Below are 44,099 nucleotides of genomic sequence, written 5' to 3'. Positions count from 1 at the left end.
GTTCACGTGAGGCACGCGGCGTGGGGGGGGGGGGGGGGGGGGCCGCCCCCCCCCCCCCCCGGGGCTGAGGGCGGAGGGGGGGGGGGGGGGGGGGGGGGGGCCGCCCCCCCCCCCCCCCCCCCCCCCCCCCGCTTCTCCACCAGCTGGAGGTCGTCGACGAAGTTCTCGGTGCGGCCGACGAAGTCGACCTCGCGACCGGGAGCCCGCAGGTAGTGCACCTGCGGGCGGCCCACCCGGGGCAGCTCCTCGGTGCCGCGCAGCACGAACTCCTCGAAGCCGGAGTACGTCGACGCCGCGCGCCACATGTCGTTGCCGCGCATCTTCTCGCCGGGCGGCTTCCCGCTGGCCGGCCCCCAGGCACGGTTCCAGTCGTCGACCATCGACCACCACGACACCATCCGCGCCCACGGGTTCCGCACGAACGCGAAGGACCAGTAGTCGGCCACGTCCGGCTCCGCGCGCAGGATCCGTGCGTACGGCGCGTGCCGGCCCAGAGGCGGCTTCACCCCCGGCGTCTTGCTGCGCGCGTCCGGGCAGCAGCGCGTGAACGCGACCCCCACGGAGACCCCGCCCGTCTTGGGCACGTGCACGAACAGCGCACGCCTGGAGTCGGAGATCAGCACGGGCGCGAGGCTAACCCACGCACCGCTGGAAGGATCCACCGATAGGGGATGATCGGCGCGTGATGACGTTCCTCGGTCGCGGCCCGGGCCGCGACTTCGTGCTGCTCGCCCTGCCCAAGACCGCGAGCACGTCCCTGGAGCGCACCCTGGCGCCGTACGCCACCGAGGTGATCGGCTCGCCGCCCGGCCAGAAGCACCTGCCCGCGCGCGGTTTCGTGCACACCATGGCGCACGACCTGGCCGCGCAGGGCCATCCGCGCGAGTCGTACGAGCTGGTCACGATGTTCCGCGAGCCGATCGCCTGGCTCGAGTCGTGGTGGCGCTACCGCGCCCGCGAGGACAGCCGGCAGTCGACGGCCGACCTCACCTTCGACGAGTTCGCGCGGCTCTACCTCGCCGGCGCCGACGACGCGCCGGTGCCCAGGGGACGACCGGCGAAGTTCATCCACGCCCAGGGCGCCGTCGCGGTGGACCGCGTCTTCAGCGTGGAGCGCCCCGACGTCTGGGCGGCGTGGTTCGGCGAGCGGCTCGGGGTGCGGCTGGAGTTCGAGCGCCGCAACGCCTCCACCGCCGAGCGGGGCGACCTGGCCGATCCGACGCGTGAGGCGCTGGTCGCCCACTTCGCCCCGGAGTACGACGTGTGGCGCCGGCTCGCCGGGACCGGCGAGTGGGCGGGCGCGCGCGGCACCGTGCTGGCAGAGCCCGCTCAGTAGGTCGGCTCAGTAGGTGTAGCCGAAGAGCTCGATGTCCTCGGCGTAGACCTCCGCGATGCGCTGGCGGGTCTCGTCGGTGTAGTAGTCGTGGTAGGTGCCGTGCTTGGACTTGTTCTTGTGCACGGGCGTGGAGGGCTCGAGGCCCAGGTGCACCTGCACCTTCTGGAGGTCCTCCACGAAGTTCTCGGTGCGCCCGATGAAGTCGACCTCGCGGTCGTGCTTGGGCGCCCGGAGGTAGCGGATCTGCGGCACGCCGACCCGGGGGAGCTCCTCGGTGCCGCGCATCACGAACTCGTCGAAGCCGGAGTACGCCGCGGCCGCACGCCACATGTCGTTGCCGTCCCGCATCGAGCCGTGCTTGACGTCCTGCGGCTTGCCGCTGGCCGGTCCGTGCCGGCGGTCCCACGCGGAGATCATCGAGTACCACGACACCATCCGGGCCCAGGGGTTCCGGACGAAGCCGAACGTCCAGTAGTCCACGACCTGCGGCTCGTGCTTGATGATCTTGCCGAGCGTCGCGTGGCGGCCGATCGGGACGCGGGCCTTGCGGGCGTCGGGGCAGGCCTCCTTGACCGTCTCCTCGACCGAGACGCCGCCCGTCTTGGGGACGTGGACGAAGAGGACCTGCCGGGAGTCGCTGATCAGCACGCGCCGAGGCTATCCCACCCCGGGGAGGGTCTCGGCACCTCGTGGGCAGCCCCTAGCATCGCCGGATGCCCGACAGCACGGACACTGCCGGACCCGCCCGCGGCTACCGCGCTTCCCAGAAGCTGCTGCACTGGCTGACCGTCCTCGCGGTCGCCGCCCAGTTCGCCGTCGGCTACAACCTCGACCTCGATGACGACTGCGACCCGCCGGGGGAGGACCTCAGCGGCGGCGACACCAGCGACGCCTTCGAGGACCGGCTCGACCGGCTCGAGGACCAGTGCGAGGCGCGCGCCGACGACTACGACCTGCTCGGCGGCGGCTTCGACCTCGCCGAGCTCCACCTGGTGCTGGGACTGACGGTCCTGGCGCTGGGCGTCGCACGGCCGCTGTGGCGCCGGGTGGCGGGGCTGCCGCCGTGGTCGGAGCACCTCTCGGCCGCGCAGCGACGGCTGTCCACCTGGACCGAGCGCGCGCTGATGTCGTTGCTCGTGCTCGTCCCTCTGTCAGGACTGCTGCTGGTCGGCACCGGCGACGACGCCTGGCTGCCGCTCCACGTCGGGGCGCACGTGGCCTTCTTCGTGGCACTCGCCGCCCACCTGTCGACCAACCTGCGACCGGCGGTCCTGCGCCGGATGCTCTGAGCGGGCCGTCAGCGCTCGAGGGGCCAGCCGCGCTGGGCCCAGCCGCCGGTGCCGCCGGCGACGTTGACGGCCGGCACGCCCTGGGCGCGCAGGTGGTCGACCACCTGGCGGCTGCGCCCGCCCGACTGGCAGATCACGAAGACCGGCTGGTCGGTGGGCAGGTCGGCGACCCGGCCAGGGACCTCGTTCATCGGGATGTGCACGGCGCCCGGGACGCGCCCGCCCGCCACCTCGTCGGCCTCGCGGACGTCGACGACGTACGCCCCCTGACTGTGCGCGGCGGCGAAGTCGTCGAGCCCGACCTCGTCCTGGGGGCCGTTGGCGGCGGCCTCCTGCGCGGCCTGCACCTCCTGACGTACGGCATCCATGTCGAGCTCGCGCGCCTGCCGGATCACGTCGGTCAGGGCCTGGGGCGGCAGCGCGCCGGCCTGGTTGAAGAGGAGGACGCCGTCGCGGAACAGCATCAGCGTCGGGATCGAGGTGATCGCCGCCATCTGGCTCAGCTGCTGCTCGGCCTCGGTGTCGACCTTGCCGAAGACGATGTCGGGGTTGTCCTCCGACGCCTTCTCGAAGACGGGCGCGAACTGGCGGCACGGACCGCACCACGCAGCCCAGAAGTCGACGAGGACGATGCCCTCGGCGCTCACCGTCTGCTCGAAGTCGGCCAGGGTCAGCTCACGCGTGCTCATGCCTCCAGCCTGCCACGGCGGGCCAGCGGACGCCGCGTCACCAGCCCCGCTCGCGCCACTCCGCCAGGTGCGGCCGCTCGTCGCCGAGCACGCCGTCGTCGCCGTGGCCTGGGTAGAACCACGTCTCGTCGGGGAGCCGGTCGAAGATCCTCGTCCCCACGTCGCCGATGAGCTGGGTGAATGCGTCGGCGTCGCCGAAGGTCGCGCCGACGCCGCCGGGGAACAGGCAGTCGCCGGTGAAGAGGTGCGGGGCAGGGGCGACCTCCTCGTCGTGGAGCAGGAGGCAGATAGAGCCGGGCGTGTGGCCGGCGATCGGGATGACGGTGAGGTCGCAGGTGCCGACGGCGACCTTGTCGCCCTCGCCGACCCGGCGGTCCACGGTGACCCCGGTCTGCTCCTCGATCGCGTCGGCGTCGGGGGAGCCGGCGACGACGGTCGCGCCGGGGTGGGCGGCCTTGACGGCGGCCAGCGCGCGATGGTGGTCCCAGTGCTGGTGCGTCGTCACGATCGAGGTCAGCGTGCGGTCGCCGATCAGCTCCAGAAGCCGCGACGGCTCGGCAGCGGCGTCGACCAGGACCACCTCGTCGGTCTCCGAGCAGTGCAGCAGGTAGCAGTTGTTGGACATCTTCTCGTCCACCGCGACCTTGGTCAGCGTCAGGCAGCCGAGGTTGCGGACGTCGGGCGCCCCGCCGGGGGTCACGCGGCCCGTGTAGGTGTCGCTCACCACGCCTCCATCTCCGGCAGGCGGCCGGTGTCGGACGTCAGGCCCTCTCCGGTGCCGCGGCCGGTCAGCCACCACCCCAGCGCGGACGCCGTGCCGGTGACGACGGGACCGCCCTCGCCCTCGCCGTAGCGCCAGGTGCCGTCGAGGTCGGTCGGCCGGACGCTGAACGGCTCGGCGGTCGCGAACTTCGTCAGCGAGTCGAGCAGGATCGACCGGAAGTCCTCGCCCCAGTCGGCTGGCGCGTAGCCGGCGTCGAGGTCGGCGTGGTGGATCTCGACCTCGCGCAGCCGCATCAGGGGGACGTTGGCGAGCGCGATCGACTGGCCGCCGGGGGTGCGGTCGAAGCGGCCCTCCCAGTCACCGGGCGCCATCGCCTCGAGCGCCTCGGTGAACCGGCCGGTCGCCGCCAGCAACCGCTCGCGGAGCTCGGTCGGGTCGGCGCCGGCCAGCTCCTCGATGTCGCCGTCGCGGGCCTCCTGCGAGGCGTACATCGTGCGGGGCTCGCCGACGTGGGCACCGTGGAGCACCCCGGCGAGGCCCTCGGCGTTGAGCGTGAGGTGGGCGATGACGTGCGCCCGGGTCCAGCCAGGCAGCAGCGAGGGCTCGGCGTACGCCGGGTCGGGCAGGCCGTCGACGGTGCGGATCAGCTGGTGGTCGGCCCGCGCGATCAGGTCGGGGGAGAGGCCAGTGAGGTCGGTCACGCAGCACATCGTGCCACCTCGTCGGCACCCACCCGGGCGGGTGACGGATGGGCCCGTTGTCGGTGCCCCGTCATAGGGTGGTAGAGCGTGTCGGTTTGACCCCGACCCTCCATCGAGACGAACATGTGTTCGACTCCGCCATGCTTCCACGAACGAGGACCACTGTGGCCGACCAGCTCATCATCCGGGGCGCCCGCGAGCACAACCTGAAGGACGTGTCGCTCGACCTGCCTCGGGACTCCCTCATCGTCTTCACCGGCCTGTCCGGGTCGGGCAAGTCCAGCCTCGCGTTCGACACGATCTTCGCCGAGGGCCAGCGCCGCTACGTCGAGTCGCTGTCGGCGTACGCGCGCCAGTTCCTCGGCCAGATGGACAAGCCCGACGTCGACTTCATCGAGGGCCTGAGCCCGGCGGTCAGCATCGACCAGAAGTCCACGTCGAAGAACCCGCGCTCAACGGTCGGCACCATCACCGAGGTCTACGACTACCTCCGCCTGCTCTACGCCCGCGCCGGTCGCGCGCACTGCCCGACCTGTGGCGCGCCGATCGAGCGCCAGACGCCGCAGCAGATCGTCGACCGCGTCCTCGCGCTCGAGGAGGGCCGCCGCTTCCAGGTCCTCGCGCCGGTGATCCGCGGTCGCAAGGGCGAGTACGTCGAGCTCTTCCGCCAGCTCCAGCAGCAAGGCTTCAGCCGCGCCCGCGTCGACGGCCAGACCCACACCCTCGACGAGCCGCCGACGCTCGACAAGAAGCTCAAGCACACGATCGAGGTCGTGGTCGACCGCCTCGCCGTCAAGGAGTCCTCCAAGCGGCGCCTCGCCGACTCGGTCGAGACCGCGCTCGGCCTGGCCGGCGGGCTCGTGGTGTTCGACTTCGTCGACCTGGACGACAAGGACCCGCACCGGGAGATGCGGTTCTCCGAGAAGATGGCGTGCCCCAACGACCACCCCATCGACACCGACGACCTCGAGCCCCGCTCGTTCTCGTTCAACTCGCCCTTCGGCGCCTGCCCGGTCTGCTCCGGCCTCGGCACCAAGATGGAGGTCGACCCCGAGCTCGTCGTGCCCGACCCGGGAGCCACGCTCGGCGAGGGCGCGATCGCCCCGTGGAGCGGCGCCCACGTCGCCGACTACTTCCTCCGGCTGGTCAACGCGCTCGGCGAGGAGCTCGGCTTCGACCTCAACACGCCGTGGGACCAGCTCTCCTCCCACGCACGCTCGTCGCTGCTCGAGGGCCACAAGACCAAGGTCCACGTCGTCACCAAGAACCGCTACGGCCGCCAGCGCGCCTACTACGCCGCGTTCGAGGGCGTCCGTCCCTATGTCGAGCGTCGGCACCGTGAGGCCGAGTCCGACACCAGCCGCGAGCGCTTCGAGGGCTTCATGCGCGAGGTGCCGTGCCCGGCCTGCAAGGGCACCCGCCTGAAGCCGGTGTCCGTCTCCGTCACCCTCGGGGCGAAGGAGCAGGGCGGCAAGAACATCGCCGAGGTGTGCGCCCTCCCGATCAACGAGACGGCCGACTACCTCCGCAACCTCGACCTCTCGGTCCGCGAGCGCCAGATCGGTGAGCGCGTGCTCAAGGAGATCCAGGAGCGCCTGCAGTTCCTGCTCGACGTCGGTCTCGACTACCTCTCCCTCGACCGGCCCAGCGGGTCGCTGTCGGGCGGCGAGGCGCAGCGGATCCGGCTCGCCACCCAGATCGGCGCCGGCCTCGTGGGTGTGCTCTACGTCCTCGACGAGCCGTCGATCGGCCTCCACCAGCGCGACAACCACCGCCTGATCGAGACCCTGGTCCGGCTCAAGGACCTCGGCAACACGCTGATCGTCGTCGAGCACGACGAGGACACCGTGCGGGTGGCCGACTGGGTCGTCGACATCGGGCCGGGCGCCGGCGAGCACGGTGGACAGGTCGTCCACTCCGGGTCCGTCGAGGACCTGCTGACCCACCCCGACTCGATGACCGGGCAGTACCTCTCCGGTCGTCGCGAGATCCCGATCCCGCCCGTGCGCCGCCCGCGCACCGTGGGCCGCGAGCTCAAGGTCCACGGCGCCCGCGAGCACAACCTGCAGAACGTCGACGTCAGCTTCCCGCTCGGCGTGTTCTGCGCGGTCACCGGCGTCTCGGGGTCGGGCAAGTCGACCCTGGTCAACGACATCCTCTACACCTCGCTGGCCAAGCAGATCTACAACGCCCGCGCGGTCCCCGGCCGGCACACCAAGATCACCGGCCTCGAGCACGTCGACAAGGTGATCCACGTCGACCAGTCGCCGATCGGCCGCACGCCGCGGTCCAACCCGGCGACCTACACCGGCGTCTTCGACCACATCCGTCGCCTGTTCGCCTCGACCCCCGAGGCGAAGATGCGCGGCTACCTCCAGGGCCGCTTCTCCTTCAACGTCAAGGGCGGACGCTGCGAGGCGTGCTCCGGCGACGGCACGATCAAGATCGAGATGAACTTCCTGCCGGACGTCTACGTCCCGTGCGAGGTCTGCCACGGCGCGCGCTACAACCGCGAGACGCTCGAGGTCCACTACAAGGGCAAGACCATCGCCGAGGTCCTCGACATGCCGATCGAGGAGGCCGCCGACTTCTTCGCCGCGGTGCCGGCGATCGCCCGTCACATGAACACCCTCCAGGAGGTCGGGCTCGGCTACGTCCGGCTCGGGCAGCCGGCCACCACGCTGTCCGGCGGCGAGGCGCAGCGCGTCAAGCTCGCCAGCGAGCTGCAGAAGCGGTCCACCGGACGCACGGTGTACGTCCTCGACGAGCCCACCACCGGCCTGCACTTCGAGGACATCCGCAAGCTCCTCGGCGTGCTGTCCAGCCTGGTCGACAAGGGCAACACCGTCCTGGTGATCGAGCACAACCTCGACGTCATCAAGACCGCCGACTGGCTGGTCGACATGGGTCCGGAGGGCGGCTCGCGCGGCGGCACGGTCGTCGCGGAGGGCACGCCGGAGGAGGTCGCCGCGGTCGCGGAGAGCCACACCGGCACCTTCCTGGCGCCGATCCTCGAGGGTCGGGCTGCCCGGCAGCCGGGCAAGCCCCGTCGGGCCACCACCGCCGCGGCGAAGTCCGCGCCGGCCCGCAGCACGGCCACCAAGAAGACGGCGGCCAAGAAGACGGCGGCCAAGAAGACCGCTGCGAAGAAGACCGCTGCGAAGAAGACCGCTGCGAAGAAGACGGCTGCGAAGAAGGCACCGGCGAAGCGGACGCCGAAGGCGTAGTCACAGGGTCCTCTCAGGACCGCTGGCTACTGTCCGAGCCATGACAGCGATCAACAGACGTCGTGCCCTGTCCGGTTCCGCTGCGATCGCTGTGGGGGTGCCGGTCCTCGCCGCGTGCGGCTCGGACAGCTCCAACGCCGAGGACTCCTCAGGCTCCGACGACACCGGGTCGGGTGACAGCGGGGACAGCGCTGGCGGCGACAATGGCGGCGGCGGCACCAGCGGCGAGGTGCTCGCGTCGGCCGCCGACGTGCCGGTCGGGGGCTGCTTCGTGGTGTCCGGCGCCAAGGTCGTGGTGACGCAGCCGAGCGAGGGCGACTTCAAGGCCTTCACCGCGGTGTGCACCCACCGCGGCTGCTTGGTCGAGTCGAGCACGGAGGGCGACATCCCGTGTCCGTGCCACAGCAGCAAGTTCTCCCTGGACGACGGCTCCCCACTGGCCGGCCCGGCCACGACAGCGTTGGAGGCAGTCGAGATCTCGGTGGACGGGGACTCGATCTCCCGGGCCTGACCTCGTCCCGCTTCGTGCCCTGGGCCCTGGCGCGACTACGATCTGGGGAGGTCGCGCGGCGGGTGCCGCGCCACCTTCGAGCCCGGCGTACGGACGATGAACGTGGCCGGGTGTGAGCGGCAGGAGGACGACATCAGCGACAATCTCGTGGTGGCGACACCTCTCGCGCTGCTCGCGGGCATCGTGTCGTTCTTCTCCCCGTGCATCCTGCCGCTGGTGCCCGCCTACCTGTCGTACGCCACCGGCCTCGCCGTGACCGACATCGCGGACGGCGCGGTCAAGCGGTCGCGGATGCTGACCGGCGCCGTGCTGTTCGTGTCCGGCTTCGGCGTCGTGTTCGTGGCGCTGGGCGTGGCCGCCGGGAGCCTGGGCTGGTTCACCTGGCGCCACATGGACTCGTTCACGATCGTCCTGGGGCTGCTGATGATCGCTTCCGGAGTGGTCTTCCTGGGCCTCGTGCCGTCGCCCAGCCGGGTCATCCCCGTGCGACGGCTCCCCGGGGTGGGGCTCGGCTTCGCCCCCGTCCTCGGGGCGATGTTCGCCGTGGTGTGGCTCCCGTGCGTCGGCCCCGTGCTGGGCGCCATCCTGACGATGGCCTCGTCCTCGACCTCCCCGGTCCAGGGCGGGCTGCTGCTCGCCGTCTACACGGTCGGCTTCGGGTTGCCGTTCCTCGCCGCAGCGCTCGTGTGGCACGTCGCTCTGCGGGCCTTCCGGCTGATCAGCAACCACCGCCGCGCCGTCAACGTCGTCGCGGGCGTGGTGATGGTGGGGATCGGGATCGCGATGCTGCTGGGCTGGTGGACCTACCTCACGCAGTGGGCGCAGCTGCAGGCGGTCGAGCTCCTCTACTAGCCGGCGTCACCGGAAGAGCCGGCCGCCGCACCGGTGCTCGCCCCGCCCGTCGACCGATCCGTAGGTGTGAGGCGGCAGCTCGTGGGACACAATGCTCCCCGGACGCCCCGGACGGGGGCACGGCGCAGGGGGAGCACCACATGTCGTTGAAGGCTGTTCGGGCACGGGTCACGGTAGCGACGGCAGCAGCCGTCACGGCCGCGCTGCTGACACCCACGCAGGGCGGCGCGGCCGCCCCGTCGGGCGCGGCGCGCAACACGGTGGAGGTCTCGGGCACCGTCCTGGTGACCGCTGGCGAGGACGGGGACGCCGACCGCTACTCCCTGCTGCTGCCGTCGGGCCGCACCATCGAGCTGGCCGACGGGTTCACCGCCGAGCCGCTGTCGGCCTTCGCCGGCACCGTCGCCGTCCCGGGCACCGGCTCGGGTGCGCGGCTGACCGGCTCGATGCGCGCCACCACGCTGCGGCGTGCGGCGACGTCCGGCACGCCGATGAAGGTCGTCTCCGCCCGCACGTCCGCGCCGGCGCCGTCGCCCGGCCCGACCAACCACACGACGTACGTCGCCAAGGTGACCAACTTCGGCGCGATCGGTCTGACCGACGCCCAGATCCTCGCGACCGTCGACGCCTCGCAGGCCTACTGGGTGCGGGAGTCCAGCGGCCAGGTCCCGTCCTGGACCCGCGCCACCGGCGTGGTGCCCGTCGCGTCGAGCGCCGGCTCGCCGAGCGACTGCGGGCTCGGCAACGGCGGCGCCAGCTTCGGCGCGATCGTCCAGGCGGTGGGGAGTGCCGCCTTCCCGGGCGTCGACTTCTCGGGCAACACGGCCAACCACCTCGTCGTGGTCGTGCCCAACGGCTGCGGCGGAACGACCAGCGGCCGCGGTCGGATCGGCAGCACGTTCGCCAACGGCGGCCCGGTCATCATCGACGCGCGGCCCCAGCCGCAGCCGACGCTCGACCACGAGTTCGGCCACAACCTCGGCCTGCAGCACGCCAACAACACCGCCGCCGAGTACGGCGACGTCTACGAGGTCATGGGTGCGGGGCCCGACCAGTACAGCAGCCCCGTCCTCGGCACGGTCTACCGCTGGGAGCAGGGGATCATCGGGGCCGGCGAGACGGTCGACGGCAGCGCGGGCGGCTCCTGGGCGCTCGCCGCACGGTCCGCGACCGCCGGCCTACGCGGCGTCGTCTTCATCGACCCGGACAACGGCCGCCGGATGTTCGTCGACTACCGCACCGGCGCCGGCAACGACGCCGGCACCTGCTACGTCTCCGGCTCCTGCAACTACACGAGCGGCAAGTACGGCCAGAACTACCTCACCGGCCTCACCGTCACCCGCGAGAACGAGTCCAGCGGCGCCTTCCTCATGCCGGTGCCCGGCAACGACGGCGTGCTGACCGGCGGCGAGGCCTGGTCCAACGGCAGCGGGCGGTTCAAGGTCGCCGGCAACGGCAGCACCGTGACGATCACCCGCGGTCCTGCCGCGGGCACCGTGTCCGGCGGCACCGCCGGCATGTCCGCGCCCACCGCGCTGCGCGACGTGACGGCCAGCGGCTCCGGCTTCACCCCGGCCCCGGGTGGCTACCGCTACCAGTGGCTGTTCAACGGCCAGCCCGTCCCCGGTGCGGAGGACGCGACCTTCCGGCCCACCGCCGCGATGGCGGGCGGGGCGCTCAGCGTCACCGTGACGGCGTACGCCCCCGGCTACGACCCGGTCTCGCGCACCTCCGCGCCGCAGACCGTCGCGCCGGCCGCCTGGTACGCCAACGGCACCCGCCGCTACCCCGAGATCACGGGCAGCACGCGCGTCGGCGGCACCCTCACCGCGCTGGGCCTGGACTGGGTGAACTACTACAACGAGAAGCCGGCCGGCTACACGACCGTCTACCAGTGGACCCGCAACGGCAACGCCATCAAGGGCGCCACGGCCAGCACCTACCGCCTGACGTCGAAGGACAAGGGCAAGAAGATCCAGGTCACCGAGTACCCCCGCGCCGCCGGCTACGCCACCACGTCGTACGCCAGGTCGGAGGCGACCGGCAAGATCCGGATCGGCCGCCTGGTCACCAAGCGCCCGACGATCAGCGGCAAGGTGAAGGTCGGCAAGCGCGTCACGGCGCGCGCGAAGGGCTGGACCAACGGGACGAAGTTCTCCTACCAGTGGTTCATCGGCAAGAAGAAGATCCGGGGAGCGACCTCCAAGAAGCTGCGCATCACCCGGTCGATGCGCGGCAAGAAGCTCGTGGTCAAGGTGACCGGCAAGAAGAAGGCGTTCGTCAAGGCCTCGGCGAAGTCGAAGCCCACGAAGGTGAAGAAGTGAGCTGACGCCCGACCGGGCGGCCCCCACCCGCACGTCGGTGTCGGGGGCCGCCCGTAGGGTTGGCGGGTGGCCACGCCGAGCTCTTATCGACCCGCACCGGGGTCGATCCCGACCAAGCCGGGGGTCTACCGCTTCCGCGACGCCAAGGGCCGCGTGATCTACGTCGGCAAGGCCAAGAGCCTGCGCCCGCGGCTGTCGTCGTACTTCCAGGACATCGGCAACCTCCACCCGCGCACGGCCACGATGGTGACCACCGGCGCGAGCGTCGAGTGGACCGTCGTCGACACCGAGGTCGAGGCCCTCCAGCTGGAGTACAGCTGGATCAAGGAGTTCGACCCGCGGTTCAACGTGAAGTACCGCGACGACAAGTCCTACCCGTGGCTCGCGGTGACGGTCGGCGAGGAGTTCCCGCGGGTCATGGTCGGGCGCGGCGCCAAGCGCAAGGGCACCCGCTACTTCGGCCCCTACAGCCACGCCTGGGCGATCCGCGAGACCGTCGACCTGTTGCTGCGCGTCTTCCCGATGCGCTCGTGCAGCAACGGCGTCTTCAAGCGGTCCTCGCAGATCGGGCGGCCGTGCCTGCTGGGCTACATCGACAAGTGCTCCGCCCCCTGCGTCGGCAGCGTCACGCCCGAGCAGCACCGCGAGATCGTCGACGACTTCTGCGACTTCATGGCCGGCAACACCGCCGCCTTCACCCGGCGCATCGAGAAGGAGATGTACGCCGCCTCCGAGGCGCTCGACTTCGAGAAGGCCGCCCGGCTGCGCGACGACCTCGGCGCCCTCAACAAGGCCCTGGAGAAGCAGGCCGTCGTGCTCGGCGACGGCACCGACGCCGACGTGATCGCCCTCGCCGAGGACCCGCTCGAGGTCGCCGTGCAGATCTTCTACGTCCGCGGCGGCCGGATCCGCGGCCAGCGCGGCTGGGTCGCCGACCGCACCGACGAGGGCGGCACGCCTGAGCTCGTCCAGGACTTCGTGCTCCAGCTCTACGGAGGGGAGAGCGACTCGATCCCGCGCGAGGTGCTGGTGCCCGCGCTGCCGCCGGACTCCGGCGTGCTCGAGGAGCTGCTCACCGAGCGGCGGGGGAGCAAGGTCGCCATCCGGGTGCCCCAGCGCGGCGACAAGCGCGACCTGCAGCAGACGGTCGCCACCAACGCCGCACAGGCGCTCGCGCTCCACAAGACCAAGCGCGCCAGCGACCTGACGACCCGCAACCGCGCGCTGGAGGAGATCCAGCAGTCGCTCTCGCTCGACGAGGTGCCGCTGCGCATCGAGTGCTACGACGTCTCCAACCTCCAGGGCACCGAGGTGGTCGCCTCGATGGTCGTCTTCGAGGACGGCCTCGCGCGCAAGTCCGAGTACCGCCGCTTCGTGATCCGCGGCGTCGACGGCCAGAACGACGTGGCCTCGATGCACGAGGTGATCACCCGGCGGTTCCGGCGACTGCTCGACGAACAGGCGCGGAGCGAGACGGTCTCTACCGACTCCGGCCCGATGCTCGTCGACCCGGAGACCGGGCGGCCCCGGAAGTTCGCCTACGCACCGTCGCTCGTCGTCGTCGACGGCGGCCCGCCGCAGGTGGCCGCCGCCGAGCAGGCGCTGGCCGACCTCGGCGTGAACGACATCCCGGTCTGCGGCCTGGCCAAGCGGCTCGAGGAGGTCTGGCTGCCGGGGGAGGAGGACCCGGTGATCATGGCCCGCACCAGCGAGGGCCTCTACCTCCTCCAGCGGATCCGCGACGAGGCCCACCGCTTCGCGATCACCCACCACCGCAACCGCCGCTCCAAGTCGATGGTCGAGAGCGCCCTCGACGACGTGCCCGGGCTCGGCGAGGTGCGTCGCAAGACCCTCCTCAAGCACTTCGGCTCGCTGAAGAAGCTGCGCGAGGCGGAGGTCGACCAGATCGCGCTGGTGCCGGGCATCGGGCCCCGCACCGCGACCGCGATCAAGGACGCGGTCGCGAAGGCCGACGCGACCCGCAAGACTTCTGCCAAGGCGCCGACGGTCAACACCGCGACGGGCGAGATCATCGAGGAGGACTGAGCATGTCGCTCACCGAGCAGGCTCCCGGCGAGCTGGTCATCGTCACGGGCATGACCGGGGCCGGGCGCAGCACCGCGGCCAAGGAGCTGGAGGACCTCGGCTTCTTCGTCGTCGACAACCTCCCGCCGACCCTGGTCCGCGACGTGGTCCGGCTCGTCGACGACAGCCGCGGCATCCACCAGCCGATCGCCGTGGTGGTCGACGTGCGCTCGGGGTCGTTCTTCGACTCGCTCCAGGCCAACCGCCACCAGCCGGTGACGGGGCGGCCCACGACGCTGCTCTTCCTCGAGGCCAGTGACGAGGTGCTCGTCCGGCGCCAGGAGGCGGCCCGCCGCCCGCACCCCCTCCAGGCCGGCGGCCGGCTGCTCCACGGCCTGCAGCGCGAGCGCGACGTGATGGCCGACATCCGCGGTGACGCCGACGTGCTGCTCGACACGACGAACTTCAACGTCCACCAGCTGCAGGACCGGATCGCCTCGTTGTTCGGCACCGAGGCCTCGACGCGGCTCAAGGTGACCGTGATCAGCTTCGGCTTCAAGTACGGCATCCCCGTCGACGCCGACTGGGTCGCCGACATGCGGTTCCTGCCCAACCCGCACTGGGTGCCCGAGCTGCGCCCGCAGAACGGCCGCGACCCCGAGGTGTCGGCGTACGTCCTCTCGCAGCCGGGTGCCGGGACCTTCCTCGAGCAGTACCTCCCGGTCCTCACGACCGTGGCGCAGGGGTACATGGAGGAGGGCAAGCGCTTCATGCAGGTCGCCGTGGGCTGCACGGGCGGCAAGCACCGCAGCGTGGCGATGACCGAGGCGATCGCCGGGCTGCTGCGCGAGGCCGGGCACGACGTCAGCACCGCCCACCGCGACCTCGGCAGGGAGTGACGTGGCGCGCCACACCGCGCAGGCCGCGGTCGCACTCGGTGGGGGGCACGGCCTCGCGGCCACCCTGTCGGCGCTGCGGCGCCTCCACGACGACCTCACCATCGACGACCTCACGGCCGTCGTCACCGTCGCCGACAACGGCGGCTCGTCCGGGCGCCTGCGGGGCGAGTTCGGCGTGCTGCCGCCGGGAGACCTCCGGATGGCGCTGGCCGCGCTGTGCGGCGACGACGAGTGGGGCCGCACCTGGGCCGACGTCGTCCAGCACCGGTTCGCCGGCGACGGCGAGATGCGGGGGCACGTCACCGGCAACCTGCTGATCGTCTCGCTCTGGGAGCTGATGGGCGACCACGTCCGCGCGCTCGACTGGATGGGGCGGCTGCTCGGCGCCCACGGTCGGGTGCTGCCGATGGCGACCACGCCCATGGACATCACCGCCCGGATCCGGGGCGCCGACCCGGCCGACCCCTCGGGCGTCGCCGTCGTACGCGGTCAGGTCGAGGTGGCGACCAGCGCAGGCCAGATCGAGTCCGTGGCCCTCGTGCCGGAGGACCCGGAGGCGTGCGCGGAGGCCGTCGAGGCGATCCGCTCCGCCGAGTGGGTGGTGCTCGGTCCCGGCTCGTGGTTCACCTCGGTCATCCCGCACCTGATGGTGCCCGGCCTGCGGCGCGCCCTCGCCGAGACCGAGGGTCGGCTGGTCGTGGTGCTCAACCTCGAGGCGCAGGCGGGGGAGACCACCGGCTTCGGGCCCGAGGACCACCTCGCGGCCCTCTTCGAGCACGCCCCCGACCTCACCGTGCACGCCGTGCTCGTCGACGCCACCTCGGTGGGCGAGGACCGCGAGCAGCTCGCCAAGGTCGTCGGAGACCGGGGCGCACGCCTGGTCGTCGAGGACATCGCGGTCCCCGGTGAGCCTCGTCACGATCCCGAGCGGCTGGCCGCGGCGTTCCGCAAGATCGTGGAGGGAAGCGGCTGAGGGTCGTTGACCCGCATGGCAGGATTCCGACCATGGCAATGACGGCACAGGTGAAGGCAGAGCTCGCCTCCACCCAGATCACCAAGACCTGCTGCCGGAAGGCCGAGGTTGCCTCCATGCTCCGCTTCGCGGGCGGCCTCCACATCGTGAGCGGTCGCATCGTCGTCGAGGCCGAGCTCGACACCGGCGCCGCTGCGCGGCGGCTGCGCAAGGACATCTCCGAGGTCTACGGACACCCCTCCGACGTGGTGATGGTGCAGGGCAACGGCATCCGCAAGGGCAGCCGCTACATCGTGCGGGTGACGAAGGACGGCGAGGCCCTGGCCCGCCAGACCGGCCTGCTCGACCAGCGCGGTCGCCCGGTCCGCGGGCTCCCGCCGGCCGTGGTGAGCGGCGGCGGCTGCGACGCCGTCGCGGCGTGGCGCGGCGCCTTCCTCGCCCACGGCTCGCTCACCGAGCCCGGCCGGTCGTCCTCGCTCGAGATCACCTGCCCCGGCCCGGAGGCCGCCCTCGCGATCGTCGGCGTGGCCCGGCGCCTGGGGATCTCCGCCAAGGCGCGCGAGGTCCGCGGCGTCGACCGCGTGGTGATCCGCGACGGCGACGCCATCGGTGCGCTGCTGACGCGCCTGGGCGCGCACGAGTCGCTGATGGCGTGGGAGGAGCGCCGGATGCGGCGCGAGGTCCGTGCCACCGCCAACCGGCTGGCCAACTTCGACGACGCCAACCTGCGTCGCTCCGCCCGCGCGGCCGTGGCCGCCGGCGCCCGCGTCGAGCGGGCGCTGGAGATCCTCGGCGAGGAGATCCCCGACCACCTCCGCCAGGCCGGGCACCTCCGGCTCGAGCACAAGCAGGCCTCCCTCGAGGAGCTCGGCCAGCTCCACGACCCGGTCCTCACCAAGGACGCCATCGCCGGTCGCATCCGGCGGCTGCTCGCCATGGCCGACAAGCGCGCTGAGGAGCTCGGCATCCCCGACACCGAGGCCTCGCTGACCCCGGAGATGCTCGCCGACGAGGCCTGACAGGGGGCCGTTCGGCCCTTGCGCCGGGCCTACCGGCCTGTGACGCTCGTCGTGGGCTTGGAACGATCCAAGGTTACCTGTCCGTACCGCGGGAGACTGCGGTTCTGGGCGGCGCCGACACCCGATAGGGTCGACGCAGGTCACCAAAGGCCCAGTTGTCCACGGGGTCACCGAAGGCCCCACACCTCAAGGAGACATGCACCCATGACCGTCCGCGTAGGTATCAACGGCTTCGGCCGCATCGGCCGCAACTTCTTCCGCGCCGTCCGGGCGTCGGGCGCCGACATCGAGATCGTCGGCGTGAACGACCTCACCGACAACGCGTCGCTCGCCAACCTGCTCAAGTTCGACTCGATCCTGGGCCGGCTCGACGCCGACGTCTCCAGCGACGACACCTCGATCAAGGTCGGCGACCAGAGCATCGCCGCGTTCGCCGAGCGCGACCCGTCCGCCCTCAAGTGGGGCGACCTCGGTGTCGACGTGGTCGTGGAGTCCACCGGCTTCTTCACCGACGCGACCAAGGCCAAGGCCCACGTCGACGCCGGCGCCAAGAAGGTCATCATCTCCGCGCCCGCCTCCAACGAGGACATCACCATCGTGATGGGCGTCAACCACGAGCTCTACGACCCCTCGGCGCACACGGTCATCTCCAACGCCTCGTGCACGACCAACTGCCTCGCGCCCATGGCCAAGGCGCTCAACGACGGCCTCGGCATCACCAAGGGCCTGATGACGACCATCCACGCCTACACCGCCGACCAGAACCTGCAGGACAACATCCACAAGGACCCGCGCCGCGCCCGCGCCGCCGCGCTCAACATGGTCCCGACCTCGACCGGTGCCGCCAAGGCCATCGGCCTCGTGCTGCCCGAGCTCAAGGGCAAGCTCGACGGCTACGCCATGCGCGTCCCGGTCCCGACCGGCTCGGCGACCGACCTCACCTTCGAGGCCTCGCGCGAGACCTCCGTCGACGAGGTCAACGAGATCGTCAAGGCGGCCGCCGACGGCCGGTTCCTGAAGTACTCCACCGACCCGCTGGTGTCGACCGACATCGTCACCGACCCGGCCTCGTGCATCTTCGACGCGCCGTTGACCAAGGTCATCGGCAACCAGGTCAAGGTCCTCGGCTGGTACGACAACGAGTGGGGCTACTCCAACCGCCTCGCCGACCTGATCACGCACGTCGGCTCCTCGCTCTGAGCTCGATGTCCGACATCACCTCGCTGGGTGACCTGACGGGCAAGCGCGTCCTGGTCCGCTCGGACCTCAACGTGCCCCTCGACGGCACCACCATCACCGACGACGGCCGGATCCGCGCGAGCGTGCCGACCATCAAGCAGCTGTCCGACGCAGGGGCCCGGGTGGTCGTCACCGCCCACCTGGGCCGCCCGGACGGCTCGCCCGACCCGAAGTACTCGCTGCAGCCGGTCGCCGCGAGGCTCTCCGAGCTCCTCGAGCGTCCCGTCGCGTTCGCCACCGACACCGTCGGCGCCAGTGCGGCCGAGACCGTCGCCGCCCTCGGCGATGGCGAGGTCGCGGTGCTGGAGAACGTCCGGTTCAACGACGGCGAGACCAGCAAGGACGACGACGTCCGGGGCGCGTTCGCCGACCAGCTCGCGCAGCTCGCCGACGCCTTCGTCTCCGACGGCTTCGGCGTGGTCCACCGCAAGCAGGCGAGCGTGTACGACGTCGCGCTCCGGCTGCCATCCGCGATGGGCGGGCTGGTCGCGGCCGAGGTCGACGTGCTCCGCCGGCTCACCGAGCACCCCGAGCGCCCCTACGTCGTGGTGCTGGGCGGCTCGAAGGTGTCCGACAAGCTCGGCGTCATCGACAACCTCATCGACAAGGCCGACAAGCTCCTCATCGGCGGCGGCATGGTCTTCACCTTCCTCAAGGCCCAGGGCCACGAGGTCGGCAAGAGCCTGCTCGAGGAGGACCAGCTCGACACCTGCAACCGCTACCTCACCGAGGCCGCGGACCGCGGGGTGGAGATCCTGCTCCCGACCGACGTCGTGGTCGACACGGCGTTCCCCTCGGGCGACCGGGAGCCCCAGCCCTCCGTCGTACCCGCCTCGGAGATCCCGGCCGACGCCCTCGGCCTGGACATCGGGCCGGAGTCGGCTCAGGCCTTCGCGGCTGCCTTGCGCGACGCGAAGACGGTCTTCTGGAACGGCCCGATGGGTGTGTTCGAGGTCGACGCCTTCGCGGAGGGCACGCGTGCGGTCGCCCAGGCGCTCACCGAGGTCGACGGGCTGTCCGTCGTCGGTGGCGGCGACTCGGCAGCGGCCGTCCGCAAGCTCGGTTTCGACGAGGCCGCGTTCGGCCACATCTCCACCGGCGGTGGCGCGTCGCTGGAGTTCCTGGAGGGCAAGGAGCTCCCGGGCATCGCCGTACTCGAGAGGGACTGACGTGGCTGAGAAGCGCACTCCGCTGATGGCGGGCAACTGGAAGATGAACCTCAACCACCAGGAAGCGGTGGTGCTCGTCCAGAAGCTCGCGTGGACGCTGTCCGACAAGCGGCACGACTACGGCAAGGTCGAGGTGGTCGTCGTGCCGCCGTTCACCGACATCCGCTCGGTGCAGACGCTCGTCGACGGTGACCGGCTGGCGATCCGCTACGGCGCGCAGGACGTGTCCGTGCACGACAACGGCGCCTACACCGGCGAGATCTCGGCGGCGATGCTGTCGAAGCTGGGCTGCTCCTACGTCGTGGTCGGCCACTCCGAGCGCCGGATGTACCACAACGAGAGCGACGAGCTGGTCAACGCCAAGGCCCACAAGGCCCTGGGGGCCGGCATGACGCCGATCGTGTGCGTCGGCGAGGGCCTCGACGTACGCCAGGCGGGGGAGCACGTCCCGTTCACGCTGACGCAGCTCGACGGCTCGCTCGACGGCTTCACCGCCGAGCAGGTCGCCGGCCTGGTCGTCGCCTACGAGCCCGTGTGGGCCATCGGCACCGGCGAGGTGGCCACCCCGGACGACGCGCAGGAGGTCTGCGCGGCGATCCGTGACCGGGTGCGCGAGGTGCACGGCGACGCTGCCGCCGACGGCCTACGCGTGCTCTACGGCGGGTCGGTCAAGGCCGCCAACGTCGGCGGGATCATGGACAAGGCCGACGTCGACGGCTGCCTGGTGGGCGGCGCCAGCCTGCAGGTCGACGAGTTCGGCGGCATCTGCCGGTTCTACGACATGCCCGTGCTGTGAGGCGCCCACCGCATCGTCGACGACGTGACGTAGGCTTCCGCTCGTGATTCTGCTCTTCACCATCCTGCTCGTCATTGCGAGCGCGATCATGATTCTGCTGGTGCTGCTCCACAAGGGACGTGGCGGCGGTCTGTCCGACATGTTCGGTGGCGGCGTGTCCAGCAGTCTGGGGGGATCGTCGGTGGCTGAGCGCAACCTCGACCGGTTCACGGTCGGGGTCGGCGTCATCTGGTTTGCCTGCATCATCGCCCTGGGCCTCCTCATGGCCTACCGGGGCAACTGATACCCCCGGTCCCCCGGGAGAAGGAGCTGTCGTGGCTGGTGGAGGAAACGCGATCCGCGGGAGTCGGGTCGGGGCTGGCCCCATGGGTGAGGCCGAGCGCGGCGAGGCCGCGCCCCGGCAGACCGTCACCTACTTCTGCAGTCATGACCACCGCTCGGTGGTGACGTTCGCGATCGAGGCCGCCGTGCCCGACTCGTGGGACTGCCCGAAGTGCGGCCTCCCGGCCAGCCTGGACAGCGAGAACCCGCCCCCGGCGCCGAAGATCGAGCCCTACAAGACGCACCTGGCCTACGTGAAGGAGCGTCGCAGCGAGACCGAGGCGGCCGACATCCTCGACGAGGCCGTCGCGCTCCTGCGCAGCCGCCGCAAGGCCGGCGAGATCATCTTCTGACCTCCCCCCTTCCTCCCCGTCCAGGACGGTGAGCGGGCGCTTCCTCCCCGTCCAGGACGGTGAGCGGGCACTTCCTCCCCGTCCAGGACGGTGACCGGGCACTTCATGTCCCGGGGCTGTGGATGACGCGAGCGGGGACCCCGCCCTTGGCGGCACCGTGGTCGCATGCATCTCATGCCGACGTGGGCACGCGACGCCGTCGTACTTGGTGTCGATGCGCCCCTGCCCCTCGACCACCCATTCACCGCACGGCAGGCCGACAGTCTCGGAGTCGGGGCGAGCCTTCGCGCCAGGTTGGTCGAGCGCGGGCTCATCAGACCCCTTCTGCGTGGAGTGTTCGTCGCCGCCCAGGTCGATGACTCGCTGAGGCTGCGCGTGGCGGCGCTCAAGCTCGTGGTGCCTGACCACGCGATCGTCGTGGATCGCACCGCGGCCTGGATCCACGAGGTCGACGCGCTCCCGCGGTCGGCGATCCATCGCATGCCCTCGCTCGACGTGGTGAGCAGCCTGGCGAGTCGCGTTCGGCGTCCTGGCATCGACAGCGGCATCAGGAACTTCACGGCAGCAGACCTGATGGTGCTCGACGGGCTGCGCGTCACCACGCCGCTGAGGACTGCCTGCGACCTCGGACGGCTCCTGTGGCGGTTCGACGCCCTTGCCGCGATCGACGGCTTCTTGAGGGCGGGACTCGACCACGCCGAGCTGCTCGCCGAGATCGACCGCTACAAGGGCTTCCGCGGCGTCGTGCAGCTGCGGACCCTCGCGCCGCTCGGCGACCGGAAGGCGGAGTCCCCACCGGAGAGCGCCCTACGGCTGCACTGGTACGACGCGGACATCGGCACGCCCGAGACCCAGATCTGGGTGTACGACGACGCAGGTCGGCCGAAGTACCGCATCGACGTCGGCGATCCCGAGGTCCACTACGGCGGCGAGTACTTCGGCGCGGAGTTCCACGGCGAGGACGCCGAGGAGCACGACGAGGCCCGGATCGCGTGGCTCGAGCGGGAGCGGGTCTGGAAGATCGACGTCTTCACCAACGACGATGTCTACGGTCGCGAGCTGGAGGCGGCGGATCGGCTGAGGAGGGGCTTCTTGATGGCGCAGGCGAGCCGAGGCCTCCGTCGGACGGCGTACGTCGACCTCGCGCGGTGACGGGACGGGGAGGAAGTGCCCGCTCGGCAGTCGGGACGGGGAGGAAGTGCCCGCTCGGCAGTCCGGACGGGGAGGAAGCGCCCGGTCAGCGCTGGGGGGCGGCCGCGTCGTCGAGCCACCAGATGGTCTCGACCGTGCCGCGGGGCACCCGGGCGGGGCACTCGACGGCCTCCGGGGAGCCGGGGGCGGCCGGGCCGGACAGCGCCATCGCGATCGCGTCGGCCTTGTCGGCGCCGGCGGCGACGAACCACACCGCGTTGCTGCGCTCCATCGCCTCGAAGGTGAGGGAGAGCCGCTCTGGCGGGGGCTTCGGCGACTCCTCCACGGGTACGACGATCGCGTCGGCGACCACGGCCGCCGGGTGCCCGGGGAAGAGCGAGGCCACGTGCCCGTCGGGGCCGATGCCGAGCATCAGCACCTCGAAGAAGCCCGCGCCACGCTCGCGCACGAGCGCGCTGTAGGCGTCGGCCGCCTCCGCGAGCGTGAGCCCCGCGTCGCTCGGCGGCATCACGTGCACGTTGTCGGGATCGACACCGACGGCGTCGATGAACGCCCGGTGGGCCTGCACCTCGTTGCGGTCGTCGGAGCCGGCCGGCAGCCACCGCTCGTCGCCCCACCAGAGCACGACCCGCGACCAGTCGACGCCCGAGTCGGCGGAGAGGCGGGCGATGGCGCGGTGGATCTCCTCGGCGATACTGCCCCCGGTCAGCCCGATCTGGGGCACCTCGCCACGCGCCTGGGCGGCGGCGAGCCGCTCGAGCAGCTCGGCGGCGACGTCGGTCGCGAGCTCCCCGCGGCTGGGGAACGGGCGGACCTCCGAGGCGCTCACTTCTTCCCGCCCTGGAGCTTGACCAGCTTGGCTGCGGTGGCGGCGTACATGTCGTCCTCGTCGAGGCGGCGCAGCTCCTCGGCGAGCAGGGCCGGGACCTCGCGTCGCTTGAGCGCCACGGGCCGGTCGGGCCGGTGGGGCGAGGAGAAGGTCGCCAGCCGGCCGTCGGAGCGCGAGATGCTGATCGGCCCCTCCTTGGTGTCCATGGTGACCTCGGTGATGCCGGGGCCGGCGGACGTGCCGCGCTCGACCGCGACCTTCAGCCGGTCGCACAGCCAGGCGACGAGCAGGTCGGCGCTCGGACTGATCTTCTCCGCGGTCACCTTGGCGCCCGTGACCTTCAGCGGGTGCTGGTCCAGCGCGGCCGCCAGCAGTGCCCGCCACGGCGTGAGCCGCGTCCACGCCAGGTCGGTGTTGCCGGGGGCGTAGGAGCGGCACTGGTTGAGCATCGCGGTCGACTTGCCGCGCGAGACGGCCGCGGCGTCGGTGATCCGACGCTGGGCGAGCCGCCCGAGCGGGTCGTCGGCCGGTTCGGGCGGTGCGGAGGTGGGCCACCAGATGGCGACGGGGGAGTCGGGGAGGAGCAGCGGCAGCACGACGGACTCGGCGTGCTTGACGACCTCGCCCTTGAGCCGGATCAGCGCGGTCTCGCCGCCCCAGCCGTCGCCACTGCCGACCTGGGCGTTGACGTGCGGCGCTCCGCGGCCGTCGCCGAGGATCACGCCGAGCACGCGCGACGGGTGCTCCCGCGAGGCACGCTTGGCGGCCTGCATCGCCTCGACGGCGTCCTCCTCGGGCGCGACGATGATCAGGGTCATCACCATGCCCATCGCCGGACTGCCGGCGCGGGTGCGCGCCCGCACGAACTCCGCGGCGATCTCGGCCGAGGTGGTGTCGGTCAGCTCGATCATCAGGGCCTCCTCCAGGAGCGGCCCTCGCGGGCCAGCATCGCGTCGGCGGACGCAGGCCCCCAGGTGCCGGAGTCGTACTGCTCGGGCTTGCCCTTCTTCGCCCAGTGCTCGAGCACCGGGTCGAGGATCTTCCAGGACAGCTCGACCTCCTCGTGGCGCGGGAACAGCGGCGGGTCGCCGAGCAGCACGTCGAGGATCAGCCGCTCGTACGCCTCGGCGCTGGCCTCGGTGAAGGAGCCGCCGTAGGCGAAGTCCATGTTGACGTCGCGGATCTCCATCGCGGTGCCCGGCACCTTGGAGCCGAACCGCATCGTCATGCCCTCGTCGGGCTGCACCCGGATCACCAGCGCGTTCTGGGTGAGGTCCTCGGTCGCCGTCTGCGTGAACGGCAGGTGGGGCGCGCGCTTGAACACGATCGCCACCTCCGTGACGCGCCGGCCCAGCCGCTTGCCGGTGCGGAGGTAGAACGGCACCCCGGCCCAGCGACGGGTGTCGCAATGCACCGTGATCGCGGCGTACGTCTCGGTGGTGGACGTCGCCTTGATGCCCTCCTCCTCGAGGAAGCCGTTGACCTTCTCGCCGCCCGCCCAGCCGGGGGCGTACTGCCCGCGCGCCGTGGTCAGGTCGAGCCGCTTGGGCAGGACCGTCGAGGCCAGCACCTTCTGCTTCTCGATGCGCAGGCTCTCGGCGTCGAAGGCGATCGGCTCCTCCATCGCGACCAGCGCCATCAGCTGGAGGAGGTGGTTCTGGATGACGTCGCGGGCGGCACCGATGCCGTCGTAGTAGCCGGCGCGGCCGCCGATGCCGATGTCCTCGGCCATGGTGATCTGCACGTGGTCGACGTAGTTGGAGTTCCAGATCGGCTCGAACATGTTGTTGGCGAAGCGCATCGCCAGGATGTTCTGCACCGTCTCCTTGCCGAGGTAGTGGTCGATCCGGAAGATCGATCCCGACGGGAAGACGCCGGCGAGGATGTCGTTGAGCTCCCGGGCGGACTCGAGGTCGTGCCCGAACGGCTTCTCCACGACCACCCGCCGCCACTGGTCCTCGCGGTGGTCGGCGAGCCCGTGCTCCTTGAGCTGGCCCACCACGGTGCCGAAGAAGCCGGGCGGGATGGCGAGGTAGAACGCCATGTTGCCGTTGGTGCCGCGGAGCTGGTCGAGCTCCTCGACGGTGCGGCGCAGCTGGTCGAAGGCGATGTCGTCGTCGAAGTTGCCCGGCACGAAGCGGAAGCCCTCGGAGAGCTGGTTCCACACCTCCTCGCGGAACGGCGTACGTGCGTGCTCACGGACCGCGTCGTGCACGATCTGCGCGAAGTCCTGGTCGGCCCAGTCGCGGCGTGCGAAGCCCACGAGGCTGAAGCCCGGCGGCAGGAGGCCGCGGTTCGCGAGGTCGTAGATCGCGGGCATGATCTTCTTGCGCGAGAGGTCGCCCGTCACACCGAACAGCACCATCCCGCACGGACCCGCGATGCGGGGGAGCCGGCGGTCCTGCGGGTCGCGGAGTGGGTTGACGTGGGTCATCAGGCTCGGTGCTCCTGGTAGTAGGAGATCAGGGACTGCGTGGACGGGTCCTGCTCGGCGAGGACGCCCGCGTCGCCGGACACCGCCGGGCCCAGCTGCTGGGCGAGCTGCTTGCCGAGCTCGACGCCCCACTGGTCGAAGCTGTCGATGCCCCACACCGCACCCTCGACGAAGGTGATGTGCTCGTAGAGCGCGACCAGCTGGCCGAGGACGCTCGGAGTGAGGGCGGGGGCCATGATCGACGTGGTCGGCCGGTTGCCGGGGAAGGTCCGGGCTGCGACCAGGTCCTCCGCGACGCCCTCGGCGCGTACCTCGTCGGCGGTCTTGCCGAAGGCGAGCGCCCGGGTCTGGGCGAAGAAGTTGGCCAGGAACAGCTCGTGGACGTCGGTGTCGCCGTCCGTCAGGGCGTACGCCGGGTTGGCGAAGGCGATGAAGTCCGCCGGGACCAGCCGGGTGCCCTGGTGGATGAGCTGGTAGAAGGCGTGCTGGCCGTTGGTGCCGGGCTCGCCCCAGAAGACCTCGCCGGTGTCGTGGCCGACCGCCTCGCCGTCCCACCGCACGCTCTTGCCGTTGGACTCCATGGTGAGCTGCTGGAGGTACGCCGGGAAGCGGTGCAGCAGCTGCGCGTAGGGGAGGACGGCGTGGGTGTGGGCACCGAGGAAGTTGACGTACCAGACGTTGAGCAGGCCCATCTTCATCGGGACGTTGGACTCGGCGGGTGCGGTGCGGAAGTGCTCGTCCATCGTGTGGAAGCCGGCCAGCAGGTCGGCGAAGTGCTCCGGCCCGATCGCCACCACGAGGGAGAGCCCGATGGCGGAGTCCATCGAGTAGCGGCCGCCGACCCAGTCCCAGAAGCCGAAGGCGTTGGCGGGGTCGATGCCGAAGTCGGCGACCTTGTCGAGCGCCGTCGAGACCGCGACGAAGTGCTGGACGACGGCCGCCGAGGCGTCGGTCCCCGACGGCAGCCGGTCGAGCAGCCAGGCCTTGCAGAGCCGCGCGTTGGTCAGGGTCTCGAGCGTGCCGAACGTCTTGCTGGAGACGATGAACAGCGTGGTCTCGGGGTCGAGGCCGGCGAGCTTCTGCCCGGCGTCGGTCGGGTCGATGTTGCTGATGAAGCGGCAGGTCAGCCCGTCCTGGCGGTAGGGCTCGAGCGCCTCGTAGGCCATCACCGGGCCTAGGTCGGAGCCGCCGATGCCGATGTTGACGACCGTCTCGATCCGCTTGCCGGTCACGCCGGTCCAGTCGCCGGAGCGCACGCGCTCCGCGAAGGCGTAGACACGGTCCAGCACCTCGTGCACGTCGGCGACGACGTCCTGGCCGTCGACCGTCAGCGCCGCGTCGGCGGGCAGCCGGAGGGCGGTGTGGAGCACGGCGCGGTCCTCGGTGACGTTGATGTGCTCACCGGCGAGCATGGCCGTACGCCGTCCGGCGAGGTCGACCTCGTCGGCCAGGCGCAGCAGCGCGGCCTCCACGTCGGAGTCCCAGAGGTTCTTCGACAGGTCGACGAGCAGGTCGCCCGCCGTGGCCGTCTGGTCCGCGACCCACGACGAGGTCACGGCCGCGCGCAGGTCCGGCTCGAACGCGTCGGCCAGCTGCTGGAGGTGCCCCCAGGCCGGCGTCGTCGTCGGGTCCACCGGCCCCCCGGACGTCATGCGCGCGCGGCCTCGAGCGACGCGGCCAGGGTCGTCTGGAGCTCGTCCCAGGCGACGACGAACTTGTCGACGCCCTCCTTGATCAGCACCTCGATCACGTCGTCGTAGTCGATGCCGGCCTCGGCGAGCGCGGCCATGTGGGCGTGCGCGTCGTCGTAGAACGGGCGGACCCGGTCGCCCCGCACCTCGCCGTGGTCGGCGACGGCGTCGAGGGTCTTCTCCGGCATGGTGTTGACGGTGTCCTCGACGACGAGGTCGACGACGTACATCGTGTCGTCGTAGTCGGGGTTCTTCACGCCCGTGGAGGCCCACAACGGCCGCTGCTTGCGGGCGCCCTCGGCCTCGAGCGCCTCCCAGCGCGGGCCGGCGAAGAACTCCTCGTACATCTGGAACGCCAGCCGGGCGTTGGCGACGCCCGCCTTGCCCTTGAGGTCGGGGTCGGTGCCCGGTCCTTCGGTCGTCGCCTCGAGCCGCTTGTCGATCTCGGTGTCGACGCGCGAGACGAAGAACGAGGCGACCGAGTGGATGTCGGCGAGCGCGTGGCCGTTGGCGAGGGCCTGCTCCAGGCCGGAGACGTAGGCCTCCATCACGTTGCGGTACTGCTCGAGCCCGAAGATCAGCGTCACGTTGACCGAGATGCCCGCCGCGATCGTCTCGGTGATCGCCGGCCAGCCCTCCTTGGTCCCCGGGATCTTGATGAGCAGGTTGGGCTCGCCCACGATCTTCCACAGCTCGGCGGCCTCGGCGACCGTCTCGGCCGTGTCGTGGGCCAGGCCGGGGGAGACCTCGATCGAGACCCGGCCGTCGACGCCGTCGGTGGCGTCGAAGACGGGGCGCATGACCTTGCAGGCCTCGCGCACGTCGTCGGTGGTGATGACCTGGGTGGCCCTGTCGACGTCGGCACCGGCCGCGGCCAGCTCGCGCACCTGGGCGTCGTAGCGCTCGCCGTCGGCCAGCGCGGCCTGGAAGATCGCCGGGTTGGACGTCACACCCACCACGTTGCTGTTCTTCACCAGGTCGGCGAGGTTGCCGGTCTCCAGGCGCTCGCGGGACAGGTCGTCGAGCCAGATGGACACCCCGGCGTCGGCCAGGGCCTTGAGGCGGTCGTTCATGGTGAACCTCCTGTGCGGTGGTGCGTGGATGTCAGGCGTTGGCTGCCGCGATGCTGTCGCGGGCCGCCTGGGCGACGGCCTCGGCCGTGACGCCGAACTCGCGGTAGATGCGGTCGTAGTCGGCAGAGGCGCCGTAGTGCTCGATCGAGACGATCCGGCCGTGGTCGCCGACGACCTCGCGCCAGCCCTGGGCGATGCCGGCCTCGACGGAGACGCGGGCCTTCACGGTGGGCGGGATGACCGTCTCCTGGTACGACGTCTCCTGGGCGTCGTACCACTCCCGGCACGGCATCGACACGACGCGCGCGGCGATGCCGTCGGCGGCGAGCAGCTCGCGCGCCTCGACGGCGAGCTGCACCTCGGAGCCGGTGCCGACGAGGACCACGTCGGGGATCGCCGCCAGCTCGGACGGGCTGTCGAGGAGGACGTAGCCGCCGCGGTGGACGTTGGACGTGTCGCTGAAGCCGTCCTCGCCACGCGGGAAGGTCGGGACGTTCTGGCGGCTCAGGCACAGCCCGGCCGGCCGGTCGTTGTGCTCCAGGACGGTCTTCCAGGCCGCCACGGTCTCGTTGGCGTCCGCGGGACGTACGACGTCGAGGCCGGGGATGGCGCGCAGCGCGGCGAGGTGCTCGATCGGCTGGTGCGTGGGGCCGTCCTCGCCGAGGCCGATGGAGTCGTGGGTCCAGACGTAGGTCACCGGCAGCTGCATCAGCGCGGCCAGGCGGACCGAGGGGCGCATGTAGTCGGAGAAGGTGAGGAACGTGCCGCCGAAGACCCGGGTGCCGCCGTGGGCGGCGATGCCGTTCATGATCGCGCCCATGCCGTGCTCGCGGATGCCGAAGTGGAGCACCCGGCCGGCGAGCGGGTCACCGGCGAACATCTTGGTGGAGCGGTCCTTGGGCAGGAACGACGGGACGCCCTCGATGGTCGTGTTGTTGGAGCCGGCGAGGTCGGCCGAGCCGCCCCAGAGCTCGGGCAGGCCCGGCGCGACGGCGTTGATCGTCTTGCCGGAGGCGACGCGGGTGGCGACGCCCTTCGGGTCGGCCTCGAAGGTCGGCAGCGCGTCGGCCCAGCCCTCGGGCAGCGAGCGGGTCTGCATCCGGTCGAACAGCGCGCGGTCCGCTGACGGCTTGGTCGCCCAGTGGGCGAAGTCCTCGTCCCACGCCGCCTGCGCGGCCTTGCCGCGGGCGACGGCCTCGCGGGTGTGCTCGATCACGTCGGGCGCGACCTCGAAGGTCTGCTCGGGGTCGAAGCCGAGCACCTTCTTGGTGGCGGCGACCTCCTCCTCGCCCAGCGCCGAGCCGTGGCTCTTGCCGGTGTTCTGAAGGGTCGGCGCGGGCCACGCGATGATCGTGCGCAGCACGATGAAGCTCGGCCGGTCGGTCACCGCGTGGGCCTTGCGGATCGCGGCGTAGAGCGCGGGGACGTCCTCGGCGTACTTGGTCTCGTCGTGGGTCCAGTCGACGGTCTGCACGTGCCAGCCGTAGGCCTCGTAGCGGGCAGCGACGTCCTCGCCGAGGGCGATGCCGGTGTCGTCCTCGATGGAGATGCGGTTGGCGTCGTAGATGACGGTGAGGTTGCCGAGCTCCTGGACCCCGGCGATCGCGGACGCCTCGGCGCTCACGCCCTCCTCGATGTCGCCGTCGCTGCACAGGGCGTAGACCTGGTGGTCGAAGGGCGAGGCACCCTCGGCCGCGTTGGGGTCGAGCATCCCGCGCTCACGGCGGGCCGCCATGGCCATGCCGACCGCGTTGCCGATGCCCTGGCCGAGCGGACCTGTGGTGGTCTCGACGCCGGCCGTGTGGCCGTACTCGGGGTGGCCCGGCGTCTTCGAGCCCCACGTGCGCAGCGCCTTGATGTCGTCGAGCTCGAGGCCCCAGCCGCCGAGGTAGAGCTGGATGTAGAGGGTGAGGGAGGAGTGCCCGCACGACAGCACGAACCGGTCGCGTCCCGGCCAGTGCGGGTCGGCGGGGTTGTGCCGCATGACCTTCTGGAACAGCAGGTACGCCGCCGGCGCCAGGCTCATGGCGGTGCCGGGGTGGCCGTTGCCGACCTTCTGCACCGCGTCCATGGCGAGGACCCGAACGGTGTCGACGGCACGATCGTCGAGCTCGTTCCAGTCGAGGGTGGCGGGCAGGGCGGACTTCTCGGTCAACGCATTTCCTCTCGGGTGGAGTGCGACCTGCTGCTCGGTGGGTGCAGCCAGGATCACAGGTCCGTTGGGGTGGCCTCGACTGCGAGCCTATCGCCGTGGCCGAGTAGACTCGACCCCGCCTGAGGGTCGCTCCGGACGCCCGTTTCGCTGGTGGTCCACACCCTCCGGTTCCCCGAAGCGCACGTCCCATCCGTCCCCGTTCTCCCGAGGTCCTCACCGTGTCCCAAGCCGGCCCGCACGCCGCCGCGTCCGACCGGCCGTCGACCGGTGGTGGTGCCACGGACGCCGTCCCGGGGCAGGCCGTACCGGCGGCCGAGGAGGGGCCCAAGACCTGGCAGGACGTGGTCGCCGCCTACGTCGGGCTGACCAAGCCCCGTGTCATCGAGCTGCTGCTGCTGACGACGGTGCCAGTGATGTTCTTCGCCGAGCGCGGCATCCCACCGCTCGGCCTCGTCGTCGCGACGGTCATCGGTGGTGCGCTGTCGGCGGGCTCCGCGTCGGCGTACAACTGCGTCTACGACCGCGACATCGACGAGCAGATGCGGCGTACGCGTCGCCGCGCGCTGCCGCGCCACATCGTCTCGGCGTCGTCGGCGCTCGTCTTCGCGACCGTGCTGGCCGTCGTGTCGACCGTGGTGCTGGGGCTCTGGGTCAACTGGCTCTCGGCGGGGCTGTCGGTGCTCGCCAACGCCTTCTACGTCTTCGTCTACACGATGCTGCTCAAGCGCCGCACCACCCAGAACATCGTGTGGGGCGGTCTCGCGGGTTGCTTCCCCGCCCTCATCGGCTGGACCGCCGTCACCGGCGAGCTCGCGTGGACGCCCGTCGTGCTCTTCCTGGTGGTCTTCTTCTGGACGCCGCCGCACACCTGGGCGCTGGCCCTGCGCTACCGCGAGGACTACGCCAACGTCGACGTCCCGATGCTGCCCGTGGTCAAGCCGGCAGCCGAGGTCGGCCGCCAGGTCGTCCTCTACAGCTGGGTGATGGTCGCGGTCTCGTTGGTGCTGTGGCCCGTCGCCGGCACCAGCGTGGTCTACCCGGTCGCGGCCGTCGTGCTGGGCGCGGTGTTCCTGGTCGAGGCGCACCGCATGTGGGGCCGCGCGAAGTCCTCCGAGGTGCTCAGCGAGATCAACCCGATGCGGCTCTTCCACGCCTCGAACCTCTACCTCTCGCTCCTCTTCGTGGCCGTCGCACTGGATCCCTTGCTCGGTCGCTAGCGCGCCGTGCGCCAAACGTCTGGGGAATGAGAGTTTCTAGAGAACCTCTTGAGAATTCCTCCCGTGTGACTCGGCCCCGCTTCCCGTTGAATCGTCGCGGGTGGGGAAGCGCAGGGCTTTCGCACGTACTCATGGGGGTTACAACTGATGTTTGGCGCGCCACGACAGCACCTGGGCGACGACCGTGGGGGCACGGTCGGCCGGAGTGTGTCGAGGGTCATGACGCTGGTGGTGGCCCTCGGCTTCGCCATCGTCGGCCTCGCCGCTCCTTCGAGCGCACACCACAACACGATCACCGGCTCGGTCACCTGTCGCACCGGCGGCGGGTGGGACGTCACCTGGCAGGTGGTCAACAGCGAGCAGCGGACCGAGCAGATCACTGCGTCCAACCGTCCGGCCGCGGTGCCGGTCGGCACCACGCTCACCAGCTGGCAGACCAGGTCGTTCACGGAGAGCGTGACGACCAAGCCGACCTCGACGGTCACGTTGACGCTCAGCGCTCGCTGGTCCAACGGCGTGACGCAGACCAACTCCGGCTCGATCCCGGTCGCGAAGTTCACCGACAACTGCAACACCACGAAGGTCGTCGCACCGACCGTTCCGGTCATCGACGACTGCGGTCCGGGCAACGCCCGCTTCGGCACGGTGCCCAGCGGCCCGTGGACCTCGGTGCTCAACCCCAACGGGAGCCTGACGATCACAGCCAACCCGGGCTACGTCTTCACCAACGGCCAGACGGTCATCACCTACCCGAGGCCGACCGACAGCAACCAGCCGTGCGTCGCGGCAGCCCCGCAGGTGCCGGTCGTCGACGACTGCGGTCCGGGCAACGCCCACTACGGCGCGGTGCCCAGCGGTCCGTGGACCTCGGTGCTCAACCCCGACGGCAGCCTGACGATCACGGCGAACCCGGGGCACTCCTTCGGCAACGGCCAGACCGTGATCACGCTCCCGACGCCCACCGACACGCAGCAGCCCTGCCCGGTGAGCCCGCCGGAGGTGCTGCCCGCGGAGGTCCGCGTGGTGAAGGCCCAGGCCAAGCACATCGACAAGTGCGGCCGCGCGAGTGACCTGTTCAAGGTCAGCAAGCGCGCCGGCGTGGTCTACAAGGTCAACGGCAAGGTCGTCCGTCAGGGCGTGTGGCTCAAGGCCCGGACCCTCAAGGGTCTCGGCGCGAAGGTCGCCCGCTCCTACACGGTCACCGTCCGTGCCGAGTCCGCCGACGCCACCTACCGGCTCCGGGGCAAGCAGGTGTGGCGGATGACCTTCAGCACCAAGCCGTGCGCGAAGGCGCCGGAGATCTCGCCGCACACGGGTTCGTGATGCGTCGCGCCGCGCTCCTCGCGGTGACGCTCTGGGCGACCCTGCTGGTCGGTCAGGGTGCGGCCTCGGCCGCCCCTGACCGGCTGCAGATCGCCCGCACGGGCACCGACGCCGTCGTGGTGAGGGTGGCCGCCCGCAACGACACCCTCGACGTGGGGTGGCGCCTGCGTGGCACCGTCTACACCTGGGCGAAGGGCGACCCGCCCTGCGACCCGAGCGGGAGCACCGTCTACGCCGGCCACGCCTGGCGCGCCGGCAACGGTGTCGCCGACCGCTGGGGCCAGCTGCGTCCGGGTGACCGGATCCGCGTCGCCGGCTGCCGCTTCGAGGTGACCCGCCGCGAGTTCTGGGCGGCCGACCGCAGGATGGGGTCGCTCTACTCGGTCTCCGGGCCGCCGCGGATCGTGCTGGTGGCCTGCAAGGCCGACGACTACTCCAAGCGCACGGTCATCTTCGCCCGCAAGCTCTGAGCGCCGCCTCGCTAGGGGAGGCGGGTCGCTGCGTCCGGCTGCGACCCGCCGTCCGCCCGCGCCTCGTGCGCCGCGTGGTGCGGCAGCACGGCGAGGGCGATCCGTCCCAGTCCCGCGGCGAGCAGTGCGGCGCCGAGCATGTGCAGCGCCACGAGCCCGACCGGCAGGTCGAGCCAGTACTGCACCCAGCCCAGCACGCCCTGCAGCAGCTCGATCAGCAGCACCAGCCCGGTGACCGTCGCCAGCCAGCGGTGCCCGCCGCGCAGGGCGACGACCAGCAGTGCCACGGTGAGCGCGACCAGCACGTAGACCGCGATCGCGTGGACCTGCGACACCGTCGCCGGATCCAGGCCGTTGCGGCGAGCCTCGGCGTCCCCGGCGTGCGGTCCGGCGCCCGTGACCACGGTGCCCAGGTAGAGCACGACCCAGCCGGCGGCCGTGGTCACCCAGGCCAGCACGCGCGGCACGGGCGGGGCGGCCGACCGGTCGGGGCTGCGCAGCTCGTCGAGCAACGCGATGCAGACCATGATGATCGCCATCGACAGCAGGAAGTGCCCGGACACGATCCACGGGTTGAGGTCGGTGAGCACGGTGATGCCGCCGATCACCGCCTGGAGCGGGATGCCGAGCCCGATCACGAACGCCAGCCAGGTCGCCCGGCGGTGGCGTGCGCCCAGCGCGGCCAGGAAGCACAGCACGGCGATCGCCGCGAGCAGGAAGGTGAGCGTGCGGTTGCCGAACTCGATGACACCGTTGATGCCGAGCTCGCCGTGGGCGACGTACGACTCCTCGGAGCACCGCGGCCAGGTCGGGCAGCCCAGCCCGGATCCGGTGAGCCGGACGGCGGCCCCGGTCACGACGATGCCGATGTTGGCGAGCAGGTTGGCGACCGCGAGCGGCCAGAGGTGCCGGGCGAGCCGGTCGAGCAGGGCAGACATCATTCCCACCTGAAGGTTCGAGCGGTGAGCACCGTGCCGAGGACCGCCCACGCGGCGAGCACGAGCAGGGACCGGCCGTCGATGCTCGCGTGCACGAGCGCGTCGCGCATCGCCTCGCCCAGCGCGGCCGACGGCAGCCACGAGATCACCGGTGAGGCCGCGCCGTACGCGCTCGTCGGCAGCACGACACCGCCGCCGGCCATGAGCAGGAGGTAGACGAGGTTCGCCAGCGCGAGGGTCGCCTCGGCGCGCAGCACGCCGGCGACGAAGAGGCCGAGGGCGGCGAACGCCGCGGTGCCGAGCCCGACGGCCAGCGCCGCGCCGGCGATCGAGCGGAGCGGGTGGTCGAGGGTCGGCTCCCAGCCGAGGGCCAGGCCCACGACGACGAGGACGACGAGCTGGAGCAGGACCACGTTGAGCAGCGCGAGCACCTTGCCGAGCAACAGGCCGTGCCGGGGGAGCGGTGAGGAGCCGAGGAGCTTGATGACGCCGTAGCGGCGCTCGAAGCCGGTCGCGATCGCCACCGAGGTGAAGGCCGTCGACATCACGGCGAGGGCGAGGACGCCCGGAGTGAGGACGTCGACGGGACGCTGGCCGTCGAGGTCGATGCCGATGCGGTCGGCGGCAGCGACGCCACCGACCAGCACGATGACCGGGATGACGATCGCGAGCAGCAGCTGCTCGCCGTTGCGCAGCATCAGCCGCGCCTCCATCCGCGACTGCGCGAGCACCATGCGGGACAGCGAGGCGCCGCCGGGCGCGGGGGCGAACGTGCTCACGGCGCCAGCTCCCGCCCGGTCAGCTCGAGGAAGACGTCCTCGAGGTTGCGCTGGCCCAGGTTGAGCGTCTCGGGCAGCACGTCGTGCTCCTCGCACCAGCGCGAGACCCGCCCCAGCGTGGTGGAGTCGGCGGGACCGTGGATGAGCATGCTGACCTCGTCGAGCTGGCGTACCTCGGTGTCCGGGCCGAGGTCGGCGCGCAGCGACTCCGGGGCCCCGTCGGGGAACGGCCGGTTCACGACCAGCCGGATGGTGGCGGAGCGGCCCTCGCGGGTGAGCTCGCCGGGCGTCCCGCTGGCGATCACCCGGCCGCGGTCGATGATGTGGATCCGGTCGGCGAGCCGCTCGGCCTCGTCCATGTGGTGGGTGGTGAGCACGACCGTCACGCCGTCGCCGCGGATCTCCTCGAGCAGCTCCCAGGTCGTCCGCCGTGCCTGCGGGTCCATCCCCGCGGTCGGCTCGTCGACGAAGACCAGCTCGGGGCGGCCCACCAGCGCGATCGCGAGGCCCAGCCGCTGCTGCTGGCCGCCAGAGAGCCGGCGGTAGGGCGTGCGGCCGCAGTCGGCGAGCCCGAGCCGGTCGCTGAGCATGTCGGTGTCGAGCGGGTGGGCGTGCAGGGACGCCATGTGGTCGAGCATCTCCCGGGCCCGTACGCCGCTCCACGCGCCGCCGGCCTGCAGCATCACGCCGATCCGGGGCAGCAGCTCCGCGCGGTCGCGCTGCGGGTCGAGCCCGAGCACGCGCACCGTGCCCCGCTGCGGGACGCGGTAGCCCTCGCAGGTCTCGAGGGTCGTGGTCTTGCCCGCCCCGTTGGGGCCGAGGACCGCGGTGACCGATCCGCGGGCCACGTCGAGCGACAGCCCGTCGACGGCGACCTTGTCGCCGTAGGCCATCACCAGGCCGTCGATCTCGACGGCGGGGGACGGCGCTGGCACGGGGGAAGTCTAGGTGTGGGTTCTCGACAGGCGGCTGTCGGTCCCCGGGGCTAGCGTGGAGGTCATGACACGCTCTCCTGCGATCGAGGCCGAGGGCCTCGTCAAGCACTTCGGCGTCACGGTCGCCGTCGACGGCGTCTCCTTCGTCGTCCCCGAGGGCTCGGTCCTCGGCCTGCTCGGCCCCAACGGCGCCGGCAAGACCACCACGGTGCGGATGATGACGACGCTGACCCGTCCCACGGCCGGCACCGGACGGGTCGCCGGCCACGACATCCTTACGGACCCGGCCGCCGTGCGCCGCAGCATGGGCCTCACCGGCCAGGCGGCCACGGTCGACGAGCTGCTGACCGGCAAGGAGAACCTCCGCCTCATCGGCTCCCTCTACGGCCTCGACGCCGGCTACATCAGGCGGGCCACCGACGAGCTGCTCGAGCGGTTCTCGCTGTCCGACGCCGGCGACCGGATCGCGAAGACCTACTCCGGCGGCATGCGCCGCCGCCTCGACCTCGCGGTCAGCCTGATCGCCACCCCGCCGGTGCTGTTCCTGGACGAGCCCACGACCGGTCTCGACCCGCGCTCGCGCGTCGAGCTGTGGGACGTCCTGCGCGAGCTGGTGGCGGACGGCACGACGCTCCTCCTGACCACGCAGTACCTCGAGGAGGCCGACCAGCTCGCCGACAACATCGTGGTCATCGACCGCGGCACGGTCATCGCGGAGGGCACGCCGCTCCAGCTCAAGGACCAGTCCGGCGCTGCTGCTCTGGTGGTGACCGTCTCCCACGGACCCGACCTCCAGCGGGCGGAGACGCTGCTGCGTCCCCACGTGCGCGAGGTGCACGTCGACGCGGGCGCCCGGCAGCTGACCGCCCCCGCCGAGGGCCTCGCCCACATGACCCGCGTCGCGGGCATCTTCGACGAGAGCGGCATCGTCCTCGACGACATCGGGCTCAAGCGGCCCAGCCTCGACGACGTGTTCCTCCACCTCACCGGGCACCGCGCCGAGGAGCGTCCCGACGAGTCCGACGAGACCACCGACGAGCCGGCAGGGGAGATGGCCCGATGAGCACCACCCTCGAACGCCCCGAGATCCGGCCCACCGGACTGCTGACCCAGTCCTGGGCCATCGCGCGGCGCAACTTCCTCCACATCAAGCGGATGCCCGAGATGCTGATGGACGTGACCATCCAGCCGGTCATGTTCGTGCTGCTCTTCGCCTACGTCTTCGGCAGCTCGATCGCCGTCGACACCCCGGCCGGCTACCGCGCCTTCCTGCTCGCCGGCATCATGGCGCAGACGGTCGCCTTCGCCTCGTTCATCGTCGCGGTCGGCCTCACCGCCGACCTCGACAAGGGCATCGTCGACCGGATGCGCTCGCTGCCGATCAACCCCGCGGCGGTGCTCGTCGGACGCAGCATCTCCAGCCTGGCCCACTCCTCGATCGGCCTCGTGGTGATGTCGCTGACCGGCCTGGTCATCGGCTGGCGCATCCACACCAACGTGTTCGAGGCCCTGCTGGGCTACCTGCTGCTCCTCGGCTGGGGCTTCGCGATGATCTGGGTGGGCATCTGGGTCGGCTCGGCGATGCGCTCGGTGGAGGCCGTCAACGGCGTCATGTTCGCCACGATGTTCCCGATCACCTTCCTCGCCAACACGTTCGCCCCCACCGACAAGATGCCGACGATCCTGCGCGTCATCGCCGAGTGGAACCCCATCTCCTCGCTGACCCAGGCCGTCCGCGAGCTCTGGGGCAACGACTACCCGCTCGCCGAGGGCGCCGCGTTCCCGATGCACCACCCGGTCCCGTTCACCATCGCCTGGATCGTGCTGATCACCGCCGTGGTCGCACCGCTGGCGATCCGCACGTTCCGTGCCCGGACGGCCGACTGACCCCGGAGCGGCCGTGGGCCAGGTCACTTAGGTGACCCTTGCTTGAACGGCGTACGGCAATAACGTCACACTGGCGTTGTGGAATTCACCAGGACGGCGGCGACCCCGGACGGGGACGCACCCACGCGTGACCGCGTGGCCCGCACGATCCTGGAGAACGGTCCCTCCACGGCCGCCGACCTGGCCCGTCGCCTCGACCTCACGCCGGCCGCGGTCCGCCGACACCTCGACCACCTCGCCCTCGAGGGCGTCGTGGAGTCGCGCGAGCCGAAGGTCTACGGCGCTCGCGGTCGCGGGCGCCCCGCCAAGGTCTTCGCGCTCACCGAGGCCGGTCGTGACAGCTTCGACCAGCAGTACGACGACCTCGCCGTGCAGGCCATGCGCTTCCTGGCCGAGACCCAGGGCGAGGACGCCGTGGTGGAGTTCGCCCGGCGCCGCGTGTCGTTCGTCGAGCGCGATTACGCCGCCGTGGTGGCCGCCGAGCCCGACCTGACGCCCGCCGAGGCGCTGGCCCGGGTGTTCACCCAGAACGGCTACGCCGCCTCCGTGCGCGAGCTGCCGGTCGTGGGGGAGCAGCTGTGCCAGCAGCACTGCCCGGTCTCCCACGTCGCCCACGAGTTTCCCCAGCTGTGCGAGGCCGAGACCGAGGCGATCGCCGCCGTGCTCGGCACCCACGTCCAGCGCCTGGCGACCATCGCCCACGGCGACGGCGTCTGCACGACCTGCATCCCCCTGACCCACACGCCTGCATCGAAGAAGGAGAAGGCATGACCTCCATCGAAGAACTCAACCCCGAGCTCAAGGGCATCGGCAAGTACGAGTTCGGCTGGGCCGACTCCGACGACGCGGGCGCCGCCGCGACCCGCGGGCTCAACGAGGACGTCGTGCGCGACATCTCCTCGAAGAAGTCCGAGCCGCAGTGGATGCTCGACCTGCGGCTCAAGGGCCTCAAGCTCTTCCACCGCAAGCCGATGCCGACCTGGGGCTCCGACCTCGGTGGGATCGACTTCGACAACATCAAGTACTTCGTGCGCTCCTCGGAGAAGCAGGCCGCCTCGTGGGAGGACCTGCCCGAGGACATCAAGAACACCTACGACAAGCTCGGCATCCCGGAGGCGGAGAAGCAGCGCCTCGTCGCCGGTGTCGCCGCGCAGTACGAGTCCGAGGTCGTCTACCACTCGATCCGCGAGGACCTCGAGGAGAAGGGCGTCATCTTCGTCGACACCGACACCGCGCTGAAGGAGCACGAGGAGCTCTTCAAGGAGTACTTCGGCACCGTCATCCCCGTCGGTGACAACAAGTTCGCCGCGCTCAACACCTCGGTGTGGTCGGGCGGCTCGTTCATCTACGTGCCCAAGGGTGTCCACGTCGACATCCCGCTGCAGGCCTACTTCCGGATCAACACCGAGAACATGGGCCAGTTCGAGCGGACCCTGATCATCGTCGACGAGGACGCCTACGTGCACTACGTCGAGGGCTGCACCGCCCCGATCTACTCCTCCGACTCGCTGCACTCCGCGGTCGTGGAGATCATCGTGAAGAAGGGCGGGCGCTGCCGCTACACGACCATCCAGAACTGGTCGAACAACGTCTACAACCTCGTCACCAAGCGGGCGACCTGCGAGGCCGGCGCCACCATGGAGTGGGTCGACGGCAACATCGGCTCCAAGGTCACGATGAAGTACCCCGCCATCTACCTGATGGGCGAGCACGCCAAGGGCGAGACCCTGTCGATCGCGTTCGCCGGCGAGGGCCAGCACCAGGACGCCGGCGCCAAGATGGTGCACGCCGCGCCGCACACCTCGAGCTCGATCCTGAGCAAGTCGGTGGCCCGTGGCGGCGGGCGGACGTCGTACCGCGGCCTGATCCAGGTCAACGAAGGCGCCCACGGCTCGAAGTCCAACGTGCTGTGCGACGCGCTGCTCGTCGACCAGGTCAGCCGCAGCGACACCTACCCCTACGTCGACATCCGCGAGGACGACGTGTCGATGGGCCACGAGGCGAGCGTCTCCAAGGTCTCCGACGACCAGCTCTTCTACCTCATGTCGCGCGGCATGGAGGAGGACGAGGCGATGGCGATGATCGTGCGCGGCTTCGTCGAGCCGATCGCCAAGGAGCTGCCGATGGAGTACGCCCTCGAGCTCAACCGCCTGATCGAGCTGCAGATGGAAGGGGCCGTGGGCTGACTGATCCGAGGCGCACATCGCGGCCGCGAAGCGGCTGCGACGACGCGCCTCGGAAGACAGTACGAAGACCTCCGAGCACCAACGAAAGAAGAGCCTTGACCGTCACCGAATCCGTCCGCTCCGCCCTGGAGCAGGAGAAGATCGAGAGCCACCTCAACCCGCCGGGCTCCTTCGACGTCGCCGACCACCCCGTGCCCACCGGGCGCGAGGAGATCTGGCGCTTCACCCCGCTGAAGCGGCTGCGCGGCCTGCACGGCGAGGCCGAGTTCATGCGCTCGGCGACGTCGTGCACGTGGAACGCCCCCGAGGGCGTGCGCATCGAGGGCGTCTCCGGCGAGGAGGCCCGTGACCTGCGCGGGATCTCGGGCTGGGCGCCCAACACGCGCTTTGCCGCCCGCGTCCTGGCCGAGGTCCCGGCGAGCCTGCTCATCGACGTCCCGGCCGACACCGAGGTGCCCGAGCCCGTCGTGGTCGACCTCCACGGCGAGGACGTCTCGGTGACCGAGGCGGGCCACGTCGCGATGCGCTTCGGCCGGCACAGCAAGGCCGTCGTGGTCCTCAACCACACCGGCTCGTCGTCGGTCGCGGCCGTGGTCGAGATCGTCGTCGGAGACGGCGCCGAGGTCACCGTCGTGTCGATCCAGGACTGGGCCGACGACGCCGTGCACCTCGCGCACCACCAGGCCCGGGTCGGTCGCGACGCGACCTACAAGCACGCCGCGATCTCCTTCGGCGGCGACGTGGTCCGGATGGACGCCAACGTCACCTACGACGGCCCCGGCGGCTCCGCCGAGCTGCTCGGCCTCTACTTCGCCGACGCCGGCCAGCACATCGAGCACCGCATCTTCGCCGACCACAACGCCCCTCGCACCAAGTCGCACGCCGTCTACAAGGGCGCGCTCCAGGGCGAGAAGGCGCACACCGTCTGGGTCGGCAACGTGCTGATCCGCAAGGTCGCCGAGGGCATCGAGACCTACGAGGAGAACCGCAACCTCGTCCTCACCGACGGCTGCCAGGCCGACTCGATCCCCAACCTGGAGATCGAGACCGGTGAGATCGAGGGCGCCGGCCACGCCTCGGCCACCGCGCGCTTCGACGACAACCAGCTCTTCTACCTCCAGTCGCGCGGCGTCTCGGAGAAGGAGGCCCAGCGGCTCGTCGTCCACGGCTTCTTCAACGACCTGATCCGCAAGGTGGGCGTGCCGTCCATCGAGGACCGCCTGCTCACCACCGTCGAGGCCGAGCTCGCCAAGAACGTCCTGAAGGACGTCGTGGCCCTCGGGCAGGACGCCTGATGGCGTTCGAGCGCGCCTGCGCGCTGGACGAGGTCGCGACCGACCAGGCCCTCGCGGTCACCCTCGGCCGCTACGACATCGCCATCGCCCGCGACGGCGACGAGGTCTTCGCCGTCGAGAACACCTGCAGCCACGCCGAGGTCGCACTCAGCGAGGGCGAGGTCGCGGACTGCCAGATCGAGTGCTGGCTGCACGGGTCGATGTTCGACCTGCGCACCGGCAAGCCCACCAACCTCCCCGCGACCGAGCCGGTCGCGACCTTCCCGGTCGACGTACGCGCCAACTCCAACGGCACCAGCGATGTCTACGTCGACACCGAGACCACCCTGAACGGAGTCACCCCCGCATGAGCAAGCTCGTCATCACCGACCTGCACGTCACCGTCGACACCGAGGACGGCCCCAAGGAGATCCTCAAGGGCGTCACCCTCACCATTAAGGAGGGCGAGACCCACGCGATCATGGGTCCCAACGGCTCCGGCAAGTCGACGCTGGCCTACTCGATCGCCGGCCACCCGAAGTACACGATCACCAGCGGCTCGGTGACCCTCGACGGCCAGGACGTCCTGGCCCTCTCCGTCGACGAGCGCGCCCGCGCCGGTCTCTTCCTGGCGATGCAGTACCCCGTCGAGGTCCCCGGCGTCTCGGTGGCCAACTTCCTGCGGACCGCCAAGACCGCCATCGACGGCGAGGCCCCCAAGCTGCGCACCTGGGTCAAGGACGTCAACGGGGCCCTCGAGCGGCTCAACCTCGACTCCTCGTTCTCGCAGCGCTCGGTCAACGAGGGTTTCTCCGGCGGTGAGAAGAAGCGTCACGAGATCGCCCAGCTCGAGCTGCTCGACCCCAAGGTCGCCGTGCTCGACGAGACCGATTCCGGCCTCGACATCGACGCGCTCAAGATCGTCTCCGAGGGCGTCAACCGCTTCCGAGAGCGCGAGGGCAAGGGTGTCCTGCTGATCACCCACTACACCCGCATCCTGCGCTACATCCAGCCCGACTTCGTCCATGTCTTCGTCGACGGCAAGGTCGCCGAGTCCGGCGGCAAGGAGCTCGCCGACCAGCTCGAGGCCGAGGGCTACGACCGCTACCTCTCGGCGGCGCGATAAGCGGCGCTGGCCCGCGTTGTCGTCGCTCGACGACCCGCTCCGCTCAAAGGTCGCCTTCGCTCCTCCGCCTTGACCAGCACCACTTCTCACACCGCCGAAACGAGGTAACGCAAATGGAAGGACTGCTTCCGGATCTCGACGTGATCCGCAAGGACTTCCCGATCCTCGAGCGCACGCTCGCGGGCGGGCAGCCGCTGGTCTACCTCGACAACGCCAACACCTCGCAGAAGCCGCAGATCGTCATCGACACGATGGTCGACCACCTCGAGCGGCACAACGCCAACATCGCCCGCGCGATGCACCAGCTCGGTGCCGAGGCGACCGAGGCCTACGAGGCCGCCCGCGACAAGGTGGCAGCGTTCCTCAACGCGCCCTCGCGCAACGAGGTGGTCTTCACCAAGAACGCCACCGAGGCGCTCAACCTGCTGGCCCGCACGATCGACCTCGGCCCCGGCGACAACGTCGTCATCACCGAGATGGAGCACCACTCCAACATCGTGTCCTGGCAGCTCGCCTGCGAGCGGTCGGGCGCCGAGCTGCGCTGGTTCGGCCTGACCGACGACGGCCACCTCGACCTGTCGAACGCGGACCAGCTCGTCGACGAGCACACCAAGGTCGTCGCCTTCACCTGGGTCTCCAACATGCTCGGCACGATCAACCCGGTCGCCGACCTGGTCGCCCGGGCCCAGGCCGTCGGAGCCCTTTCCGTGATCGACGCGTCGCAGGCCGCGCCGCAGCTGCCGGTCGACGTGCAGGCCGTCGGGTGCGACTTCCTGGTGTTCACCGGCCACAAGGTCACCGGACCGACCGGCATCGGCGTGCTGTGGGGCCGCGAGGCACTGCTCAACGAGCTGCCGCCCTTCCACGGCGGCGGCGAGATGATCGAGACCGTCACCATGGCGCGCTCGACCTACGCGAAGTCTCCGCACCGCTTCGAGGCCGGCACCCCGCCGATCGTCGAGGCGGTCGGCCTCGGCGCCGCCGTCGACTACCTCGGCCACATCGGCCTCGACGCGATCCACGCCCACGAGCAGGCGATCACGGCGTACGCCCTCGAAGGGCTGCAGACCGTGCCGGGCGTGACCGTCCTCGGCCCGCTCGACGCGACGCAGCGCGGCGGCGCGATCTCCTTCGAGCTCGCGGGCGTGCACCCGCACGACATCGCACAGGTCCTCGACGCGCGCGGCGTCGCCGTGCGCGCCGGGCACCACTGCGCCAAGCCGGCCCACGCGCGCTTCGGCGTGCAGGCCTCCACCCGGATGTCGTCGTACCTCTACACGACCCCCGCGGAGATCGACGCGCTGGTCGAGGCGCTCCACCACACCCGCAGCTACTTCAAGGTGGACGGATGAGCACCGACCTCGACGCGCTCTACCAGGAGATCATCCTGGACCACTACAAGAACCCGCACCACAAGGGACTGCGCGACCCGTTCGAGTCCGAGGTGCACCACGTCAACCCGACCTGCGGCGACGAGGTGACCCTCCGGGTCCACCTCGCCGGCGGTGTCGTGGAGGACGTGTCGTACGACGCGGTGGGCTGCTCCATCTCGCAGGCCTCGGCCTCCGTGCTGACCGACCTCGTCATCGGCAAGCCGGTCGACGAGGCGATGGAGATCCACCAGACCTTCCTCGAGCTCATGCAGGGCAAGGGGCAGGTCGAGCCGGACGAGGACGTCCTCGAGGACGGCATCGCCTTCGCCGGTGTCGCCAAGTTCCCCGCGCGCGTGAAGTGCGCGCTGCTCTCCTGGATGGCGTGGAAGGACGCGACCGCCCAGGCACAGACTGAAGGAGAGACCCGATGACCGAGTCCACCCACACGCCCGACCACAGCGACCTGCCCGAGGTCCCGGAGGCCACTCTGGACGGGACTGGCGCCGGCGGCACCGCGACGGTGACCGTCGACGACGTCACCGAGGCGATGAAGGACGTCGTCGACCCCGAGCTCGGGATCAACGTCGTCGACCTCGGCCTGGTCTACGGCGTGCACCTCGACGAGCACAGCAACGCGGTGCTCGACATGACCCTCACCTCTGCCGCGTGCCCGCTGACCGACGTGATCACCGACCAGACCGAGTCCGCGCTCGAGGGCCTGGTCGGCGACGTCGCGATCAACTGGGTCTGGATGCCGCCGTGGGGCCCGGACAAGATCACCGAGGACGGCCGCGAGCAGCTGCGGGCGCT

The 44,099-nt window shown here is 71.0% G+C and carries 43 protein-coding genes; 29 read left to right on the top strand and 14 right to left on the bottom strand.

Features of this window, described 5'->3' with window-relative positions; all coding sequences use genetic code 11:
• Positions 1-2: 2 nt before the first annotated feature.
• Positions 3-560 (bottom strand): sulfotransferase family 2 domain-containing protein, encoded by a 558-nt coding sequence (locus tag ACE3QY_RS21975; RefSeq protein ID WP_374458204.1) that lies wholly within the window; start codon positions 558-560, stop codon positions 3-5.
• Between the two features lie 122 nt (positions 561-682).
• Here ACE3QY_RS21975 and ACE3QY_RS21970 point away from each other — a divergent pair, with 122 nt between their 5' ends.
• Positions 683-1,336, top strand: coding sequence for a hypothetical protein (locus tag ACE3QY_RS21970; RefSeq protein WP_374458199.1), 654 nt, complete (start codon positions 683-685; stop codon positions 1,334-1,336).
• Positions 1,337-1,342: 6 nt separating this feature from the next.
• On the opposite strand, the gene ACE3QY_RS21965 is transcribed toward ACE3QY_RS21970, so the two are convergent.
• A complete protein-coding gene (locus ACE3QY_RS21965) occupies positions 1,343-1,984 on the bottom strand; it encodes a sulfotransferase family 2 domain-containing protein (RefSeq protein WP_374458198.1) in 642 nt (213 codons plus the stop codon).
• A gap of 65 nt (positions 1,985-2,049) precedes the next feature.
• Between ACE3QY_RS21965 and ACE3QY_RS21960 the strand changes: the two genes are divergently transcribed.
• Complete coding sequence (locus tag ACE3QY_RS21960; protein ID WP_374458197.1) at positions 2,050-2,625, top strand: cytochrome b; 576 nt, start codon at positions 2,050-2,052, stop codon at positions 2,623-2,625.
• Between the two features lie 8 nt (positions 2,626-2,633).
• On the opposite strand, the gene trxA is transcribed toward ACE3QY_RS21960, so the two are convergent.
• From trxA to ACE3QY_RS21945, 3 genes are read right to left on the bottom strand one after another with little or no spacing between them, the layout of a single operon-like run.
• On the bottom strand, positions 2,634-3,314 hold the full coding sequence (gene trxA / locus ACE3QY_RS21955) for a thioredoxin (protein WP_374458196.1): 681 nt from the start codon (positions 3,312-3,314) through the stop codon (positions 2,634-2,636).
• A 37-nt stretch (positions 3,315-3,351) separates the two neighbouring features.
• Complete coding sequence (locus tag ACE3QY_RS21950; protein WP_374458195.1) at positions 3,352-4,038, bottom strand: MBL fold metallo-hydrolase; 687 nt, start codon at positions 4,036-4,038, stop codon at positions 3,352-3,354.
• On the bottom strand, positions 4,035-4,739 hold the full coding sequence (locus ACE3QY_RS21945) for a maleylpyruvate isomerase family mycothiol-dependent enzyme (RefSeq protein WP_374458194.1): 705 nt from the start codon (positions 4,737-4,739) through the stop codon (positions 4,035-4,037). Before ACE3QY_RS21945 ends, ACE3QY_RS21950 begins: the two co-directional genes overlap by 4 nt.
• A gap of 164 nt (positions 4,740-4,903) precedes the next feature.
• Here ACE3QY_RS21945 and uvrA point away from each other — a divergent pair, with 164 nt between their 5' ends.
• From uvrA to ACE3QY_RS21875, 14 genes are all read left to right on the top strand, one after another.
• Complete coding sequence (gene uvrA / locus ACE3QY_RS21940) at positions 4,904-7,966, top strand: excinuclease ABC subunit UvrA (RefSeq protein WP_374458193.1); 3,063 nt, start codon at positions 4,904-4,906, stop codon at positions 7,964-7,966.
• Between the two features lie 40 nt (positions 7,967-8,006).
• Complete coding sequence (locus ACE3QY_RS21935) at positions 8,007-8,477, top strand: Rieske 2Fe-2S domain-containing protein (RefSeq protein ID WP_374458192.1); 471 nt, start codon at positions 8,007-8,009, stop codon at positions 8,475-8,477.
• 150 nt (positions 8,478-8,627) lie between these two features.
• A complete protein-coding gene (locus ACE3QY_RS21930) occupies positions 8,628-9,329 on the top strand; it encodes a cytochrome c biogenesis CcdA family protein (protein ID WP_374458191.1) in 702 nt (233 codons plus the stop codon).
• 140 nt (positions 9,330-9,469) lie between these two features.
• Positions 9,470-11,653 (top strand): hypothetical protein, encoded by a 2,184-nt coding sequence (locus ACE3QY_RS21925; RefSeq protein ID WP_374458190.1) that lies wholly within the window; start codon positions 9,470-9,472, stop codon positions 11,651-11,653.
• 66 nt (positions 11,654-11,719) lie between these two features.
• Positions 11,720-13,699 carry an excinuclease ABC subunit UvrC gene (gene uvrC / locus ACE3QY_RS21920; protein ID WP_374458189.1) on the top strand — a complete coding sequence of 660 codons (1,980 nt, stop codon included), beginning with the start codon at positions 11,720-11,722 and terminating at the stop codon, positions 13,697-13,699.
• A 2-nt stretch (positions 13,700-13,701) separates the two neighbouring features.
• Entirely contained in the window at positions 13,702-14,577 is an 876-nt protein-coding gene (gene rapZ / locus ACE3QY_RS21915; RefSeq protein ID WP_374458188.1) for an RNase adapter RapZ, read from the top strand.
• A gap of 1 nt (position 14,578) precedes the next feature.
• Positions 14,579-15,550 carry a uridine diphosphate-N-acetylglucosamine-binding protein YvcK gene (gene yvcK, locus ACE3QY_RS21910; protein WP_374458187.1) on the top strand — a complete coding sequence of 324 codons (972 nt, stop codon included), beginning with the start codon at positions 14,579-14,581 and terminating at the stop codon, positions 15,548-15,550.
• A gap of 32 nt (positions 15,551-15,582) precedes the next feature.
• Entirely contained in the window at positions 15,583-16,569 is a 987-nt protein-coding gene (gene whiA, locus ACE3QY_RS21905) for a DNA-binding protein WhiA (RefSeq protein WP_374458186.1), read from the top strand.
• 204 nt (positions 16,570-16,773) lie between these two features.
• Positions 16,774-17,769: a type I glyceraldehyde-3-phosphate dehydrogenase gene (gene gap / locus ACE3QY_RS21900; RefSeq protein ID WP_374458185.1), complete on the top strand. Its 996-nt coding sequence runs from the start codon at positions 16,774-16,776 to the stop codon at positions 17,767-17,769.
• A 5-nt stretch (positions 17,770-17,774) separates the two neighbouring features.
• A complete protein-coding gene (gene pgk, locus ACE3QY_RS21895) occupies positions 17,775-18,977 on the top strand; it encodes a phosphoglycerate kinase (protein WP_374458184.1) in 1,203 nt (400 codons plus the stop codon).
• Positions 18,978-19,002: 25 nt separating this feature from the next.
• Positions 19,003-19,773 (top strand): triose-phosphate isomerase, encoded by a 771-nt coding sequence (tpiA, locus tag ACE3QY_RS21890; protein WP_374458203.1) that lies wholly within the window; start codon positions 19,003-19,005, stop codon positions 19,771-19,773.
• Positions 19,774-19,816: 43 nt separating this feature from the next.
• Positions 19,817-20,056 (top strand): preprotein translocase subunit SecG, encoded by a 240-nt coding sequence (gene secG / locus ACE3QY_RS21885; RefSeq protein WP_374458183.1) that lies wholly within the window; start codon positions 19,817-19,819, stop codon positions 20,054-20,056.
• A 31-nt stretch (positions 20,057-20,087) separates the two neighbouring features.
• Entirely contained in the window at positions 20,088-20,447 is a 360-nt protein-coding gene (locus ACE3QY_RS21880; protein WP_082550702.1) for an RNA polymerase-binding protein RbpA, read from the top strand.
• A gap of 333 nt (positions 20,448-20,780) precedes the next feature.
• Positions 20,781-21,599, top strand: a complete 819-nt coding sequence (locus tag ACE3QY_RS21875) for a hypothetical protein (protein WP_374458182.1) — start codon at positions 20,781-20,783, stop codon at positions 21,597-21,599.
• Between the two features lie 85 nt (positions 21,600-21,684).
• On the opposite strand, the gene pgl is transcribed toward ACE3QY_RS21875, so the two are convergent.
• The 6 genes from pgl to tkt are packed head-to-tail and all read right to left on the bottom strand — an operon-like array spanning position 21,685 to position 29,763.
• A complete protein-coding gene (pgl, locus tag ACE3QY_RS21870; protein ID WP_374458181.1) occupies positions 21,685-22,428 on the bottom strand; it encodes a 6-phosphogluconolactonase in 744 nt (247 codons plus the stop codon).
• Positions 22,425-23,339 (bottom strand): glucose-6-phosphate dehydrogenase assembly protein OpcA, encoded by a 915-nt coding sequence (locus ACE3QY_RS21865; RefSeq protein ID WP_374458180.1) that lies wholly within the window; start codon positions 23,337-23,339, stop codon positions 22,425-22,427. The genes pgl and ACE3QY_RS21865 overlap by 4 nt, the downstream gene beginning before the upstream one ends.
• Complete coding sequence (gene zwf, locus ACE3QY_RS21860) at positions 23,339-24,862, bottom strand: glucose-6-phosphate dehydrogenase (RefSeq protein ID WP_374458179.1); 1,524 nt, start codon at positions 24,860-24,862, stop codon at positions 23,339-23,341. The genes ACE3QY_RS21865 and zwf overlap by 1 nt, the downstream gene beginning before the upstream one ends.
• Positions 24,862-26,514, bottom strand: coding sequence for a glucose-6-phosphate isomerase (gene pgi, locus ACE3QY_RS21855; protein ID WP_374458178.1), 1,653 nt, complete (start codon positions 26,512-26,514; stop codon positions 24,862-24,864). Before pgi ends, zwf begins: the two co-directional genes overlap by 1 nt.
• Complete coding sequence (tal, locus tag ACE3QY_RS21850) at positions 26,511-27,626, bottom strand: transaldolase (RefSeq protein ID WP_374458177.1); 1,116 nt, start codon at positions 27,624-27,626, stop codon at positions 26,511-26,513. The genes pgi and tal overlap by 4 nt, the downstream gene beginning before the upstream one ends.
• A gap of 31 nt (positions 27,627-27,657) precedes the next feature.
• Positions 27,658-29,763, bottom strand: coding sequence for a transketolase (tkt, locus tag ACE3QY_RS21845; protein WP_374458202.1), 2,106 nt, complete (start codon positions 29,761-29,763; stop codon positions 27,658-27,660).
• A gap of 236 nt (positions 29,764-29,999) precedes the next feature.
• On the opposite strand from tkt, the gene ACE3QY_RS21840 reads away from it, so the two are divergent.
• The 3 genes from ACE3QY_RS21840 (at position 30,000) to ACE3QY_RS21830 (ending at position 32,791) form a co-directional block, all read left to right on the top strand.
• On the top strand, positions 30,000-30,998 hold the full coding sequence (locus ACE3QY_RS21840; RefSeq protein WP_374458176.1) for a heme o synthase: 999 nt from the start codon (positions 30,000-30,002) through the stop codon (positions 30,996-30,998).
• 219 nt (positions 30,999-31,217) lie between these two features.
• A complete protein-coding gene (locus ACE3QY_RS21835) occupies positions 31,218-32,321 on the top strand; it encodes a hypothetical protein (RefSeq protein ID WP_374458175.1) in 1,104 nt (367 codons plus the stop codon).
• Entirely contained in the window at positions 32,321-32,791 is a 471-nt protein-coding gene (locus ACE3QY_RS21830; protein WP_374458174.1) for a class F sortase, read from the top strand. Before ACE3QY_RS21835 ends, ACE3QY_RS21830 begins: the two co-directional genes overlap by 1 nt.
• An 11-nt stretch (positions 32,792-32,802) precedes the next feature.
• On the opposite strand, the gene ACE3QY_RS21825 is transcribed toward ACE3QY_RS21830, so the two are convergent.
• The 3 genes from ACE3QY_RS21825 to ACE3QY_RS21815 are packed head-to-tail and all read right to left on the bottom strand — an operon-like array spanning position 32,803 to position 35,443.
• Positions 32,803-33,729 (bottom strand): heme A synthase, encoded by a 927-nt coding sequence (locus ACE3QY_RS21825; protein ID WP_374458173.1) that lies wholly within the window; start codon positions 33,727-33,729, stop codon positions 32,803-32,805.
• A complete protein-coding gene (locus tag ACE3QY_RS21820) occupies positions 33,729-34,508 on the bottom strand; it encodes an ABC transporter permease (RefSeq protein ID WP_374458172.1) in 780 nt (259 codons plus the stop codon). The genes ACE3QY_RS21825 and ACE3QY_RS21820 overlap by 1 nt, the downstream gene beginning before the upstream one ends.
• The gene (locus ACE3QY_RS21815) at positions 34,505-35,443 is read right to left on the bottom strand and encodes an ABC transporter ATP-binding protein (protein ID WP_374458171.1); all 939 of its coding nucleotides are present in this window, start codon (positions 35,441-35,443) and stop codon (positions 34,505-34,507) included. Before ACE3QY_RS21815 ends, ACE3QY_RS21820 begins: the two co-directional genes overlap by 4 nt.
• 64 nt (positions 35,444-35,507) lie before the next feature.
• Here ACE3QY_RS21815 and ACE3QY_RS21810 point away from each other — a divergent pair, with 64 nt between their 5' ends.
• From ACE3QY_RS21810 to ACE3QY_RS21765, 10 genes are all read left to right on the top strand, one after another.
• Positions 35,508-36,506 carry an ATP-binding cassette domain-containing protein gene (locus tag ACE3QY_RS21810; RefSeq protein WP_374458170.1) on the top strand — a complete coding sequence of 333 codons (999 nt, stop codon included), beginning with the start codon at positions 35,508-35,510 and terminating at the stop codon, positions 36,504-36,506.
• On the top strand, positions 36,503-37,330 hold the full coding sequence (locus tag ACE3QY_RS21805; protein ID WP_374458169.1) for an ABC transporter permease: 828 nt from the start codon (positions 36,503-36,505) through the stop codon (positions 37,328-37,330). The genes ACE3QY_RS21810 and ACE3QY_RS21805 overlap by 4 nt, the downstream gene beginning before the upstream one ends.
• 78 nt (positions 37,331-37,408) lie before the next feature.
• A complete protein-coding gene (locus ACE3QY_RS21800; RefSeq protein ID WP_374458168.1) occupies positions 37,409-38,101 on the top strand; it encodes a helix-turn-helix transcriptional regulator in 693 nt (230 codons plus the stop codon).
• Entirely contained in the window at positions 38,098-39,516 is a 1,419-nt protein-coding gene (sufB, locus tag ACE3QY_RS21795; protein ID WP_374458167.1) for a Fe-S cluster assembly protein SufB, read from the top strand. Before ACE3QY_RS21800 ends, sufB begins: the two co-directional genes overlap by 4 nt.
• A gap of 95 nt (positions 39,517-39,611) precedes the next feature.
• Positions 39,612-40,811 carry a Fe-S cluster assembly protein SufD gene (sufD, locus tag ACE3QY_RS21790; RefSeq protein ID WP_374458166.1) on the top strand — a complete coding sequence of 400 codons (1,200 nt, stop codon included), beginning with the start codon at positions 39,612-39,614 and terminating at the stop codon, positions 40,809-40,811.
• Positions 40,811-41,161 (top strand): non-heme iron oxygenase ferredoxin subunit, encoded by a 351-nt coding sequence (locus ACE3QY_RS21785; protein ID WP_374458165.1) that lies wholly within the window; start codon positions 40,811-40,813, stop codon positions 41,159-41,161. The genes sufD and ACE3QY_RS21785 overlap by 1 nt, the downstream gene beginning before the upstream one ends.
• Complete coding sequence (gene sufC, locus ACE3QY_RS21780) at positions 41,158-41,916, top strand: Fe-S cluster assembly ATPase SufC (protein ID WP_374458164.1); 759 nt, start codon at positions 41,158-41,160, stop codon at positions 41,914-41,916. Before ACE3QY_RS21785 ends, sufC begins: the two co-directional genes overlap by 4 nt.
• A 122-nt stretch (positions 41,917-42,038) precedes the next feature.
• On the top strand, positions 42,039-43,268 hold the full coding sequence (locus tag ACE3QY_RS21775; RefSeq protein ID WP_374458201.1) for a SufS family cysteine desulfurase: 1,230 nt from the start codon (positions 42,039-42,041) through the stop codon (positions 43,266-43,268).
• Positions 43,265-43,720: a Fe-S cluster assembly sulfur transfer protein SufU gene (gene sufU / locus ACE3QY_RS21770; protein WP_374458163.1), complete on the top strand. Its 456-nt coding sequence runs from the start codon at positions 43,265-43,267 to the stop codon at positions 43,718-43,720. Before ACE3QY_RS21775 ends, sufU begins: the two co-directional genes overlap by 4 nt.
• Positions 43,721-43,836: 116 nt before the next feature.
• A partial coding sequence (locus ACE3QY_RS21765) for a metal-sulfur cluster assembly factor (protein WP_374458200.1) occupies positions 43,837-44,099 on the top strand: 263 nt, incomplete at its 3' end.

Origin of the sequence: Nocardioides sp. (genome assembly GCF_041913365.1) — a bacterium.
GTDB lineage: Bacteria > Actinomycetota > Actinomycetes > Propionibacteriales > Nocardioidaceae > Nocardioides.
Note: the sequence above shows the minus strand (reverse complement) of the source record. Positions and strands in the feature narration are given on the sequence as shown.

Coding starts and splice junctions, on each gene's coding strand:
- ACE3QY_RS21960 (WP_374458197.1), top strand. CDS start 2,050: ATGCCCGACAGCACGGACACTGCCGGACCCGCCCGCGGCTACCGCGCT.
- trxA (WP_374458196.1), bottom strand. CDS start 3,314: ATGAGCACGCGTGAGCTGACCCTGGCCGACTTCGAGCAGACGGTGAGC.
- ACE3QY_RS21935 (WP_374458192.1), top strand. CDS start 8,007: ATGACAGCGATCAACAGACGTCGTGCCCTGTCCGGTTCCGCTGCGATC.
- ACE3QY_RS21925 (WP_374458190.1), top strand. CDS start 9,470: ATGTCGTTGAAGGCTGTTCGGGCACGGGTCACGGTAGCGACGGCAGCA.
- rapZ (WP_374458188.1), top strand. CDS start 13,702: ATGTCGCTCACCGAGCAGGCTCCCGGCGAGCTGGTCATCGTCACGGGC.
- whiA (WP_374458186.1), top strand. CDS start 15,583: ATGGCAATGACGGCACAGGTGAAGGCAGAGCTCGCCTCCACCCAGATC.
- gap (WP_374458185.1), top strand. CDS start 16,774: ATGACCGTCCGCGTAGGTATCAACGGCTTCGGCCGCATCGGCCGCAAC.
- pgk (WP_374458184.1), top strand. CDS start 17,775: ATGTCCGACATCACCTCGCTGGGTGACCTGACGGGCAAGCGCGTCCTG.
- tpiA (WP_374458203.1), top strand. CDS start 19,003: ATGGCGGGCAACTGGAAGATGAACCTCAACCACCAGGAAGCGGTGGTG.
- ACE3QY_RS21865 (WP_374458180.1), bottom strand. CDS start 23,339: ATGATCGAGCTGACCGACACCACCTCGGCCGAGATCGCCGCGGAGTTC.
- zwf (WP_374458179.1), bottom strand. CDS start 24,862: ATGACCCACGTCAACCCACTCCGCGACCCGCAGGACCGCCGGCTCCCC.
- pgi (WP_374458178.1), bottom strand. CDS start 26,514: ATGACGTCCGGGGGGCCGGTGGACCCGACGACGACGCCGGCCTGGGGG.
- tal (WP_374458177.1), bottom strand. CDS start 27,626: ATGAACGACCGCCTCAAGGCCCTGGCCGACGCCGGGGTGTCCATCTGG.
- ACE3QY_RS21835 (WP_374458175.1), top strand. CDS start 31,218: ATGACGCTGGTGGTGGCCCTCGGCTTCGCCATCGTCGGCCTCGCCGCT.
- ACE3QY_RS21830 (WP_374458174.1), top strand. CDS start 32,321: ATGCGTCGCGCCGCGCTCCTCGCGGTGACGCTCTGGGCGACCCTGCTG.
- ACE3QY_RS21825 (WP_374458173.1), bottom strand. CDS start 33,729: ATGTCTGCCCTGCTCGACCGGCTCGCCCGGCACCTCTGGCCGCTCGCG.
- ACE3QY_RS21810 (WP_374458170.1), top strand. CDS start 35,508: ATGACACGCTCTCCTGCGATCGAGGCCGAGGGCCTCGTCAAGCACTTC.
- ACE3QY_RS21805 (WP_374458169.1), top strand. CDS start 36,503: ATGAGCACCACCCTCGAACGCCCCGAGATCCGGCCCACCGGACTGCTG.
- sufB (WP_374458167.1), top strand. CDS start 38,098: ATGACCTCCATCGAAGAACTCAACCCCGAGCTCAAGGGCATCGGCAAG.
- ACE3QY_RS21785 (WP_374458165.1), top strand. CDS start 40,811: ATGGCGTTCGAGCGCGCCTGCGCGCTGGACGAGGTCGCGACCGACCAG.
- sufC (WP_374458164.1), top strand. CDS start 41,158: ATGAGCAAGCTCGTCATCACCGACCTGCACGTCACCGTCGACACCGAG.
- sufU (WP_374458163.1), top strand. CDS start 43,265: ATGAGCACCGACCTCGACGCGCTCTACCAGGAGATCATCCTGGACCAC.